63 protein-coding genes (1 of these 63 only partly in view) are annotated in these 57,005 nt (G+C 35.8%); 26 read left to right on the top strand and 37 right to left on the bottom strand.

Annotated elements, in window-relative coordinates:
* Positions 1–287: 287 nt before the first annotated feature.
* From F3G69_RS09530 to F3G69_RS01150, 6 genes are all read right to left on the bottom strand, one after another.
* Positions 288–437, bottom strand: coding sequence for a hypothetical protein (locus F3G69_RS09530; protein ID WP_258033584.1), 150 nt, complete (start codon positions 435–437; stop codon positions 288–290).
* Between the two features lie 269 nt (positions 438–706).
* A complete protein-coding gene (gene hisG / locus F3G69_RS01130) occupies positions 707–1,315 on the bottom strand; it encodes an ATP phosphoribosyltransferase (protein WP_084109560.1) in 609 nt (202 codons plus the stop codon).
* Entirely contained in the window at positions 1,312–1,941 is a 630-nt protein-coding gene (locus F3G69_RS01135) for a type III pantothenate kinase (protein WP_103641026.1), read from the bottom strand. The genes hisG and F3G69_RS01135 overlap by 4 nt, the downstream gene beginning before the upstream one ends.
* Positions 1,928–2,260, bottom strand: coding sequence for a hypothetical protein (locus tag F3G69_RS01140; RefSeq protein WP_107770639.1), 333 nt, complete (start codon positions 2,258–2,260; stop codon positions 1,928–1,930). Before F3G69_RS01140 ends, F3G69_RS01135 begins: the two co-directional genes overlap by 14 nt.
* Positions 2,257–3,264: an L-seryl-tRNA selenium transferase gene (locus F3G69_RS01145; protein ID WP_103588522.1), complete on the bottom strand. Its 1,008-nt coding sequence runs from the start codon at positions 3,262–3,264 to the stop codon at positions 2,257–2,259. The genes F3G69_RS01140 and F3G69_RS01145 overlap by 4 nt, the downstream gene beginning before the upstream one ends.
* Positions 3,264–3,827 (bottom strand): hypothetical protein, encoded by a 564-nt coding sequence (locus F3G69_RS01150; RefSeq protein ID WP_087580345.1) that lies wholly within the window; start codon positions 3,825–3,827, stop codon positions 3,264–3,266. Before F3G69_RS01150 ends, F3G69_RS01145 begins: the two co-directional genes overlap by 1 nt.
* Before the next feature lie 127 nt (positions 3,828–3,954).
* Between F3G69_RS01150 and gatC the strand changes: the two genes are divergently transcribed.
* From gatC to F3G69_RS01195, 9 genes are read left to right on the top strand one after another with little or no spacing between them, the layout of a single operon-like run.
* Positions 3,955–4,242 (top strand): Asp-tRNA(Asn)/Glu-tRNA(Gln) amidotransferase subunit GatC, encoded by a 288-nt coding sequence (gene gatC / locus F3G69_RS01155; RefSeq protein ID WP_072594515.1) that lies wholly within the window; start codon positions 3,955–3,957, stop codon positions 4,240–4,242.
* A 10-nt stretch (positions 4,243–4,252) separates the two neighbouring features.
* Positions 4,253–5,392 carry a type IV pilus twitching motility protein PilT gene (locus F3G69_RS01160; RefSeq protein WP_149714173.1) on the top strand — a complete coding sequence of 380 codons (1,140 nt, stop codon included), beginning with the start codon at positions 4,253–4,255 and terminating at the stop codon, positions 5,390–5,392.
* The gene (locus F3G69_RS01165; RefSeq protein WP_054197121.1) at positions 5,392–6,003 is read left to right on the top strand and encodes a CvpA family protein; all 612 of its coding nucleotides are present in this window, start codon (positions 5,392–5,394) and stop codon (positions 6,001–6,003) included. The genes F3G69_RS01160 and F3G69_RS01165 overlap by 1 nt, the downstream gene beginning before the upstream one ends.
* A gap of 1 nt (position 6,004) precedes the next feature.
* Complete coding sequence (locus F3G69_RS01170; RefSeq protein ID WP_021091630.1) at positions 6,005–6,472, top strand: Fur family transcriptional regulator; 468 nt, start codon at positions 6,005–6,007, stop codon at positions 6,470–6,472.
* A 4-nt stretch (positions 6,473–6,476) separates the two neighbouring features.
* A complete protein-coding gene (gene lysS / locus F3G69_RS01175; RefSeq protein ID WP_223155860.1) occupies positions 6,477–7,985 on the top strand; it encodes a lysine--tRNA ligase in 1,509 nt (502 codons plus the stop codon).
* Complete coding sequence (locus F3G69_RS01180; protein ID WP_084041231.1) at positions 7,982–9,226, top strand: serine hydroxymethyltransferase; 1,245 nt, start codon at positions 7,982–7,984, stop codon at positions 9,224–9,226. Before lysS ends, F3G69_RS01180 begins: the two co-directional genes overlap by 4 nt.
* Positions 9,226–9,768 carry a DUF1882 domain-containing protein gene (locus tag F3G69_RS01185; protein ID WP_085658307.1) on the top strand — a complete coding sequence of 181 codons (543 nt, stop codon included), beginning with the start codon at positions 9,226–9,228 and terminating at the stop codon, positions 9,766–9,768. Before F3G69_RS01180 ends, F3G69_RS01185 begins: the two co-directional genes overlap by 1 nt.
* A gap of 13 nt (positions 9,769–9,781) precedes the next feature.
* The gene (locus tag F3G69_RS01190) at positions 9,782–10,627 is read left to right on the top strand and encodes an SPOR domain-containing protein (protein WP_149714175.1); all 846 of its coding nucleotides are present in this window, start codon (positions 9,782–9,784) and stop codon (positions 10,625–10,627) included.
* Positions 10,624–11,412 carry a shikimate dehydrogenase gene (locus F3G69_RS01195; RefSeq protein ID WP_087580338.1) on the top strand — a complete coding sequence of 263 codons (789 nt, stop codon included), beginning with the start codon at positions 10,624–10,626 and terminating at the stop codon, positions 11,410–11,412. Before F3G69_RS01190 ends, F3G69_RS01195 begins: the two co-directional genes overlap by 4 nt.
* A gap of 121 nt (positions 11,413–11,533) precedes the next feature.
* Here F3G69_RS01195 and F3G69_RS01200 read toward each other — a convergent pair whose 3' ends face one another.
* A complete protein-coding gene (locus tag F3G69_RS01200) occupies positions 11,534–12,589 on the bottom strand; it encodes a TRAP transporter substrate-binding protein (RefSeq protein WP_021091622.1) in 1,056 nt (351 codons plus the stop codon).
* 90 nt (positions 12,590–12,679) lie between these two features.
* Here F3G69_RS01200 and pyk point away from each other — a divergent pair, with 90 nt between their 5' ends.
* The gene (gene pyk / locus F3G69_RS01205; RefSeq protein ID WP_149714176.1) at positions 12,680–14,131 is read left to right on the top strand and encodes a pyruvate kinase; all 1,452 of its coding nucleotides are present in this window, start codon (positions 12,680–12,682) and stop codon (positions 14,129–14,131) included.
* Positions 14,132–14,259: 128 nt separating this feature from the next.
* Here pyk and dnaJ read toward each other — a convergent pair whose 3' ends face one another.
* Positions 14,260–15,402, bottom strand: a complete 1,143-nt coding sequence (gene dnaJ, locus F3G69_RS01210; RefSeq protein ID WP_149714177.1) for a molecular chaperone DnaJ — start codon at positions 15,400–15,402, stop codon at positions 14,260–14,262.
* Positions 15,403–15,524: 122 nt separating this feature from the next.
* Here dnaJ and F3G69_RS01215 point away from each other — a divergent pair, with 122 nt between their 5' ends.
* The 11 genes from F3G69_RS01215 (at position 15,525) to F3G69_RS01265 (ending at position 26,301) form a co-directional block, all read left to right on the top strand.
* Positions 15,525–16,196 carry a response regulator transcription factor gene (locus F3G69_RS01215; protein ID WP_021091583.1) on the top strand — a complete coding sequence of 224 codons (672 nt, stop codon included), beginning with the start codon at positions 15,525–15,527 and terminating at the stop codon, positions 16,194–16,196.
* Positions 16,193–17,449 (top strand): ArsS family sensor histidine kinase, encoded by a 1,257-nt coding sequence (locus tag F3G69_RS01220; protein WP_149714178.1) that lies wholly within the window; start codon positions 16,193–16,195, stop codon positions 17,447–17,449. Before F3G69_RS01215 ends, F3G69_RS01220 begins: the two co-directional genes overlap by 4 nt.
* Positions 17,446–18,018 (top strand): recombination mediator RecR, encoded by a 573-nt coding sequence (recR, locus tag F3G69_RS01225; RefSeq protein ID WP_149714179.1) that lies wholly within the window; start codon positions 17,446–17,448, stop codon positions 18,016–18,018. Before F3G69_RS01220 ends, recR begins: the two co-directional genes overlap by 4 nt.
* An 85-nt stretch (positions 18,019–18,103) precedes the next feature.
* Positions 18,104–19,720 carry an anthranilate phosphoribosyltransferase gene (gene trpD / locus F3G69_RS01230; protein ID WP_103600201.1) on the top strand — a complete coding sequence of 539 codons (1,617 nt, stop codon included), beginning with the start codon at positions 18,104–18,106 and terminating at the stop codon, positions 19,718–19,720.
* Positions 19,707–20,321, top strand: coding sequence for a phosphoribosylanthranilate isomerase (locus F3G69_RS01235; RefSeq protein WP_103600202.1), 615 nt, complete (start codon positions 19,707–19,709; stop codon positions 20,319–20,321). Before trpD ends, F3G69_RS01235 begins: the two co-directional genes overlap by 14 nt.
* Positions 20,322–20,329: 8 nt before the next feature.
* Entirely contained in the window at positions 20,330–22,633 is a 2,304-nt protein-coding gene (locus tag F3G69_RS01240; protein ID WP_149714180.1) for an AAA family ATPase, read from the top strand.
* A gap of 57 nt (positions 22,634–22,690) precedes the next feature.
* Positions 22,691–23,872 carry a tryptophan synthase subunit beta gene (gene trpB / locus F3G69_RS01245; protein WP_149714181.1) on the top strand — a complete coding sequence of 394 codons (1,182 nt, stop codon included), beginning with the start codon at positions 22,691–22,693 and terminating at the stop codon, positions 23,870–23,872.
* Entirely contained in the window at positions 23,865–24,614 is a 750-nt protein-coding gene (gene trpA, locus F3G69_RS01250; protein ID WP_149714182.1) for a tryptophan synthase subunit alpha, read from the top strand. The genes trpB and trpA overlap by 8 nt, the downstream gene beginning before the upstream one ends.
* Before the next feature lie 78 nt (positions 24,615–24,692).
* Positions 24,693–25,112 (top strand): chemotaxis protein CheX, encoded by a 420-nt coding sequence (locus F3G69_RS01255; RefSeq protein WP_149714183.1) that lies wholly within the window; start codon positions 24,693–24,695, stop codon positions 25,110–25,112.
* Positions 25,109–25,426: a flagellar motor switch protein FliN gene (fliN, locus tag F3G69_RS01260; RefSeq protein WP_021091807.1), complete on the top strand. Its 318-nt coding sequence runs from the start codon at positions 25,109–25,111 to the stop codon at positions 25,424–25,426. Before F3G69_RS01255 ends, fliN begins: the two co-directional genes overlap by 4 nt.
* Positions 25,423–26,301, top strand: coding sequence for an excinuclease ABC subunit A (locus tag F3G69_RS01265; protein ID WP_149714184.1), 879 nt, complete (start codon positions 25,423–25,425; stop codon positions 26,299–26,301). Before fliN ends, F3G69_RS01265 begins: the two co-directional genes overlap by 4 nt.
* 60 nt (positions 26,302–26,361) lie before the next feature.
* Here the strand turns inward: F3G69_RS01265 and F3G69_RS01270 are convergent, their stop codons facing one another.
* The 14 genes from F3G69_RS01270 to F3G69_RS01335 form a co-directional block, all read right to left on the bottom strand.
* Positions 26,362–27,810 (bottom strand): Ppx/GppA phosphatase family protein, encoded by a 1,449-nt coding sequence (locus F3G69_RS01270; protein ID WP_149714185.1) that lies wholly within the window; start codon positions 27,808–27,810, stop codon positions 26,362–26,364.
* A 2-nt stretch (positions 27,811–27,812) separates the two neighbouring features.
* Positions 27,813–29,030 carry a sensor histidine kinase gene (locus F3G69_RS01275; RefSeq protein WP_180997283.1) on the bottom strand — a complete coding sequence of 406 codons (1,218 nt, stop codon included), beginning with the start codon at positions 29,028–29,030 and terminating at the stop codon, positions 27,813–27,815.
* A gap of 38 nt (positions 29,031–29,068) precedes the next feature.
* Positions 29,069–29,740 (bottom strand): homeostatic response regulator transcription factor HsrA, encoded by a 672-nt coding sequence (gene hsrA, locus F3G69_RS01280; RefSeq protein WP_021091657.1) that lies wholly within the window; start codon positions 29,738–29,740, stop codon positions 29,069–29,071.
* Positions 29,741–29,816: 76 nt separating this feature from the next.
* Entirely contained in the window at positions 29,817–30,143 is a 327-nt protein-coding gene (locus tag F3G69_RS01285; protein ID WP_084109539.1) for a dihydroneopterin aldolase, read from the bottom strand.
* Positions 30,140–30,751 (bottom strand): glycerol-3-phosphate 1-O-acyltransferase PlsY, encoded by a 612-nt coding sequence (gene plsY, locus F3G69_RS01290; protein WP_103600209.1) that lies wholly within the window; start codon positions 30,749–30,751, stop codon positions 30,140–30,142. The genes F3G69_RS01285 and plsY overlap by 4 nt, the downstream gene beginning before the upstream one ends.
* A 58-nt stretch (positions 30,752–30,809) precedes the next feature.
* A complete protein-coding gene (locus F3G69_RS01295) occupies positions 30,810–33,098 on the bottom strand; it encodes an ATP-binding protein (RefSeq protein ID WP_103600210.1) in 2,289 nt (762 codons plus the stop codon).
* A gap of 8 nt (positions 33,099–33,106) precedes the next feature.
* Positions 33,107–34,189, bottom strand: a complete 1,083-nt coding sequence (locus tag F3G69_RS01300; RefSeq protein ID WP_103583525.1) for a PilZ domain-containing protein — start codon at positions 34,187–34,189, stop codon at positions 33,107–33,109.
* 123 nt (positions 34,190–34,312) lie between these two features.
* Positions 34,313–34,912 carry a peroxiredoxin gene (locus tag F3G69_RS01305; RefSeq protein ID WP_021091673.1) on the bottom strand — a complete coding sequence of 200 codons (600 nt, stop codon included), beginning with the start codon at positions 34,910–34,912 and terminating at the stop codon, positions 34,313–34,315.
* A 238-nt stretch (positions 34,913–35,150) separates the two neighbouring features.
* Positions 35,151–36,158 carry a beta-ketoacyl-ACP synthase III gene (locus F3G69_RS01310; protein WP_103600431.1) on the bottom strand — a complete coding sequence of 336 codons (1,008 nt, stop codon included), beginning with the start codon at positions 36,156–36,158 and terminating at the stop codon, positions 35,151–35,153.
* A 3-nt stretch (positions 36,159–36,161) separates the two neighbouring features.
* A complete protein-coding gene (gene plsX, locus F3G69_RS01315) occupies positions 36,162–37,151 on the bottom strand; it encodes a phosphate acyltransferase PlsX (protein ID WP_072594492.1) in 990 nt (329 codons plus the stop codon).
* Positions 37,152–37,154: 3 nt separating this feature from the next.
* Positions 37,155–37,301, bottom strand: coding sequence for a 50S ribosomal protein L32 (rpmF, locus tag F3G69_RS01320; protein WP_002942540.1), 147 nt, complete (start codon positions 37,299–37,301; stop codon positions 37,155–37,157).
* 12 nt (positions 37,302–37,313) lie between these two features.
* Entirely contained in the window at positions 37,314–37,673 is a 360-nt protein-coding gene (locus F3G69_RS01325; protein WP_084041312.1) for a DUF177 domain-containing protein, read from the bottom strand.
* Positions 37,674–37,689: 16 nt separating this feature from the next.
* The gene (ndk, locus tag F3G69_RS01330; RefSeq protein ID WP_103600432.1) at positions 37,690–38,103 is read right to left on the bottom strand and encodes a nucleoside-diphosphate kinase; all 414 of its coding nucleotides are present in this window, start codon (positions 38,101–38,103) and stop codon (positions 37,690–37,692) included.
* Between the two features lie 108 nt (positions 38,104–38,211).
* Positions 38,212–38,496 carry an NADH-quinone oxidoreductase subunit I gene (locus F3G69_RS01335; protein ID WP_021091598.1) on the bottom strand — a complete coding sequence of 95 codons (285 nt, stop codon included), beginning with the start codon at positions 38,494–38,496 and terminating at the stop codon, positions 38,212–38,214.
* A gap of 174 nt (positions 38,497–38,670) precedes the next feature.
* Between F3G69_RS01335 and uvrA the strand changes: the two genes are divergently transcribed.
* A complete protein-coding gene (gene uvrA / locus F3G69_RS01340) occupies positions 38,671–41,499 on the top strand; it encodes an excinuclease ABC subunit UvrA (RefSeq protein WP_103600433.1) in 2,829 nt (942 codons plus the stop codon).
* 57 nt (positions 41,500–41,556) lie between these two features.
* Here the strand turns inward: uvrA and F3G69_RS01345 are convergent, their stop codons facing one another.
* On the bottom strand, positions 41,557–42,732 hold the full coding sequence (locus tag F3G69_RS01345) for an O-antigen ligase family protein (RefSeq protein WP_149714186.1): 1,176 nt from the start codon (positions 42,730–42,732) through the stop codon (positions 41,557–41,559).
* Between the two features lie 86 nt (positions 42,733–42,818).
* Here F3G69_RS01345 and F3G69_RS01350 point away from each other — a divergent pair, with 86 nt between their 5' ends.
* Genes F3G69_RS01350 through F3G69_RS01360 form a run of 3 tightly spaced genes read left to right on the top strand, consistent with a single transcriptional unit; the run spans position 42,819 to position 45,655 of the window.
* Positions 42,819–43,847 carry a glycosyltransferase family 2 protein gene (locus F3G69_RS01350; RefSeq protein WP_188115320.1) on the top strand — a complete coding sequence of 343 codons (1,029 nt, stop codon included), beginning with the start codon at positions 42,819–42,821 and terminating at the stop codon, positions 43,845–43,847.
* 3 nt (positions 43,848–43,850) lie between these two features.
* Positions 43,851–44,900 carry a glycosyltransferase gene (locus F3G69_RS01355; protein ID WP_149714188.1) on the top strand — a complete coding sequence of 350 codons (1,050 nt, stop codon included), beginning with the start codon at positions 43,851–43,853 and terminating at the stop codon, positions 44,898–44,900.
* A complete protein-coding gene (locus F3G69_RS01360) occupies positions 44,897–45,655 on the top strand; it encodes a polysaccharide deacetylase family protein (RefSeq protein WP_149714189.1) in 759 nt (252 codons plus the stop codon). The genes F3G69_RS01355 and F3G69_RS01360 overlap by 4 nt, the downstream gene beginning before the upstream one ends.
* Positions 45,656–45,663: 8 nt before the next feature.
* Here the strand turns inward: F3G69_RS01360 and F3G69_RS01365 are convergent, their stop codons facing one another.
* From F3G69_RS01365 to waaC, 8 genes are read right to left on the bottom strand one after another with little or no spacing between them, the layout of a single operon-like run.
* Positions 45,664–46,449: a glycosyltransferase family 25 protein gene (locus F3G69_RS01365; RefSeq protein WP_149714190.1), complete on the bottom strand. Its 786-nt coding sequence runs from the start codon at positions 46,447–46,449 to the stop codon at positions 45,664–45,666.
* The gene (locus F3G69_RS01370) at positions 46,442–46,948 is read right to left on the bottom strand and encodes a nucleoside/nucleotide kinase family protein (protein WP_103600439.1); all 507 of its coding nucleotides are present in this window, start codon (positions 46,946–46,948) and stop codon (positions 46,442–46,444) included. Before F3G69_RS01370 ends, F3G69_RS01365 begins: the two co-directional genes overlap by 8 nt.
* Positions 46,948–47,745 carry a polysaccharide deacetylase family protein gene (locus F3G69_RS01375; protein ID WP_103600440.1) on the bottom strand — a complete coding sequence of 266 codons (798 nt, stop codon included), beginning with the start codon at positions 47,743–47,745 and terminating at the stop codon, positions 46,948–46,950. The genes F3G69_RS01370 and F3G69_RS01375 overlap by 1 nt, the downstream gene beginning before the upstream one ends.
* Positions 47,742–48,815, bottom strand: coding sequence for a glycosyltransferase family 4 protein (locus F3G69_RS01380; protein WP_103600441.1), 1,074 nt, complete (start codon positions 48,813–48,815; stop codon positions 47,742–47,744). Before F3G69_RS01380 ends, F3G69_RS01375 begins: the two co-directional genes overlap by 4 nt.
* 4 nt (positions 48,816–48,819) lie before the next feature.
* A complete protein-coding gene (gene rfaQ, locus F3G69_RS01385; RefSeq protein ID WP_149714191.1) occupies positions 48,820–49,881 on the bottom strand; it encodes a putative lipopolysaccharide heptosyltransferase III in 1,062 nt (353 codons plus the stop codon).
* Complete coding sequence (locus F3G69_RS01390; protein ID WP_021083728.1) at positions 49,878–50,582, bottom strand: glycosyltransferase family 2 protein; 705 nt, start codon at positions 50,580–50,582, stop codon at positions 49,878–49,880. Before F3G69_RS01390 ends, rfaQ begins: the two co-directional genes overlap by 4 nt.
* Positions 50,576–51,469, bottom strand: coding sequence for a lipid A biosynthesis lauroyl acyltransferase (locus tag F3G69_RS01395; RefSeq protein WP_149714192.1), 894 nt, complete (start codon positions 51,467–51,469; stop codon positions 50,576–50,578). Before F3G69_RS01395 ends, F3G69_RS01390 begins: the two co-directional genes overlap by 7 nt.
* Positions 51,462–52,436, bottom strand: a complete 975-nt coding sequence (gene waaC, locus F3G69_RS01400) for a lipopolysaccharide heptosyltransferase I (RefSeq protein WP_149714193.1) — start codon at positions 52,434–52,436, stop codon at positions 51,462–51,464. The genes F3G69_RS01395 and waaC overlap by 8 nt, the downstream gene beginning before the upstream one ends.
* Positions 52,437–52,499: 63 nt before the next feature.
* Between waaC and F3G69_RS01405 the strand changes: the two genes are divergently transcribed.
* Entirely contained in the window at positions 52,500–53,531 is a 1,032-nt protein-coding gene (locus F3G69_RS01405) for a 3'-5' exonuclease (protein ID WP_149714194.1), read from the top strand.
* Positions 53,532–53,602: 71 nt separating this feature from the next.
* On the opposite strand, the gene F3G69_RS01410 is transcribed toward F3G69_RS01405, so the two are convergent.
* The 6 genes from F3G69_RS01410 to F3G69_RS01435 form a co-directional block, all read right to left on the bottom strand.
* Positions 53,603–53,860 carry a hypothetical protein gene (locus F3G69_RS01410; RefSeq protein WP_223155849.1) on the bottom strand — a complete coding sequence of 86 codons (258 nt, stop codon included), beginning with the start codon at positions 53,858–53,860 and terminating at the stop codon, positions 53,603–53,605.
* A 187-nt stretch (positions 53,861–54,047) separates the two neighbouring features.
* Entirely contained in the window at positions 54,048–54,605 is a 558-nt protein-coding gene (locus F3G69_RS01415; protein WP_149714196.1) for a hypothetical protein, read from the bottom strand.
* Complete coding sequence (locus F3G69_RS01420) at positions 54,589–55,137, bottom strand: hypothetical protein (RefSeq protein WP_149714197.1); 549 nt, start codon at positions 55,135–55,137, stop codon at positions 54,589–54,591. Before F3G69_RS01420 ends, F3G69_RS01415 begins: the two co-directional genes overlap by 17 nt.
* Before the next feature lie 649 nt (positions 55,138–55,786).
* Positions 55,787–56,254: a hypothetical protein gene (locus tag F3G69_RS01425; protein ID WP_103600638.1), complete on the bottom strand. Its 468-nt coding sequence runs from the start codon at positions 56,252–56,254 to the stop codon at positions 55,787–55,789.
* 17 nt (positions 56,255–56,271) lie between these two features.
* A complete protein-coding gene (locus F3G69_RS01430) occupies positions 56,272–56,724 on the bottom strand; it encodes a hypothetical protein (protein WP_084041311.1) in 453 nt (150 codons plus the stop codon).
* 17 nt (positions 56,725–56,741) lie between these two features.
* Positions 56,742–57,005, bottom strand: partial view of a hypothetical protein gene (locus F3G69_RS01435; RefSeq protein WP_103600640.1) — the 3' portion only. 210 nt of this gene lie beyond the right edge of the window; only the last 264 of its 474 coding nucleotides appear in the window; its start codon lies off the right edge, out of view; the stop codon is at positions 56,742–56,744.

A 57,005-nucleotide genomic window follows, 5' to 3' on the forward strand; every position in this document is an offset into this window, starting at 1 on the left:
TTTATGTAAGAAGTAGAATAAGGTAAGCTTAAATTGCTTGCCTGATTAATAGAAAGTTTAGACTTATCTCGTTAACCAAACAACAGGTTTTGTATTATTCTTATCGGCCTTTTATTTTAAAAATTTCTCTTTCTATTTTGTAGGTTTATACTCATCTTTGAAGAATTTTTCTTATCATCGATTCTTTGCTCTAGTATATTCTTCTCATAAAATTTATATGTTGGCTTCAGTGCTCAAGATAATTTCTAAAGCCAGCGCTATGTCCTGCATCCATAGTTACAGCTTACTCATTTTAGCTCTTTATCACTGCCAAGAAATTTTTTATAGTGGGCATGCATCTTTTGAACTTGTGCTGATATTTTGTTACTATCTATCACATTTGTATGGCAGCTAGTGCAACCATTATCACCGATCGCTTTAAATTTGCTAGGACTCATTGCTTTAATTTGATGGCAATCAATGCAATCAAAGCTTAGATACTCGTGATGAGGCTTTAGCTTATATTTGGCTCTTGGCTCGTTGGAGACTACTATTTTTGTTACGTTTAGATCGTTATTTGTATGTCAGTACTAATCTATTAAGATAAATTAATATGAAAAGTATGTCAGTGACTATCAATGCATTATTCTAAAAGAATTTATAAGTGAATAGTTGGACTTTATATTACTAAAGGAATTTTTGTACTTTATGATGAGACAGCAAGACTTTAAATTTCTTCTTTGATTTTTTTATAAAGTTCTAAAATCTCATCTTTTTTAATGATAAAGCTATTTTTATTTGCTATTAGATAAGCTGAGCTTTGCATAATATCACCAGCGATCTTTAGTCCATTTTGCTTCATGGTTGAGCCAGTCTCGACTACATCAACTATCGCGTCGCTTAAGCCAACTAATGGTGCAAGTTCGATCGAGCCATAAAGCTTGATGATCTTTACAGCTACGGCTTGTTTCGTAAAATAATTTCTTGTTATATTTGGCATTTTTGTGGCTATTTTTAGCTCCGGCTGGTTTAGATCTAGTTCAGAGTCGTTTTTTATGCCAATACAAACTTTACACTGTCCGATTTTCAAATCTAGCAACCTTACAACATTTGGCTTGTGCTCTTCAAGCACGTCAAGCCCCACTACACCAATATCAGCTGCACCTTCAGTGACATAAGTTGGGATATCTTGGTTGCGAACCATTAAAAATCTAAAATTTCCTTCTTCAAGGATTAGTTTTCTATCTTCAAATAAAAAACTTGAACCAAAAATTTTTCTAAAAATTTCTAGTGTTGCCTCGGCTATTCTTCCCTTTGGTAGTGCTACTGTTATCATATTATCATATCTTTCTTTTCAGTTATTAGCTTTTGCATGGCACGAAAAACTAGCATCTTGTCGCAAATAGCATTTTTAAAAAATTTTGACAAAAAGTCGCCATCTCCACCAGTAAAATAGACTTTTTTGTCACCGGCTAGCTTATCTAGTAGAGTTATTATTGGTTTAATAATGCCATAACTTACAGCATCAGCTGTTTTTTGTGGTAGAGCATCTATGTCAATTTGTGAATTTATAGTGATATCAAGTCGTGGCGAGATACTTTTGTAGGCATTTAGCATACTTGAAATGCCTGGCAAGATATATCCTCCAAGATGGATAGAATTTGCCATAATGTCGACCGTTATCGCGCTTCCAGCATCAACAATTACGCCATTATTTATAGAGTAGCATGCAGCGATTCTATCTACGCCTAGACCCTGATATATCGTATCAATAGTAAAAAATGGTTCTAGATCCACAAATATCTTATTGTCTTTTAAAATATTTAAAATTTCATCATTTACGGATATAAAATATACTTTTTTCTCTGGTTTATAGCTTTTAAACTCAGAAATTTTCATACGTGAGATTTTGCCATCTTCTAAAAATGTAGCGTTAGTATTGCCTATATTACACAAAATCATAACATCGCCAATTATTATCTTGTAGCTCTTTTAAGGCTTTAGAACAAATGCCAGAGCTATAAAATATAGTTTTTTTTCTTAGGTTTGTTTGGAATTTTATCTCTATTTTTTTAGAAATTTCTTCAAGCTCTAAAGCCTCTTTGCGTAGCAATCTACTTTTTGCTGTTCTTAAAAAGACAAGATTGTAAAAGCTCTTATTGTCCACTCCCCAAAAGATATCAAGCGTCTTTTTTGTGCTAAATTCACTTGTGTTAAGTGCTTTGATATCTTTTAAAAGAATTTTTCTGGCTTCAAAAAGCTCCCAAATTTTTTGGTTCATTGCCCTAAATTAACAAGTTCATTATCATAATAAAAGGCACCATTGCCCATAAAACTTTTATCTTTTATCTCATCGCTAAACTCATAAATTTCAGCTCCACTGAGGTCTAAATTTGTCTTTATAACGTAGCCTGTTTTTTCGATTACGTAGAGCTTATTATTGATAATAGTAGCTGCTGAGAAGATGGCAAATTTGAAATTTACTTTATTTTGCTCTTTTAACATAAGATTTGTTCTTACGATCGTACCATCTTTTTTAAAGATATAAATTTCATCGTTATTAACCAGTACATCTTTGATCTCGCCATCGTAATAAACTGTTTGACTTGGGTTAATGACGATAAGTTTTTTAGCTGTTGCTGCAATTAGATTATCGCCCTCAACGCCTAAGAATATGATGTTATTAAAGAAATTTTCAGAGCTTACGACCACGTCACGTAAAATTCTACCAGTCTCTTTTTGTACTATATAAATTTTGCCATCTAATGCCGGATAAACGATAAGCGAGCTCATAAAAAATGGTGCTACGACCCTTGAATCAACCGCTGCTATATTAGACGAGCTATATTCCATTATTGTTGTTGCGGTATTTATGTCTATTAGATAGATGTGGTTTGCCGTGCTGATAGCTGCTAATAGGTTTTGATCAAGAGAAGCAGCAACGATTGCTGTTGGAAATTTATTGCTATAAACGCTGTGTCCACTAGGATCTGTCACATTTAGATCGCCATTTATACTAGCTGATATGATAAAGCCGTTGTTTTCATTTAAGAAATTAAAATTTTCAGGCAACTTGATGTTTGTATTTAGGCCATTTTTGGTGATAATATTGCCGTTATCAAGAGTGGCGCCATTTGCATTTGCTGATTTGATATAAGATGGCATATCTTTTGACAAAGAAATTTTGCCAGAGGTTTGAGCTGGCTCGAAATATTGTCTTTTTGTGCCACATCCGCTTAAAACTAAAGCCAAGGCAAAAGCCAAGAAAAGAGTAATTTTTTTCATTATTTTATTCCCTGATAGTGTTTTAAATTTTTAACTAAAGTTTGAAGTTGAGAGTCGAGTGAAATTTTATTAAACTCATCATTTGCTTCTTTGATTTTGTTTTGTTTTAAAAGCTCAAAACCTTTTAAGAGCGTGCTATATTCGCTTAAAATTTGAGTGTTTGCATTACCATTTTGTGAAAGAATGATATCTTTTACTATAGGATTTACTTTTAAATTTGCAAGCTCACTAATGCCATTTGTCTCATTTTTATCAAGCTTTTGCTGAAGTGAAAAAAGTGCATATAAATTTGGTTCTTTTTCTTTTAAAATGCTTAAGGCATTTGCATCGTTTGGATTTAAAATGAGCTTTGAGTAAGCCAAATTTGCATCTTCAATTCTATTATCATTTATTATTTTGTTCGAATAAAATCCAATAATTGCAATGACAGCAACAATAATGGCAATTATCATAAATTTTTTATACTTTCTAAAGAAACGCTCACCTTTGATCATGCTTTCTAAAAACTGTTCTTGAGCACCAATCTCTTGTTTTATCTGTGTTAGATCTTCTTTTATAGCCAACGCTTTTCCTTTATTTTTAAAAAATTTTAATTCGCAGATTTTAACATAATTAAATTAAAACTATCCCAAAATTAAAGCTTGAATGTGATATAATGGCTCAAAATTAATTAATAAGGTTACTTATATAATGCAAATAGATGACACTCTTTTAAATAAATTAGAAAAACTTTCTGCCTTACAAATCAGTGATGAAAAAAGAGAAGAAGTAAAAAAACAACTAAGCGAGATTGTATCTTTTGTTGATATTTTAAATGAACTTGATCTAAGTAGTGATGAAGCTGTAGTTAGCTCTATAAAAGGTGGCACACCTTTAAGAGAAGATGAGCCAAGACCAAGTGATGTGATTGATACGATCTTGAAATACGCTCCTTCACGTGAAGGGCATTTTTTTGCTGTACCAAAAATAATAGAATAATGGTAAAAATATGGATCTAATCGAACAGCTTCAGGCAAAGAATTTAAGTGTAAAAATACCAGAAGATAATAACCTTAATAATCTTGCTAGCGATATAAAAACACTTTTAAAAACTGTTGTGAGTGATAAGGCAAGCGATCTTCACCTTGTTTCAAGATCTGAGCCTCAAATAAGAGTAGATGGTGCTTTAAAGCCCATTAATTTTGGCATATTAAGTGGTAAGGATATAGAAAATTTATGTTTTGCTTTGATTACTGATGAACAAAAAAGTGAACTTGAGAATAATAAAGAGCTTGACTTTGCGATCGAGCTTCCAGATATTGGTCGCTTTCGTGGCAACTATTACTATACCATGAATGGTGATTTAGCTGCTGCTTTTCGTATAATCCCAATCAATATCCCATCTCTTGATGAGTTAAATGCCCCACAAATTTTTAAACACATTATTAAGCGTGAAAAAGGTCTTATTTTGGTTACTGGACCGACAGGAAGTGGTAAATCAACAACTCTTGCAGCCATGCTTAATGAGATAAATTTAAATTATAGAAAGCATATTATTACAATTGAGGATCCAGTCGAGTTTGTGCATAATAATAAAAAAGCTCTATTTTCTCATAGAAATATCGGCACTGACGCAACTTCTTATTCAAGGGCTCTAAAATCTGCGGTTCGCGAAGATCCAGATATCATACTTGTGGGCGAGATGAGAGATAGGGAAACGATTTCAACGGCTATCACGGCGGCTGAGACAGGACACTTAGTATTTGGTACGCTTCACACAAATTCGGCCATTCAAACTATAAATAGGATCGTTGATAGTTTCGATGGAAGCGAGCAATTACAAGTAAGAAATATGCTTAGTGTTTCGCTAACTGCTGTCGTTTCACAAAGTCTGATCCCAAAGATAGGCGGTGGAAGGTGCGCTGTGCATGAAATTTTAATAAACAATATGGCTATCTCAAACTTGATACGTGAAAATAAAATACATCAAATTTACTCTCAGATGCAGCTAAACCAGCAACAAACTGGCATGAGTACGCAAACTCAGTCTTTGATGAAAGTACTAAAAGATGGTAAGATTACAAAAGAAAATGCGCTAGCTTATTCAACTAGCCAGCAAGAACTTCAAAATTTAATAGGAACTATATAATGGATTTAGTAACGTGGTTTGATATTATTATTATTGCTCTTGTCTTGATGCTTGGCATAAAAGGCATATTAAATGGACTTATCAAAGAAGCTTTCGGGCTTATCGGACTTATCGGCGGCTTAATTATAGCTAGCAGGTTTTCAGATCTATCTGGTGAGTTTATAACTAAAAATATATATAAATTTGAAAATCCTTCATTTTTACAGTTTGTCGCATTTATCTCTCTTTGGTTGGTTTTTTGGATAGTTTGCTTGCTAGTTGGTAAATTTTTATCAAAAATAGTTTCAGTAAGCGGACTTGGTTTTTTGGATAGACTTGGTGGATTTGTTATGGGAAGTGGAAAAATTTTCTTAACATTTTCGGCAGTAGTTGCTGTAATATCTGGCACCTCACTAAATAATATAATTGCACCTTATTTCGCGAATAGTAAAGTCTATCCGGTTTTGATAGAAACTGGCAAATGGATAACAAATCTTGATGTGAAAAATATCAAAAGTGAGTTAGATGAGATAGTGGCAAGACCAATGGATACAAATAAAACTGACGCATTTATCTCAATGGATGCAAATGCTAGTGTAAATACCGACTCTAATATCACAAAAGGGGAATAAAATGATAGAAAATTTAGAATATGATGCGTTGCTTGAGAAATTCAAAAGAGTGCTTCGCGACAATGGTTTAAAATACACGAAACAGCGTGAAATTTTACTAAAAACGCTATACAACAATGGTGAACACTTTACTCCAGAAAGACTTTATCTTTTTATAAAAGAAACGCACCCTGAGCTAAATATTGGTATCGCAACTGTTTATAGAACACTAAATCTACTTGAAGAATCAGAAATGGTGACATCAATCAGCTTTGGTTCGCAAGGTAAAAAATTTGAGCTTGCCACAAAGCCACATCACGACCATATGATATGCAGAAAGTGCGGCCTTATCATAGAATTTGAAGATCCAATGATAGAAAAAAGACAAATCAGTATCGCAAAAGATCATGGCTTTAAACTAACTGGTCATATGATGCAGCTTTATGGAATTTGTGAAAAATGCTCAAAAAATAATATAAAGGGAAAGTAAGGTGATATTTGACAATCAACATGAGATTCAACGACTACAAAGCATAGACGAACTAAGAAATTTAGGCATTAATCCATATCCGCATTTTCTTAGAAGAGATATGAATATCTCTAAATTTAGACTAAAATTTAACTACATTAATGATACAGAAGAGAAAAAGGCCGAAGGTCAGCTAGTAGGTCTTGCAGGTAGAATAAAACTCATTCGTGATGCTGGAAAAGCGGTTTTTGCAAATATTGAAGATGAAGATGGAAATTTACAAATTTACTTTAGTAATAAAACGCTTGATCCAGAGTGGTTTAAAATCGTTAAAAAATACGTAGAGATAGGCGATATCGTCTATGTTAGAGGTTATGCATTTATAACAAGAACTGGCGAATTTTCTATGCATGTAAGCGAGCTTAGCCTTGCTTCAAAGTCGATAAGCCCACTTCCTGAGAAGTATCATGGCCTAGTTGATGTTGAGACAAGATATCGCCAAAGATATCTTGATATGATAATGAACCCTGAAGTTAGAGCTGATTTTAAAAGACGCTCAGTGATTATTAGTACGATTAGAAGATTTTTTGAAGAAAAAGGCTTTTTAGAAGTTGAAACACCGATGCTGCACCCAATAGCAGGTGGCGCAAACGCCAAGCCATTTATCACTTTTCACAATGCCCTTGGAGTCGAGAGATACCTAAGGATCGCGCCGGAATTATACCTCAAACGCCTTATAGTAGGTGGCTTTGAAGCCGTTTATGAGATGAATAGAAATTTTAGAAACGAAGGAATGGACCTTACTCATAATCCTGAGTTTACAAGTATAGAGTTTTACTGGGCATACCATAACTATCACGATTTAATGGGCATTACAGAGGATCTTTTTAATGTCATTTTAGACAAGCTAGATATGGAAAAAGTTGTAAATTTTGATGGCATGGAAATTGATTTTAGTAAGCCATTTAAGCGAATAAGCTACAAAAAAGCTCTCGTTGAGATCGGTGAACTAGATGAGAATATCATAAACGACAAAGATAAAATTTTAGCAAAACTAAGAGCTGATGGCCTTGAAGCAAATGAGAAGCTTGATCTTGGTCACTTACAGGCTGAGCTATTTGATAACTATGTAGAGAGCAAGCTTATACACCCAACTTTTGTTATTGATTATCCGATTTCGATCAGTCCACTTTCAAGAAGAAGTGACGCAAATCCTGATGTGGCTGAGAGATTTGAGTTATTTATCGCTGGTCGCGAGCTAGCAAATGGCTTTAACGAGCTAAACGATCCAATCGATCAATACAACCGCTTTAAAGCTCAAATCGATGCTAAAAACGCAGGCGATGATGAGGCACACGAGATGGATGAGGACTATGTAAAGGCCCTAGGATACGGCATGCCACCAGTTGCAGGCGAGGGTATAGGCATCGATAGGCTCGTGATGCTTTTAACGGATAAAAAATCAATTCGCGATGTTGTGCTCTTCCCAGCGATGAGACCACTTAAAAATGAGATAAAGGAGAATGAAAAATGAGTTTGCAAAGCTACGATAAGGATATTTACGATCTAGTAAATTTAGAGTTAAAACGCCAATGTGATCACCTTGAGATGATCGCTAGTGAAAATTTTACATATCCAGAAGTTATGGAAGTAATGGGCTCAATCTTAACAAACAAATACGCTGAAGGCTATCCTGGCAAGAGATATTATGGTGGCTGCGAATTTGTCGATGAGATCGAGCAAATAGCGATTGATAGATGTAAAGAGCTTTTTGGATGTGAATTTGCAAACGTTCAACCAAACTCAGGCTCTCAGGCAAATCAAGGTGTTTATGGCGCTTTACTTAATCCAGGCGATAAAATTTTAGGCATGGATCTAAGCCATGGTGGACACTTAACACACGGTGCAAAGGTCAGTAGCTCTGGCAAGATGTATGAGAGCTTTTTCTATGGCGTCGAGCTTGATGGCCGCATAAACTACGATAGAGTCATGGATATCGCAAAGATAGTAAAACCAAAAATGATCGTTTGTGGCGCAAGTGCATACACAAGAGAGATCGAGTTTAAAAAATTCCGTGAGATAGCTGACGCTGTTGGGGCGATACTCTTTGCAGATGTTGCTCATATCGCTGGTCTTGTTGTTGCTGGTGAGCATCAAAGTCCTTTCCCATACTGCGACGTTGTAAGTTCGACCACCCATAAAACCCTAAGAGGCCCAAGAGGCGGTATCATTATGACAAACAACGAAGAGTATGCTAAGAAGATAAATGCCTCTATTTTTCCAGGCATCCAGGGCGGACCACTTGTTCATGTTATCGCAGCAAAGGCAGTTGGCTTTAAGCACAACCTTAGCCCTGAGTGGAAAATTTACGCTAAACAAGTAAAAGCAAACGCTAAAAAATTAGGTGAAGTATTAATAAAAAGAGGCTTTGATCTAGTGAGCGGCGGTACCGATAACCACCTAATATTAATGAGCTTTTTAAATAGAGATTTTAGCGGTAAAGACGCTGATATCGCTCTTGGAAATGCAGGCATAACAGTAAATAAAAATACGGTTCCAGGTGAGACAAGAAGCCCATTTATCACAAGTGGTATACGTGTTGGTAGTCCTGCGCTTACGGCTCGTGGCATGAAAGAAGCTGAGTTTGAACTAATAGCAAACAAAATAGCTGACGTGCTAAGCGACATAAACAACACATCTTTGCAAGAGAAGACAAAAGCTGAGCTAGTTGAACTTGCTCATAAATTTATAATCTATGATAAAGCGACATTTTGATGCAAAGTATTGATACGGCACTTATAAAGATTATTACAACTCACTACTATATCAAGCGTGATACGATCGTTAATAAAATAGAATATAGAGGCAAAATTTTCTTTGATAAATTTGAAAAGATCAACGAGCCACTGACCTATAATATTATGAAAGAGCATGAAGAGGGTAAGTCCGTTATCGCGCACTCTTTAATAAATGCATACGATAAAGTTGAAAATATAGTCTTTGACTATAACGGCAGAACCCCTGATAGATTTTGGCATAAAGCACAGCTTCTTTTAAGAGAAGAGGGCTTTATAAATTTTACAGCCTACGAGAGCAAGACACCAGGCCATCTACATCTTTATGTGCATAAAGGTCACACTACGCTAAATGAGGCTTGCCAGCTAGCAAACGTGCTCAACGCAAAGCTTTCACAGAAGTTGCCTAAAGAGTGGAGGATGTTTCCAAATATCGATATGCCAAAAGAATTTAACATACTAACTTTACCTTATAAGCTCTATCAAAAAGAGCGCGGGGCAAGTTGGTCAAAATATATGTAATTAAGGATAAAAAGTGGAAAACGATGAGTTAAAAGATATTCTTTTAGAAAGAGATGATGACGCAAGAGGATTGAAGCTAAAAAAACTTCTGATATTTATAGCAGCTCTTATTATACTTTTTTTGATTATTGTAGTGGCTATGAAGCTAGTAAATTCAAGCGATCCTTCACAAGCTCAAAATGAAGCTGATTCGAGACTAGTACTTCCTCCAGTACCAGCTGAGCAGCCAGTAGATAGACAAGCTCCGATAGCTGATACAAATTCAGACAATAAAAAAGGCGATACACAGCTTTTTGAGCAAGTACCGATCGTGCCTGAAAATAAGCAACAAGATGAATTTGAAGATATGATCAAAAAGCTAAAAGATAAAGAAAACAATAAGCCTGTTTCTAAAACTGAAGAGCCAAAAGAGATAGTTAAGCCTATCGAAAAGCCTGCTGAAATACCAGCAAAAAAAGCTGAGACAAAGGCAGATGCTCCAGTTAAAAAAGTCGAAAAGGTAGCAGCTACTGATAAAAAGAGTGAGGCAAAACCAGCTAAGACTGAAAATAAAGTAGATAAAAAGATTGAAAAAAAGGCTGAAACCAAAATAGAAAAAACGGACAAAAAAGCTGAAGTAGCTAAAAGTGAACCTGCCACAAAAGGCTCTTACGTTCAAGTGTTTGTGACTAGTAAATTTAATCCAAATGCTGAATATATGAAGAAGATCGCTGCTAAGGGATATAGTTACAAGACTATAAAAGTTGGTGAACTGACTAAAATTTTAGTTGGTCCATTTGATGAAAAAACGCTTCAAAAAGTAGTAGGCGATATTAGAAAAGATATCAATAAAGACGCTTTTATCTTTAGAGCAAAATGAAAACATTCGCAGTCTTTGGAGATCCAATAGCTCACTCGGTATCTCCGAGGCTGCACAATAAAGCCATTGCAGACCTGGGCTTAAAAGCACTTTATACAAGAGTCTTGCTAAAAGATGGTAGCGAATTAATCAATAAATTTAAATCCTTAAAATTAAACGGTGCAAACGTAACACTTCCACATAAAGAGTGGGCTTTAAATTTAGCCGATGAAGCTTCAGATGTAGCCCGTAAAATAGGCTCTGCAAATACGCTTGTGCTTAAAAATGACAAAATTTATGCATACAATACAGATGCGCCTGGATTTTTAAAAGCAATAAAAAATTTTAAAGATATAAAAAAAGCTATTGTCCTTGGAGCAGGCGGTACTGCAAATGCCATAACTTATGCATTAAAAGAACAAGGCGTTGATGTTTGCATACTAAATAGAAGCAAAGATAGGCTTGAGAAATTTAAAGATGAGTACAAATGCTTTAGCTGGGATAACTACGAAGAGCAAAAATTTGATCTAGTCATTAACTCAACCTCTGCTGGCCTAAAGGATGATTTTTTACCAGCACCTAAAGAAATTTTAAAAAGCATTTTTAAAGATGCTAAATTCGCATTTGATGTGATTTATGGCAAACAAACACCATTTTTAAAAATGGCCAAGCAAAATAGCCTTGACGTAAAAGATGGCGCTGATATGCTTTTATATCAAGCGGTCTTGGCACTAAATTTATTTTTTAACAATACACTCGATGAGTCAAAGATAGAGCGCTCAATGAGAGAAATTTTCTATCTATAATAGCCGCCAGTATTTATTTTTGTAAAAAATTATGGCTTGTATAAAAACGTTTTGATTAAAATTTTTATTGAAAGTAATTAGAATAAATATAAAAAGCAGGGAAGATCCCTGCTAAATTTTACTATTCGTTTGTTTTGATATAAGCGTAGTCTGAAATTTTAGTCCATTCTCTTGCTTTTTTAAGGAAAGCTCTTTGCGACTCGACGATCTCTTTAAATAGTGGATCTTTTGCACTCTCTTCATCAAGTAGCTCGTTTGTAGCCTTTTTAAGAGCTGCGATGACCTCTGGTGGGAAAGATTTTACTTGGATGTCTGGATACTCGCTCTTCATTTTATCCCAGTACTCGACGTTTGAATAAAATACTTTTGTATTTGCATCTCTTGCTACTTCAGCTGCAGCTGCTTCAAAGATCGCTTTTAGGTCATCTGGAAGCTTCTCGTATGATTTTTTATTAAAGAAAAACTGAGTTTCACCGTTTGGCTCTTGCCAGCCTGTGTAGTAGTATTTTGCCACTTTGTGAAAGCCAAGCGCCATGTCATAAGCTGGGCTTACCCACTCGACTGAGTCGATCGTTCCCATCTCAAGAGCCATGTAAAGCTCACCAGTTGGGATAGTATTGATGTTAGCGCCAAGTTTAGCGTAAATTTCACCACCAAAGCCTGGAATTCTTATCTTTAAGCCTTTGATATCATCTAGTGATTTTATCTCTTTTTTAAACCAGCCACCCATTTGCATGCCGGTATTTCCAGCTCTAAAAATTTTGATATTGTATGGATCGTAAACTTTTGCCTCAAGCTCCTTACCACCGCCAAATTCATACCAAGCTGTTTGCTCGTCAGTATTCATCATAAATGGAGTTGCTGTAAAAAATATAGTTTTAGCATCTTTGCCTTTATAATAATAGCTACTTGTGTAGGTAATGTCGTATTGACCGCTTTTAGCAAAATCAAGCATCGCAAAAGGTGATTTATGCTTTGATGGATAATCAATCCTTAGCTCAAGTCTGCCATTACTCATCTTTTCAACTTTATCCTTTAGCTCTTTTGGCACATCACCAAGCACTGGCATAGTGCTCTCCCATGAGCTAGCAAGCTTTAGCTTATAAACTTTATCATCTCCCATAGCAACGCAAGCAACAGCTGCTAAACCAAGAGACGCTAATAAAAATTTATTCATATCTTCTCCTTTGAAATTTTGCCTATTATACAAAAAATTACATTATTAAAATGTGTTATAATCGCAAAAATCAAATTTATGGGGCATAAAATGATAAAAAAGACAAAAATTGTAGCTACTTTGGGGCCAGCAAGTGATAATGAAGAGACAATGGAAGCGATGGTAAAAGCGGGTGTTAATGTCTTTCGTTTAAATTTTAGCCATGGGACACACGAATACCATAAATCAAACATTGACAAGATAAGAAATATCGAAAAAAAGCTAAATAAAAGAATAGGAATTTTACAAGATATCTGTGGCCCAAAGATCAGAGTTGGTAAGCTTAGTGAGCCATTTTATCTAAAGGCCGGCGATGAACTTAGTATCCATGCTGATGAGATCATCGGTGAAAAAGTGGGAAAAGGAATTTATAAAGTAAGTCTAAATCAGCCTCAAATTTTGCCAATGCTAAAGGTTGGCGAGTATGTCTATCTCTATGATGGCTCTATAAGAGCAAAGGTCATTAGTGAAGGCAAAGAAATAGTAAAAACTATCATTGAAAATGATGGAATTTTAAACTCAAATAAAGGCGTAAATTTCCCAAATACAGCCCTTGGCATAGAGATCATCACACCAAAAGATAAAGAAGATATGAAATTTGGCGCAAAGCATGGCGTAAATTTTGTCGCCATTAGCTTCGTGCAAGATGCAAATGATGTAATAAAGGCAAAAAATATCTTAAAAGAATTTGGCTCAAGAGCTGCCGTTTTATCTAAGATCGAGAAATTTGACGCAGTTGAAAATATAGACGACATCATTGCAAAGAGTGATGGTATCATGGTAGCTCGTGGCGATCTTGGCATAGAAGTGCCATTTTATAAGGTTCCAACTATCCAAAAGCTCATCATCAAAAAAGCAAATGCAGCAAGCAAGCCAGTCATTACTGCAACGCAGATGATGCTAAGCATGGCAGAGCATGAAACTGCTACAAGAGCGGAGATCAGCGACGTGGCAAATGCCGTGCTAGACGGTACTGATGCTGTTATGCTAAGTGAGGAGAGTGCGATCGGTAAAAACCCAGTCGCAGTCGTAGAGGCGATGAGTAAAACGATCATCCAAACTCAAAGCATCTATCCATATAATAAATTTGATGAGTTTGACTTTTTTGACGAGACTGATATGGTGGCAAGTAGCGCCGCATCTCTTGCTGTTCGCATAAAAGCAGATGCATTAATCTCAATCACTGGCTCAGGAAAATCGGCTATAAAATTAGCTAGAAACCGCACAAATATCGACATCATTGCAGTTGCTCACGATGAACAAACGGCACACATGCTTACCCTTGCTTGGGGTGTTACGCCAGCGCTTGTACTAGAAAAAACAAAGCTTAGCTCACTTTTAGCAAATGTCATGAAAAAGGCGTATGAAGAGGGATATGTTGAACACGACAAGACTTATCTTGTCACGGCCGGTCACCCTACGGGCGTTGAGGGTAGCACGAACCTTATACGTATCATCAGACGCGATCAGCTTGATTATTATTTGGAGCTTGCAACTGAGTAAATTTAGAGCTGCGATATACTTACTCAAAAATTTTAAAATTTTCGTTCATTTTTGTGAATATTAAAAATATTTGGGAAATTTATTTCGCGGAAATTTGTAACGCTAAATTTAACGCCACAAATTTAAATTTATTTTTTCTTTTTGCCTTTTGGTTCATCGCCTTTAAACCAGCTTTTTATCTTATCAAAGACGCTTTCATCGGTATTTGATTTACCTGATTCTATGCCAAAGCTAGCTTGAAGCTTATTTAAAAGCTCTTTTTGTTCATCGCTTAGTTTTTCAGGCGTTTGAATAGAAATTTGCGCTACGAGCCTACCTTTTTTACGCGAATTTACGCTTTTAATACCTTCATTTTCAAAGATAAATTGCTGCTTATCCTTTGCTCCAATAGGTAGTTTTAGCTCAGTTTCTCCTCGAAGAGTTGGAATTTTTATACTTTCGCCAAGTATAGCTTGCGTGAAAAAGACAGGAATTTCTAGATAAACATCGTCGTTGTGGCGAATGAAATGCTTGTCTTCTTTTACGTTTATACTTACATAAAGATCGCCTTGAACGCCGTTTGTGCCGATATTGCCTTTGCCAGCTACTCTCATTCTCATGCCGCTATCAACACCCTCAGGAATAGTAATCTTTACAGTTTGTTGCTGGATTTTATAAGCTTTTGCGTTACAATCAGGGCAAGGCTCACTTATTACTTCACCGCTTCCGTGGCAATATGGACACTCTTGGACGATATTCATAAAGCCATTTCCGCGTGTTATCCTGCCACTTCCGCCACAGTACTGGCAAGTCTTGCTCTTGCCATCTTTACTGCCAGTTGCATTGCATGTTGGGCAAGGCACTTTTTGATCAAATTTTATCTCTTTTTCACAACCAAAAATAGCTTCGTTAAACTCCAAATTTATAGGAATTTCAAGATCGGCTGAGTATTTTTCAGAGTATCTTTTTCTCTGCCTAGAACTACTTGCAAAACCGCCACCAAAAAATGAGTCAAAAATATTTGAAAGATCAAAATCGGCACTAAATCCGCCACCGCTACCAAATCGACCCTCAAGGCCTTCTTTGCCGTATCTGTCGTAGATAGAGCGTTTTTGCTCGTCGCTTAAAACTTGATAAGCTTCATTTATCTGTTTAAATTTTAGTTCAGCCTCTTTGTCGCCAGAATTTCTATCTGGATGATATTTTAAAGCAAGCCTTCTAAAGGCTTTTTTGATCTCATCTCCGCTTGCATTTCTTGAAATTTCAAGGATTTCGTAATAGTCAAATTCCACATTTTTCCTTGTTAATTAAGCTTATTTTAAATATGGGATTTTACCCAAAAAAGTTTAAATTTAAAAAAGAATTTACATTTTTGCCGTATAATCTCTACTATTTTTAATAAAAAGGATAATTCATGGTTAATGTTTTAATGATAGAAGACGATCCAGAATTTGCACAAATTTTATCTGAATATCTTGATAGTTTTAATATAAAAGTTACGAATTTTGAAGACCCTTATTTAGGACTTAGTGCCGGGATAAAAAACTATGATTTGCTAATACTTGATCTTACTTTACCAGGTATTGATGGGCTTGAGGTTTGTAAAGAAATTCGCCAAAAATACGACATTCCTATCATCATAAGCTCAGCTAGAAGCGATATTAGCGATAAGGTTGTTGGACTTCAGCTTGGTGCTGATGATTATTTGCCAAAACCATACGATCCAAAAGAGATGTATGCTCGTATCACAAGTCTTATAAGAAGATATAAAAAGACAAATGAAGTACAAGAAGAGGTCGTTGATAGCGCATTTAGGATTGATGATAAGCGTCACGAAATTTACTTTAACAATGAGCCGTTAGCGCTTACTCCAGCTGAGTATGAAATTTTAACTTATCTCATTAAGCAACACAGCTTTTCAGTATCACGCGAACAGCTAGTTTATAACTGCAAAAGCCTAAAAGATAAAGATTCAAAGAGCTTAGATGTTATTATCGGACGCCTTAGATCAAAAATCGGTGATAGCTCAAAAGCCCCAAAACATATATTTTCAGTAAGAGGCATAGGATATAAGCTTATCGGATGAAATATTCCATAACTACGAAGATAACTATTATCTTTGCCATAGCTTTCTCGCTGATGTGCTTGCTCTTTGTAACCTTTGCAAACATTCAGCAAGAAAGCGCTTTAGAAAAACTAAAGGATAGACAAATAAGTGCGATGAACTACCTTGTCGCACTCTATGAACGCGGAAATCCCCCAAGAGATTTAGAACATTATTTTAAAAATTTTTATTTAGAGTATGTTGGAAATAAAAATTTAGCCACTTCAATAGCTACAAATGGGACTATTGTTTTTACACAGCACACGCCTCTTGGAGTGGTGCAATCGGTTAATTATAAAGGCGATTTGTATTTGCTTATTAAAAACCCATCTTTTCAGCTACTTCTTGAAAGTAACGACGCAAGACACGTAAATGATCCGCTTTGGGTCGCATTTTTGATAGTTTCAGCCCTTCTCATCTCACTTTATGTTTCTGTTCTTAGAAGTCTCTCGCCGCTTAGAAGGCTTAGTAAAGACATTAGGAAATTTGCCAGTGGAAATATGGAAATGGCGATGACGGCTAGGCTAAATGAAAACGAGCAAGACGAGATCGGACAAGTCGCTGTTGAGTTTGATAATGCTGTTTGCAAGATCAGAGAGCTCATCCGCTCAAGGCAGCTATTTTTGCGCGCGATCATGCATGAGCTAAAGACTCCGATTGGCAAGGGCAGGATCGTCTCTGAAATGGTCGCAAATGAGACCCAAAAGATGAGGCTCATAAACGTTTTCGAGCGCCTTGAGATGCTGATAAATGAATTTAGCAAGGTCGAGCAGCTCCTTTCTAAAAGCTACGCACTAAACTACCAAGAGTGCCATTTCTCGCTCATTTTAGAGCAGGTGCAGGATATGCTCATGCTTGATAAATTTGAAGAGCGAGTGAGCTGTGATATCAGAGACGATGTCATTTTAAGAGTGGATTTTCAGCTTTTTAGTTTGGCGATTAAAAATTTGATAGACAATGCCCTAAAATACGCAGAGGATAAAAAGGCTATTTTGATCTGCGATAGTGAATTTATAGCGGTTAAAAATTTAGGCAAAAAGCTAAATCATCCGATTGACTACTACAAACAAGCCTTTGTGCGTGGCGATAAGGTGAGTGCAGGAAGCGGTATGGGGCTTGGACTCTATATCATTGAACAAATTTGTCAGATGCAAAAATTTGAGCTTGTTTACGACTACGAGGATGGCTATCATGTATTTAGAATTTTACTTAGATCAAAGGCGAAGCGAGCATGAAAAGAGGCTTAGAAAAATTTAACGAGCTAACCGAGTCTTTTGCAAAGCTCCCTGGTGTCGGTAAAAAATCAGCCGCAAGGTTTGCCTATTTTGTCTGCATGCAAGATAGCTTTGCAGGGCTAAGGCTTGCTCAAAATATCGAAGACGCGGTAAGGTTTATCAAACGTTGTGAGCGCTGCGGTGGGCTAAGCGAAAATGAAATTTGTGACATTTGCAGCGATGAGAGTAGGGACAGTGAGGTCATTTTGCTAGTTGAGAGCCCAAAAGATATTCTAGTCTTTGAGCAAAATGGCATCTACAATGGACTTTATTTTGTACTTGACGAGATCAACGAGGACGCCATAGAGAGGCTACGAAATGCTATCAAACAAAATGGCTCAAAAGAGGTCGTTTTTGCCTTTACGCCGGGGTTAAATTCTGACGCACTTATGCTTTACGTTGAGGATAAGCTTGGCATGAGTGAAATTTCATTTAGCAAGATCGCTCAAGGTGTGCCAACTGGTGTAAATTTAGAAAACGTCGATATGCTTTCACTTTTAAAAGCCTACGAGAGCCGTACAAAAGCCTAATTAAACTTTCTTTTAGTTATAATTTTGCCTAAATTTATAGAAATTTAGCCAAGGCTCAACCGCTGCTAAATTTAAAGGATATAGGTTGATTTTACTAATAGATAATTATGATAGTTTTGTCTTTAATGTTGAGCAATATGTAAAAGAGCTTACAGATGAAGAGGTTAGATGCGTTAGAAATGACAAGATCACGCTTGACGAGATCAAAAAACTAAACCCAAGCAAGATCATTTTAAGCCCAGGGCCAAAGCACCCAAAAGATAGCGGAGTTTGTTTAGAAATTTTGGGGTCAGACCTTGGCGTGCCGGTGCTTGGAATTTGCCTTGGACACCAAGCTATAGGGCTTAGTTTTGACGCGAAGATAAAAAGACTAGATGACCCACTACACGGCAAAACTTCATTTATCGACGTGAAAAACAAAGAGCCACTTTTTGCTGGGTTGCCTGAGCGCTTTGAGGTTATGCGCTACCACTCGCTTTATGTCGATGAGCTCCCAGCTAGCTTAAGTGCTGATGCGGTGAGCGATGATGGCGTAGTTATGGCACTTAGCGTTAAAGATAAGCCGATCTTTGGCATCCAGTTTCACCCAGAGAGCTACTTCACACAATACGGTAAAAAGATCGTTGAAAATTTTGTAAATTATAAGGCAAAAGATGAGGTTAAAGAGCCAAAAATTCGCTCTCTTAAGCCATATCTTATCAAGCTTCAAGAGAATATCCCGCTTGACGATAGCGACTTTGAGCAAATTTGCGAGATAATAGCCAGCAAAGAGTACGAGATAGTGCAGCTTTCAGCCCTTTTGGTTCTCATTAGCGAAAAGAGCCTCTATCCAAAAAGCCTTGCTGCGCTTGCAAAAAATATCCTAAGATACTCGCAAACTTACCGCGACGATACGCCTATGATCGATCTTTGCGGTACTGGAGGCGATGGCTTTAAGACGATAAATATCTCAACTACTGTGGCATTTATCCTTGCAAGCCTTGGCATAAAGGTCGCAAAGCACGGCAATAAGGCAGTTTCAAGCAAGTCAGGCAGCTCTGATGTGCTTGAAATTTTAGGCGTAAAAAGTGAAAAATCATTGGCAAAACAGCGTGAAAATTTAGCTAGTAAAAATTTAGCCTTTTTCCATGCACCATTTTTTCATCCGTTAGTTGGCGAGGTGAGAGAAGTGCGCCAAAGACTTGGTATAAGGACCGTATTTAACGTACTTGGACCGCTTTTAAATCCAAATTTGAACCTTACAAATCAGCTAGTTGGCGTCTATCACAAACCAGTGCTAAAGCTCTACGCCCAGACGCTTAAGATCCTTGGCAGAAAGCACGCTTTGGTCGTTCGCGGCGATGACGGACTTGATGAGATCACGCTTTGTAGTGAAACAAGCGTTGTGGAGCTAAAAAATGGAGAAATTTTTGAGTATAGCATCACGCCAGAGCAGTTTGGCTTTAAAAGAGCGCTTCACAGCGATATCGAGGGTGGCACACCTGAAGAAAACGCCAAAACATTGATCCGCACGCTAAAAGGCGAGGAGCAGGGGGCGAAATTTGACATCATTGTCTTTAACGCGATGTTTGCGCTTTATGCAGCTGATGGCGCAAAGAGCCCGGACGAGGCCAAAAAAATGGTGCTTGAGGCGATAAATTCTGGTAAGGCGTATAAATTTTATGAAGAGTTTATAAAGGCTGGGGCTAATGGTGCTAGTTAAAATTTGTGGCATCAAAACGCTAGATGAGGCAAGTGCGGTTTGTGCTTTGGATGTTGATTTTATAGGGTTAATCTTTGCCAAAAGTAAAAGAAAGGTCGAGCTAAATTTAGCTAGGCAGATAGCGAAATTTGCTCACAGCAAGGGCAAAAAAGTTGTCGGTGTTTTTGCGGAGCAAAGTGATTGTGAGATAATTGAAATTTGCCAGTTTGCTAGTCTTGACGTGGCTCAGGTGCATGGAGTGGTGAGTGAAAATTTAGGTGCAAATTTAAAAGATATGGGACTTGAGGTTTGGCAGGTTTTTAGCGTGAAAGATAGATTGCCAGAGGTTGATTTTAAGCATTTTGACATGGCGCTTTTTGACTGCAAGGGCGAAAATGCTGGCGGAAACGGCACTAGCTTTGAGTGGGAAATTTTAAAAGAGGCAGAATTTAAATTCGGCATGGCTGGGGGCATAGGCGAGCACAATATAAAAGAAGCGCTCAAATTTAAGCCATATCTAGTCGATATCAACTCCAAAGTCGAAAATGAAAACGGCATAAAAGATACGCAAAAGATAGAGAGAATTTTAAATGTAGTAAAATTTAACAACACATTGGAGTGAATAATACAATGTTTAGTAATTTTTGTGGCATAAAAATTCAGGGAAAGTGCTTTCAAAGTGAAGTAAAATTAAATTTTTTTGAGAAAGAGTACCATAGATTTTGTTTAATCTATGGCAAAAACGGAAGCGGTAAAAGTACTATTTCTCAAGCTTTTGATACCGTCGAACAAAACAATCAATCTCTTATTGCTAGCCAAATTATAGACAAAAGCGGCGCAGCAGTAGATTTAACAAACGAAGATCAGAAAAAGAATATTTTTGTATTTAATGAAGAGTATGTAAATAGTAAAGTTAAAATTAAAAATAATGGTTTAGACGCGATAGTTTTACTTGGAAAAGCGAAAGATATAGATGAGAAGCTTGAAAAAGCAAAAAGGATTAATGAAAAATTAAAAGGAAGACAAAGTAAATATCAAGAAGATTTTCAAAAATATAGTGATATACAAAATACAGATAATCCTGAAAAATATAAGTATGACATAATAAAAAGCTTAAAAGATAACTTTGCCGAACGAGAGAAAAATATTTTAGGAAATACAAATAGAAATTTACAAAATAAAACAATAGAATTCGCAAAAAATATCATAGATCATTTTGAAACAGATGTAAGTACAGATGAGCTGAAAAATAACTTTGATGAAAAACTTAAATCCTACGAAGATATGCAAAGCGATTTAAATTTTTCGGAAGATATAAAAAAGTTAAATTTTGAAGACATTAAGCAGCTTTTGCTACACCGAGTAGAACAAAAACAATTAAGTCCGAGAGAAGAAGAAATAAAACAAATTATACAAAGCGACCAAATAACAAAAAATATAATGGAAGGCGATAGCAATATTTGTCCATATTGTTTTCAAAAACTAACAGATGAGTATAAAAAAGAAGTTTTATCAAGTTTAGAAGCTATTTTTAATCCAGAGATACAAAACCATCGGACGAATTTAGAAAATAAGAAACAAGAAATTCAAATTTTACTGGATGATTTAAAAAAATTATCAGATATTGGTAAGCTAGATGAAGATTTGTTTGATGCTATAAAAATGCAAATTGAAATTTGTCAAACTGAAGTCACAGACAAACTAAATCAAAAGATACAAAATCCATTCGTTGCCTTAAATTTAGATGCAAATTTTGATAACTTAGTTAATGAATTGAATCGAGATTTAGATCAGCTTGAGCAAAAAAGACAAGCTTTTATGACACAAAAAGCTAGAGCAAACGAGCTAAAACAAGAGCTTGAAAGATTGAATAAACAAATAACCTATTGCGAGATAAAAGATAATTTTAACTATTATGAAGAAAAGCTAAGAATTATGCAGGCCTTAAATAGTAAAAAATATCACAATGACAGACGACTGGAGTGTATAAGTAGTAAAATTTCAGAACTAAATGCTCAAAAGGAGCAGATAAATATAGCTCAAGATAAGATTAATGAACATCTAAAATATATATTTTTCAAAGAAGGTAGGCTTGAACTTAGCGAAAATCAAGGGCAATATGTCTTAAAATCAAACGGCAATAGAGTAAAAGCCAAAGACGTCTCGACCGGCGAGCGAAACGCCATTGCATTAAGCTATTTTTTTACCGAAATTTTCAAAGGCGAAAATAGTGAGGAATTTTATACAAAACCAAAATTTATAGTTATAGATGATCCAATTTCTAGCTTTGATTTTGAAAATAGAGTTGGGATAATGTCGTTTTTAAATTACCAAATTCATAAAATTATGACTGGCTGCAATAAAAGTAAGATGATAATTTTAACTCATGATTTGATGAGTGCGTTTGATATGCAAAAGATTATAAACAATTTGCCAAAAGTAGAATTTTATGATGAACGAGAAAACAGAAATAAGAAAGATGTTATTTTTATACAAAAAGAGCTCAAAGAACATCAATTTGTGGACTTTGGTAAAAAGTATTCGGAATATAAAACTCTTTTAAACGAAATTTATGATTATGCAAATAACTCTATATCAGAAAATGTAAATATTGGCAATAATATGAGAAAAGTACTAGAAGCCTTTGGTACATTTAATTATCAGTGTGGCATAGAAGACATTGCGAGAGATAAGGCAATAGTAGTCAATTTAAGCCTAGAACAACAAGCTTATTTTGAAAATTTAATGTATCGTTTGGTTTTGCACGGTGAAAGTCATGCAGAGGATAAAACAAAAACTCTTGATTTTTTCTCTTGCATTAGCGAAATTGAAAAACAAAAGACTGCAAAAGACATCCTTTCTCTTCTGTACTTACTAAACAAAGCACACCTGCAAAAGTATTTACAAAAAGAACAGGTAGAAAAAATAGAGTAGTGGGTTGGAAATTGTAGGATATCAAACAACAGAATAAATTAAAAGTAAAGGATAAAAATGAATAGCAAGGCGTATTTTGGAAAATTTGGCGGGCAGTTCGTGCCTGAGACGGTGATGTTTGCCCTTGATGAGCTAGAAAATGCTTATGAGAGCATCGCAAAGACAAAAGAGTTTAAAGATGAGCTTGATGATCTTTTGAAAAACTACGTTGGCAGGCCTAGTCCGCTCTTTTTTGCAAAGCGCCTAAGCGAGCACTATGGACATGAAATTTACCTAAAAAGAGAGGATCTAAACCACACTGGCGCGCACAAGATAAATAACGCACTGGCTCAAGCACTGCTTGCTAAAAAAATGGGTAAAAAGAAAATTTTAGCTGAGACTGGAGCTGGTCAGCACGGCGTGGCAACAGCGACTGCAGCGGCACTTTTGGGCTTGGAGTGTGATGTGTATATGGGAGCTACAGACGTGGCTAGACAACAGCTAAATGCCTTTCGTATGCAGCTTCTTGGCGCAAAGGTGGTGAGCGTAGAAGACGGGCTAAAAACGCTAAAAGAGGCGACTACAGCAGCCATACAAGCGTGGGTAAATGAGATAGAGAGTGCATTTTACGTCATTGGCTCAGCCGTTGGTCCGCACCCATACCCAAAGATCGTGCGTGACTTCCAAAGCATTATCGGTACAGAGGCCAAAGCCCAGATTGCAGACTATGGCAAAAAGGCAGACTACGTCATCGCCTGCGTTGGTGGCGGTAGTAATGCTATTGGCATTTTTAGTGCGTTTTTGGACGATGAGAGCGTAAATTTAGTAGGTATTGAGGCTGGCGGTCTTGGCATAGAGACGCCCTATCACGCTGCTACGCTTAGCAAAGGCAAAACCGGTATCATCCACGGCATGAAAACGACGGTTTTGCAAGATGAGTATGGCATGATCTCGCCAGTTCACAGCATCTCAGCAGGCTTAGACTACCCAGGTATCGGTCCAGAGCACGCCCATCTAAACGACATTAAAAGGGTAAAATACGAAGCCGTGACCGACGATGAGTGCATAAATGCCTTGTATTTTCTAAGCAAGATGGAGGGCATCATCCCAGCTATCGAGAGCGCGCATGCGGTGGCGTATCTGGAGAAGCTTTGCCCAAAACTTGATAAAAAAAGCGTTATCGTCGTAAATATCTCAGGCAGGGGCGATAAGGACATAAACACAGTTATCGGCTACGAAAAAGGAAAAATTTATGGATAAGGTTAGAAGCGCATTTAACGGCAAAAAGGCAAACATCGGCTACATCGTGGCCGGATATCCAAGCCTAGAAAAAACGAAGGAATTTTTAGAAAATTTAGATGAGAGCACACTTGATCTAGTCGAGATCGGCATCCCTTACTCTGACCCACTGGCTGACGGAAAACTCATCGCGCAAGCTAGCTTTGAGACGGTGCAAAATGGCGTAAATACGGATATTGTCTTTGATATGCTTGAGAGTTGTAAGGCAAAAGTGACAAAGCCACTTGTTTTTCTGGTCTATTACAACATCATCTTTGCTTACGGCGTTGATAAATTTCTAAAAAGATCAGTTGAGGCTGGAGTTAGCGGCTTTATCGTGCCGGATCTGCCTTGCGAGGAGTGCGAGGAATTTGCTCTAAAATGTAAGGAGCTAAATTTAAGCCTGATACCACTTATTAGCGTCACTTCTGGGAGCAGGGCGGATGGAATTTTGAAATTTGGCTCAGGATTTATCTACGCTCTTGGTGCGATCGGTGTTAGCGGCTCAAAAAGGGCTGATGAAGATAGGATAAAAAATTTGGTCCTAGAGCTTAAGAAAAAGAGCGATCTGCCAGTGGCTGTGGGCTTTGGTATCAAAAATAAAGATGATGTTAGCGAAGTGAAAAAATATGCTGATGGAGCGATAATAGGTACGCAAATAGTTAAGCTTTGTGCCGAATTTAGCGGTGAAAAGCTAGTAAAAGAGATAGATAAGCTCTTTTAAAATGCTTAATAAATTTATAGCTAATTTAGTAAAGCCAAAGTATAATTGAAAATGCATTTCAAGTCTTAAGGAAGAGATATGAGAAAAGTTATAGATGAAGCTACAAGCTATCTTTGCAAGGATACTTTAGGGCTAGATTTAGAGTTTGGCAAGAGTCTAGGCAAAGGATTTTACGGAGCTAGCATACCAGTCTATAAGGGCAAAAACGAGTATCATTTTTACCTATTTTTTAAAAAAGATACTTTGAAAATTTTCATGAATGTCTTTTTTGGTCACGAAGATGTTGATGGTGGTGATCTAGACGATCTTTGTAAAGAGATAGCAAATCAGATCATTGGCAAAGCTAAAAATTTACTAAATGAAAAAGAGCCAAATGCTTATAAGCTTGGAACGCCTGAATTTTTAGGCGAAGTTGAAAATTTTGGCATAAAGCTAAAAGAGAAATTTGTATATAAAATAAAAAATAGAACATTTCAAATAGGCTACGATATACAATGAACGACGAGAGTGCGATAGAGACGCTAGAACAGCTAGGGCTTTTTAAGAGCTATGATGAGCTTATGGATATAAGCGTTGATTTTATAGCTGAGCTAGGAACTACCACAGTTAGCATAAATGAGCTTTTGAAATTTGAAGCTGGCTCGGTCATAGACCTCGAAAAACCAGCTGGCGAGAGCGTGGAGCTATATATAAATAATAGAATTTTTGGAAAAGGCGAAGTAATGGTTTATGAGAAAAATTTAGCCATCAGGATAAATGAAATTTTGGACTCAAAGTCAGTTATTCAGTACTTCAAAAAAGAACTTTTATGAAATTTGTACTATTTTTTGTGCTTTTTGCTACGCAGATCTTTGCCTCAAACTTGCTAACATACAACATCTATGAGCGCACCGACAGGGTTGATATCATGCTTAGCTTTGATGCGCCGTATGAGGGCAATATCTTTCAAAAGCGAGAAAAAGACACAACATCTTTGATATTAAATTCGCTAAATTACGATCAAAGTGCCAGTAAAGATATAAACTCAAAGATTATTCAAGAGCTTGAGATAGAGCCAAAGCAAAACTCGCTTGTCTTAAATTTGCGCTCAAATGATGCTATTATCGTAAATGCTTCAAAGACGACTGATAGTTTTGGACTCCGCATTCGTGTAACTCTAAAAAATGCAAAACCTCAAATACAAAATATGCCTCAAGCTAGTGCAAAAATAGAGACCCCTAGTACTCCAAAGATAGATGAAGAGCCTATGCTGAATATAGACTCAAGGTATTTTATAGTCTTAAGTGTGCTTATTGCGCTTCTTGTATTTTTATATGTATTTAAAAGATATATTACTTCAAAGAGTAATGATTTTAGCGGGTTTAAAACACCTAGAAATCAGTCTCAAAATGATACAAAATCAATGAACTGGCTACTTAAAAATCAAAATAGTAACGTCAATATAATATATGAAAAGTATCTTGATCGCACGAATAAGCTAATGCTATTAAGCTATGAAAATAGGCGTTATTTAGTGATAGTTGGTAGCTCAAATGTAATGCTTGATAGCTTTGGTGAAGACAAGATACAAAATGAGCAGGATTTTGCTATATTTTTTGAAGAGAACAAGAAAAAACTAAGCTCATTTTTAGAAGAGCGAAAAAATAGTTTAAGTAACTATAAAGATAAAATGAGCGGAGAATTTTAGTAGTTTTAGCTAAAATTCTCATCCAATTTAAATTTTATGCGTTAAAGCTAGTTTCAAAATTTATACAAACGAAATAGCAAAAATTTCAGGTTTTGTGATTTTTTTTATCTCTTCTTTTGCCATAGCAAATTCTTTTGCGCCTTCTATTTTTAGCGTATGCCCACTAAATTCGAAGTTTAAATTCAGCCTTTCACAGGTTAGATCAAGTGCCTTTGCAAGTGAGAGTATAAAGCTCAGCCATCTTATACACTCGGCTTTTGGAAGTAAATTTTTATATCGCTCAAATTCATATATATTTTTCTTTCCGTTTGTGCCAATTACTACTGCAATCAATGCTTTTTGTTCGTGCGAAAAGCCATAATTTAAGGCATTTAAGACTATATAGGCTGAGTTTTTATGATCGCCATAAAAGCCAATCTCTTGACCAACATTGTGAAGTTTTGTAGCAACTAAAAGCACTTCAAGATAGTTATTGCTTAGACCGTGAAGCTTTTTTAATACCATAAATATATCTTTTGCATATCTTGTGACCGATTTATTGCATGATAATATAAAACGATCTTGCAAACTTTTGATACTTGGATTAAAATTTTGCGGAAATTTAAGGCTAGGGCGTAAAAAATCTTTTAAGAACACTCCCTCTCTTACACCAACCCCGCTTGTTATAATATTTTTGGCATTTAGAGCTTTGGCGAGGGTCAAAAAGATATGTGCACCCTCTCTAATGGTGTCGTATCTATCTTTTTTTATAGGAAATTTATTTAGCTCAAGCACGCTAATATTTGCAATGCTCTCGATGTAGGCTTGCTCGTCGCTAAGCTTGTAGCAAAAGCCATGAAGCGAAGAGAGCGGATATGAATTTTTACTCATTATGGCGGATGATATCGCTCTAAGAGAGCCACCAATAGCAATTATATTTTGGCATTTAAATCGCTCATCTATTTGTTTTGTAACTTGTTCTAGAAATTTTGGCAATTTATTTAAGTTTTTTTTATCAAAAAAAAGCTCTTTTAATCTAACTGTACCAATGTCAAGCGAGAGCGTATCTATTATTTTGCCTTTGCTTATTCTGGCAAGCTCAGTTGATCCGCCACCGATATCTATAGTGACGCATTCATCGATGTTATGGAGTAAATTTTTGGCTGCAATCGCACCAAAAGTAGCCTCTTCTTTGCCGTCAATGACTTTTAAATTTATACCAAGCTTTTTTCTTAAAAGAGAAATTAGAACATTTGCGTTTGGAGCGTCCCTAAGCGCTGAAGTTCCAACACATAAGATTTTATTGCATTTGTAGCTTTTTATGATATTTGAAAATTCGCTAAAAGCCTTTAGCGCTTTTTCCATTGAGCTTTCGGATATTTCATTGTTTGAGCCATATCCACCTTCGCCTAGACGCACTTTTGTTTTATATTCAGCTAGTATAAAAAACGCTAAGCGTGACGTTCTCTCAAATATCGCCATTCGCATAGAATTTGAGCCAAGGTCGATTACTGCGGTTCTCTTTGCCATTTTTATCCTTTTATATTTAAAACTAGGCTTGCGACCGCACCGCCTCTATCGTTTCTATTTTTAATATCTACTTCGCCACCAAGAGCCTGCGCTGCACCTTTAGCTAGAAACAACCCAAGCCCAGCACCACCTTTGTCGCCGTATCTTTTAAATGGAGCAAATAAATCTTTGCTCTCATCTATGCCTATTCCTTCATCTATTACTTCGATGATAAATTTATTTTTTATGAGCTTAGAGCTAATCGTAATAGTGCTATTTTTTGGTGAAAATTTAATGGCATTTTGAACAAAATTTTGCACAATGTGAGTTAGCAAGCTAGTTTGTATTTTTAGATTTAAAATTTCTGGCTTTAGGTCTAGTTTTATATTTTTTTCATCATTTTTTGCAAGTATCTCATAGTTTTTAGCAAGTTTTTTTAAAAATCCTATAACATCGGTATTTACTGGCTCTTCAAACTGAGCTCCCTCTTGGCGGCCGATCTCAAGCACAGAACTTATCATTGCGTTCATGCCGTTTATAGCTTCATTATTTGATTTTAGAGCCTCGATATATTTTTCGCTCTCGCGTGGCTTTAAAAGTGTAACTTCATTTTTTGTTTTCATTACGGCCAGCGGCGTTTTTAGTTCATGTGCCACGCCTACAAAAAGTTCTTTTTGGTATAAGACAAATGTTTGGATGCGAGAGATTAGCCTATTTATGCTCTGTCCAAGTGGCAAAAACTCATCTGGTAGACTTTTTATATCGATCTCATGAAGAAATTTTTCGTCTAAATTTGTAAGCTTGTGACTCAAAATTTTTATAGGTATTAAAAGCATTCTTGATAAAAATAGTGCATAAAAAAGCACCAAAAGTATCGCTGATACATTTACGATTATAATATCTATAAAAATTTCTTCTACTATATGAGCTTGAAGTGTAGTATCTTTTTCTAGGCTTAAATAACTACTTTCATCGAGTTTTGTTATTAAAAAAGTTTTACTCTGATCCTTTGATTTTCGTGTTACGATATATGTTTCTCTATCTTGTGGCTCGTCTGTTTTTATCATTGCTAGAGTTTTATTTGGATTTTCTATCGTAAATGTTTTTGAATTTAAAGGATTGAAATTCTGAGGATTTTTTTTATAAGCTTCTGCTTGATAGTTTAGCTCATTAACTACACTTTGAAAAACGGTAACCCTTATATAGTGATAAAGCATTACCGAAATAACTACAATTAGCATCATGGCACCAGATGCTAATTGTAGTATAAATCTATTCCTTAGGCTTTTTTGGGAAAACAAAATCTATATCCGCGTCTTCTAACAGTTTCAATTGTTGAAATATTTAGTGGTTTATCCATTTTTTGGCGGATTTGGTTGATAGCGACTTCAATAACGTTTGGAGTGACAAGCTCTGGCTCTTCCCAGATAGCATCAAGTAGTTGCTCTTTAGATACGATCTGATCTGAGTGTCTTGCAAGATGAGTTAAGACTTCAAAAGGTTTGCCCTTAAGCTCAATATCACGACCCAAATATGTGATCTTCTCCTCATCTGGATTGATGATGAGCTCATCGATTTTTATAATATTTGTGCCACCAAAGCGTAGTCTAGCCTCTAGTCTAGCTACTAAGATATCAAAATCAAATGGTTTTTTGATATAGTCATCAGCACCAGCTCTAAGTGCTTTTATTTCGCTTTCTTTGTCATCTTTTGCAGAAAGAACTACAACTGAAGTGCGTGGAGATTTGTGTTTGATGATATTTATAAGATCTATGCCATCGCCATCTTGGAGCATCCAATCAGTCAAAACTAGATCGTAATTTCTTATGCCTATATAGTACTCAGCATCTTTAAAATTTTCAGAGCTATCAGTTTGATAGCCAAACTCTTGCAAGCCCTCAGCAATCGTCTTATTTAGCGTCACTTCATCTTCAACTATTAAAATACGCATTTTGCTTCCTTAAACTAAAATTTATGGGCGATTGTATCATAAATTAAGCAATATTTCAAGATAGTTTAATAAATTTTTAAAAAATAGTGTTTATTTTTGCTCCAACAACTGCATTTGGTAGAATTTCTGTTTTTAAAATTTCCATTTTAAGGCTAGTTAGTGAGCCAAATTTCTCTTTTAACGCTTTGCTAGTTTCTTCAAGCGACTCTTCAACGCTTTGAAACTGTCTTTCATTATAAAAATTTTTAACAAAGTCAATAATTAAAACATAATCAATAAAGCCAGTTGAGCAAATTTCTAGATTCATTTGCACCTCTTGCTTAGCGACTCGCTCAAAATCAAGCATTCCGATGATCGTTTCAAATTTATAATCTTTAATGATCGTCGTCATCTCGCTTTTCATACGACTTTTTTCTCCTTACCGGATATTAAACGAATGATATTTGGTATGTGTTTATAAACCACCAAAAATGCGATGATTAGTATCGGAGCGTGTGTATAAATTTCATCTAACTCTGGGTGGATTATAAAGCTTGATGCTATGAGAGCTATCAACGCGCAAAGTGAAGCAAGAGAGCTAATTTTTAAAAATTTTCCGACCACAAACCAAACAGCTAGAGCGATAATGATCTCAACTGGTAAGAAAAATGCGATCACTCCAGCTCCAGTTGCCACGCCTTTGCCGCCTTGAAAGCCCAAAAATATAGAAAAACAATGTCCAGCCACGCTTAAAACCGCCATAGTCCAAAGCACGCTTTGACTAGCTCCTAAAGATGAAGCGACAATAAGTGGCAAAACGCCTTTTAAAACATCACAGACTATCGTTAAAATGGCTAGTTTTTTGGCTAATTTTGGATCTTTTTGTTTTAAAACTCTTAAAACATTTGTCGCACCGATACTCTTGCTACCTTCATTTTTTATATCGACATGCCCAAAAATTTTTGCAAGAATGAGACCAGATGGAATGCTTCCAAGTAAATAACTAACGGCATAAAGTATTAAATTTTGCATATTTTACCTTTTAAATTTAACAGAAATGATAGTAAAAAAATACTAATTATTTTATAAATCATCTCCACAAAAGTACGACTTTCTCGTCATAGATATCACTTTTCTTTGGTGAAATTTGTATTTCATTTATGGTGATATTTTTTATATCATTTGCTTCTTTTAGCTCGTCGCTTTCTTTTTCAAATTTCTCCTCAAGTTCGCTTATGGCTAAATTTATATCATTTACGCTTTGCTCGCTAAGCTTGACGTCACTTTGCTCTTTTAAGACTCTATTAGCGCTTCTTGCACTCGATGCGATCTTGCCCGCATTTTGACGAGATAAAAGCTTGTTGCCAAATATCGCTCCAAGTATGCTAGCGCCTATATTTATGGCAGCATCAAGCCCACTTGTGGTCATCTCTTTTTGCTCTTTATCAAGCTTTGCTAGAGCCTTGTTTAGCTTATCTTGTAAGCTTTTTCGCTCTTTTTCAAATTTTGCTGTAAGTTTTGCGGTTTGTTCTTCTAAAATTTCATTGCACTTATCTTGAAGCCTGATATAAAACTGCTCCTTTGTTTCATTGTTTTTTGAATAAATTCCCAATGCTTCAAAGGTGTTAAATTTGAAATTTCTATACAGATACTCTTTAAAATCTTTTTGGATATTGTCAAAATTTTTAGCTTTTAAGATGAAATTTGGCACGGCTGCAAAGCTTGCGTCACTTGGTTTATCCAAGCTTGCATCGATGTGCATGCCTTCGCTAGCCTCATCCCAGTTTGGCTCATTGTCATCTTCGTTTAGTTCATAAAGATAGCTTACTTCATAAACGCTATCGATACCTTTTTTGGTGTCATAAATTCTTATCTTTGCGCTTGCTAGTAGGTTTGGTGTAAGGGTTTTTGAATTAGTATAAAGTTGCGTGATTTCATTTGAGATTATGGGCTTTATGCTAAATTTCATCTCGCTTTTATCCACGCTTTGAGTGCTTAAATTTTCTTTTTTATCTTTCATCAAATTTGAAATTTGCTCGCGGCTGAGTGGTCCTTTTAGATAGCTAAGCGCCCAGCGCGTGGAGATGACGTTTAAGCCGTCCTCGTTTATATTTTTGAGTAAGAAATTTCTTTTTGCCAAATTTGATATGAGATTTTCAAGTGAAGCTTTGTCTAAGCTTGAGTCCGCGATGCCGCTTAGCCCGTCGATCACGCGTGCTTTATCCTGTGCTGTTTGGAGGCGACCGATGAACCAAGTGCCGATGTTGCTTAGACCTTTATAGTCAAGATCGACTGGGTTTTGCGTGCTTAATACGCAGCCAAGACCAAATGCACGGGCTTGTTTTAAGAGCGTGAGCATAGGCGTTTTCGATGGAGGGTTTGCGTTTGGCGGGAAAAAGCCAAAAATTTCATCCATATAAAGGATCGCTCTAAGCGAGCTAGTACCCTCAGTACCGCGCATCCACGCGATAATCTCGTTTAGTAAAAGGGTGACAAAAAACATCCTCTCGGCGTCATTTAGGTGTGAGATCGTAAAGATATTGCACTTTGCTTTGCCGTTTTCATCAAAAAGCATCTTTGAAATTTCTAGCCTAATGCCTTGCGTCCAGCCTTTAAAACTTGGGCTTGCGATAAGTGCGTTTATCTTCATGGCAAGCTTTAGGCGCTCACTGCTTGGATAGAAGGTATCCACGTCAAAGACGCCTATCTTTTTAAAAGGCGGATTTGCGATGAAATTTATGAGCTCTTCTATACTGACGTCTTTTTGCTCTTTAAATTTAGTATCAAATATGGTTGAGATGAGAAGCTGTTCTTTTGAATTCATGTCCTCGGAATTTATACCTACAAGAGATAATACCGAGGCTGCAAGCGAATTTATATAGTTGCTAAAAATTTCTTCATCAGTGATATTTGGGCAGGCAAAGTCGCTAAGTAGCGCCACGCCTATGCCAGCTGAGCTTTTTGGTGTGTAGATGTTAAAGTTAGCGCTCTCTTTTAAAATTTTTACTCGCTCAAGATCTTGAAAACTCGATTCTACGCCGTTTTTCCAAAGCTCGGCTTGAGCAGCGGCAAATTCCTCTACACTTTGACCTTTATTAGCCGCTTCTGCTTCATCTATGTAGGGTAAAAAATCCTCCGGCCTCATCTGCGGAAAAGTGAGGGCTAAATTTGTGATATCGCCTTTTGGATCGATGATGATAGAAGGTATATTGTCTATGCAGGCTTCTTCTAAAAGCGTGATACCAAGGCCTGTTTTACCGCTACCTGTCATACCAATGATGGCTGCGTGAGTGGTTAGATCCTTATTTTTATAAAAAAATGGCTCTTTGTCTTTTAGTCCGATATAAAAAAGTTTTAAATTTTCTTGTATTGTTTTCACTGATTGCCTTATTCGTATAAATTTATACGTGAGCGAAGCTCGTCAAGCGTCTCTTTTATGCGCTTTTGCGTAAAATCTTTTATCGTTTCATCATCATCGATAAGCTTCATACAGTATCTAATGTAGCCTTTATATGCCAGCTCTGTAACAAGTCTTAGTTTTAAAGTCACGTTTTTTACTTTATCTGGCGCGATTAAGATTTCAAAGGTCGCTTCTAGTTCTTCTCCATCTTGAAAATTTGTAGTTTGCGGGCTTAATACGCTTATGCCACCTTCAGAAACATCATAAAGGCTACCTTCGATCTTGTCTTGCTTGCCTTTGATAATAGCTTTGGTAAAACGATTTGGCAAGATACGTTGGAATTTTCTTTTATATGCGTACATCGTCGTATTTCGTAAGAAATTTGAAAGAGTGACGCCTTTATTGACTATATTGTAATTAACAATATCAGCACATAATGGCTTTGAGAAAAAGCTATTTGGCAAAATAAAACCTTTGCCGTCTTGCTTCATTGCTAAAATTTGCATCATATCCACGCGAAAAACGACACTATCTTCTTTAACTTCTAAAATTTCAGCCTCATATTTTATATTTAATCCATCATATAAATTTAAAAGTTCTGGCCTTACCTTGGCTTTTTTCATGCGAGTGAATGTATTGATCGGATCTTCATAAAAAAATGTTCCGGTTTCAATCATATCTTTTACATTCGTTTCTTGCTGGTCTTTGGCGCCACATAAAATTTCTTTGATTCTTGAAACGGCATTTACGAAATAACCTACGAAGGTGCTATTGTTGCAAGAGTGACTAAAATTTAAAGTCAAATTTAAAAGTAGGAAATTTATTAATTCATCTCTTGCATTTGATTTTGGTATTAGATTATTCAAATCATCTTGTAGCTGCGTAGCATTTGGCTTTTGAATAAGTAGTGTATCAAAGATATTTTCAAGGCAAATTTTTACCTGATCGTGTGGCACGATAAATGTTAGTTGCCTACAAAATTTGATACCGTCATCGATAAATTTATCTCTTAATTTAAGTATGCTGTCTTCGCAGTTTATTACAAGCTCTTGCCTGCCTTTAAAATCCATGTAGTCTCCGGAATGTTATTGATTAAAGCCAAGGCTATGATATAAAAAGTTATATTAAAAAAGTATTTAAATTTATTTGGAGAAGAAATTTCTAGGTAAAGGATACCTAGAAATTTCTGTTGATTATAGTTTGCCTTCGTTGTGTGAAAGGTAGTCAGCAACACCTTCAGTGCTTGGTTTCATGCCAGCATCACCTTTATTCCAACCAGCTGGACAAACTTCGCCGTGCTCATTTGTAAATAGCATAGTATCAACCATTCTTATCATCTCATCGATATTTCTGCCAAGTGGAAGATCATTAATAACTGCATGGCGAACAGTGCCATCTTTGTCTAGTAAGAATGAGCCGCGAAGTGCTACACCAGCATCTTCTAGAAGTACGTCAAATCCGCGAGCGATTGATTTTGTCATATCAGCTACGATAGGGAAGCGAACTTTACCAATACCGCCTTTGTTTACCGGAGTCTCTTTCCATGCGAAGTGGGAGAATTGGTTGTCGCATGAAACTGCGATAACTTCGATACCACGTGACTTGAACTCGTCATATCTTTTGTCAAATGCGATAATTTCGCTTGGGCAAACAAAAGTAAAATCCATTGGATAGAAAAATACAACCGCGCCTTTCTCGCCAATATTTTTATAAAGATTAAAATCATTTACAATTTGATTGTTTCCTAAAACTGCTGCAGCTGTAAAATCAGGTGCTTTTTTTGTTACTAACATTTGTTCTACTTAATAATAAATTTTATTGATTGCGAAATTATATCTATTCAAAATTAAATTTAGTTTAAACATATTTTAGAAATTTTTTTTGTAGTAAATTTAGCGTTATTGATAAGAGTAGAAAATGGATTTTTGTTAAAAGTGTTAAAAATTTGAATTTTAAAAATTTTATTGATGAGAATACTTGAAAGAAATTAGTAAAAGCGTTACTAAAAATTTAGAAAATTACTTGCTGTAATTATTGTAAGTCGCTAAAATTTTTTCCACCAAATTTTAGAATTGCTGATCCCCATGTAAAGCCGCCACCAAATGCATCAAGAAGCAAAACTGAACCATTTTTGATACGGCCGTCTTCATAGGCATCATTTATAGCCATCGGAATTGAAGCGGAGCTTGTATTGCCATATTTAGCAACAGTCAAGACACACTGCTCATCTTTAAAATTTAATCTATTTTTTACTGCATCTATTATTCTTATATTTGCTTGATGTGGTATAAAAAAATCAATATCTTCGCTTTGCATTTTATTTGCATGTAAAATTTCTATTACGCTTTTGCTAAGTGTTTGAACTGCTATTTTAAAAACTTCATTTCCACTCATATGGATAAAATTTAACCTATTTTTTAGTGTTTCCTCGCTAGCTGGAAATACACTCCCACATCCTGGAGTTATTAAAAGTTCAGCTTGTTTGCCGTCACTTGCTGTATGGATATCGATGATCTCATTACCATTACTACTACTAATTACAGCTGCACCTGCTCCATCACCAAATAATATACAAGTGCTTCTATCTGTATAGTCAACAATAGAGCTTAATTTTTCGGCTCCAATGATTAAAACATTCTTTTTGGCACCGCTAACAATGAGAGAATTTGCAAGTTCTAAAAGATAAATAAAACCGGTACAAGCCGCACTTATATCAAATGCTGTAACTCCATAGTTTAAACCCAAATTTGCAGCTATTTTGCAAGCAGTAGAAGGCATACAAAGATGATCTGGAGATATTGTGGCACAGATGATTGCATCTATTTGAGATTTATCAAGTCCTGAGCGTTTTATGGCTAATTCACCAGCCTTTGTACCAAGGTCACTTGTTGTTTCGTTAGTTGCAATATGCCTTTGCTCGATACCTGTTCGCTTTACTATCCATTCATCACTTGTTTCAACCATTTTTTCAAAGTCAAAATTTGTTAGAATTTTTTCTGGAATATAAGAAGCGATAGAAATCAGTGAAGCTTTTGGCATATTTTACCTTGCAAAGTGCGAAAGTTCTTCTTCGATAACTTTATTTATGTTTGAATTAGCAAATTTTATTGCTTGAAAAATTGCATTTTTTATAGCTTTTGAATTACTTTTGCCGTGACTTATGATAACACAACCATTTACACCAAGAAGTGGTGCACCGCCATATTCGTCATAGCTAACCTGTTTTTTAAGTGTCTTAAAAACTTTTCTCATGAGTACAGAGCCAGCTATAGCAAGAGGTGATTTTTTAATTTGTTTTTTGATAATTTTACCTATAGCATCTGCAACGCCTTCGCTAGTTTTTAAAAGAATATTTCCCATAAAACCATCACAAACCATTACATCGATACTACCATCAAAAATTTGATTGCCTTCTGCATTACCAACAAAGCTATCAAGCCTAGAAACTAATTTAAAGGCTTCTTTGCTAACTTCATTGCCTTTGCTTTCTTCTTCGCCATTTGATAAAAGACCAACTTTTGGCTCTTTCCTACCTAAAATTTCTTTTGCATAGGCTTCACCCATTATGGCAAATTGAAACAGATGTTCACTTCTGCAATCAACATTTGCACCAACATCTAAAACCAAAGTCGCAGACTCTTTTGAATTTGGCATAAGTGTTGCAATTGCTGGACGAGAGATATTTTTTAGTCTACCAATTCTTAGGGTAGCTAAACTCATAGTTGCACCACTATGACCAGCAGAAACTACAGCATCAACTTCCTTGTTTTTTAAAAGTTCAATCGCTTTGTAGATCGTACTATCTTTTCTTTTAAGCGCATCAGTTGCGCCATCTGCCATTGAGATAACTTCACTAGCTTCTAAAAATTCGATATTTTTTAAATAAGATTGTGGAATGAGTGGTTTGATGACATTGCTATCGCCGACTAATACAGCTTTAAATTCTGTCTCTTTTAGTGCATCAATAACACCAGATATTATAGGATCTGCACCAAAATCACCACCCATAGCATCGATAGCAATGCGAATCATATTTTAATATTCACCTGTAGTTTTGTTTATGCGGTGAGGCATTTTCCAAGAACCATCTTTGTCTTTTACAGGTACTGGAAGTGTAACTTTATAATGTGTTCTACGTTTTGCTGCACGAGAATGACTCACTCTTCGCTTTGGTACTGCCATTTTTACTCTCCTTTATAAATTTTTACATTTTTCACAATAGAAATAATCACTTTTAAAAGCTTCTAACTCACTCTCAAAGACTTCTTTTAAATCAATATTGCCATCAAAAAATTCCATCGTATCGCTAAGCTCATTTTCGCTATCTTTATAAATACCGTCACTTAAATTTAGCTCTACATCTTGATCGATAGGCAACATAAATGCTTCACCACATCGATCGCAAACATAATTTATATTCCCTTTTATTTTGCCTTGGCATTTTACCAAAAAAGGATCTTTTCTTTTTAAAATTCCAATAAAAACTAAATTATCATTTCCTACTAGCTCAAAGCTTATATCTTTGTTTGCTATTTTAGAAAAAGATATAATCAATTTTCTTGACCTAAAATTAGCAAATTTCTCTTGAAGCAAAGAAGAAATTTATTTCATTCACAGCATTTTCTAGGCTGTCACTTCCGTGAACTGCATTTGCATCAATGCTATCAGCAAAATCAGCTCTTATAGTGCCAGGAGCTGCTTCTTTTGGGTTAGTTGCACCCATTAGCTCGCGGTTTTTAGCAACTGCATTTTCACCCTCTAAAACCATAACCACAACTGGCCCGCTTATCATAAATTCGACTAGATCGTTGAAGAAAGATCTATCTTTATGAACTGCATAAAATGCTTTTGCATCGCATTTACTAAGTTGGATTTTCTTTGCAGCTGCGATCCTTAGGCCGTTACTTTCAAATCTATCTATAATTTTTCCAACAACATTTTTCTTAACAGCATCAGGCTTAATAATAGAAAGTGTTCTTTGCATAAATTTTTCCTTAAATCTAGGTTATTTGAATTGAAGTTGGCAATTATATCAAATAAAGCTTAAAAATAAAATAGGCTCAAATTGAGCCTAAAATTTATAAATATAAATTTATTGAATAACTGGAATAGAACCATTGCGTGCATCAGCACCGATCTGATCGCGAGAAGGTTGTCCTGCTACAACAGCGTCCCATACGATACAACCGTCAGTTGGACAGGCAGATGCACAGGCTGGCTCATCGTTGTAGCCTACGCACTCAACGCATTTGTTTGAATAAACATAGTATGTATCTGCTCCAGTTGGGTTGTCGCTATCATCAACGATAGCTGAAACTGGGCATTCATCAATACATGAACCACAGCTTATGCATATATCAGTTATTTTTACAGACATTTTTTCTCCTTAGATTAAAATTTGGCGTAGAATATCAAAAAAAGCTGAAAATAATATAAATAAGCCCTTAAATTTAACTACGATCTTAAATTTTAGAAAAACTACTTTATAAATCTTTTATCACTTTTAGACTAAATTTACAGATTAAAATTTTAAAAAGGTTGTATAAATTTAATGAACGATATTATTGAAATAACTGGCGCAAGGGAACATAACTTAAAAAATATAAATCTTAAAATTCCTAAAAATAAATTAGTAGTTTTTACCGGTCTTAGTGGCAGTGGTAAGAGTACGCTGGCCTTTGATACGCTTTATGCTGAGGGGCAAAGAAGATATATGGAGAGCCTTAGCAGCTATGCTAGGCAGTTTTTAGACCGCGTGGGTAAGCCTGATGTTGATAAGATAGAGGGTTTAACGCCGGCTATTGCGATCGATCAAAAGACGACTTCTAAAAACCCTCGCTCAACGGTTGGTACGATTACAGAAATTTATGACTATCTAAGGCTTTTATACGCAAGGGTCGGCGTTCAACACTGCCATAAATGCGGCAAACCTATCTCAAAAATGAGTGCGAGCGACATCATAAATGAAATTTCAAAGCTCCCACTTGGCGCAAAAGTGATCATCTATGCGCCGCTAGTTCGTGAGAAAAAGGGCACATGGGCGGATTTGATCGAAAATTTACGCCAAAAAGGCTTTGTAAGGGCACAGATAGATGGCGTAGTGGTGAGGCTTGATGAGGAGATAGAGCTAGCTAAAACGAAAAAACACACGATAAAGGTCATCGTTGATAGGATCGCCATCGATGAGCAAAATCACGAGCGCCTTGCAAGTGATGTGGAAAAGGCACTAAATGAGAGCTTTGGAGAGGTCGAGGTAGAGATCGCAAATGCCGATGAGCTGGGGCTTAAAGAGAGTTTTATACATTACAGCGAGCACATGGCTTGTTTTGATTGTAAAATTTCATTTACGCCGCTTGAGCCACTAAGCTTTAGTTTTAACTCGCCAAAGGGTGCTTGCGAGCACTGCGATGGACTTGGCATAAGATATAGCCTAGATATGAGTAAGATCATCGATGAGGAAAAGTCGATAGAAAACGGCGCGATCAAGCTACTTTATGGCTATAACATGAGCTATTACTATAAATTTTTACTTGCTTTTTGCGAGCAAAATGGCATCGATATCAAAAAGCCCTATTATGAGCTTAGCGAAGATGAAAAGAGGCTCGTTTTATATGGAAATGTCAAAGAAGTTGAGTTCTTTTGGAAGCGAAATAAACTGCTTAGAAAATTTGACGGTGTGGTTAAAATTTCACACGGGCTTTTGAAGGACTATAAGGACTTTGACGAGTATATGAGTGAGAAAATTTGTGACGCTTGCAACGGCCACAGGCTAAAGCCTCAAAGTTTAGCGGTCAAGGTCGCTGGCCTTGGACTTGGTGAAATTTTAGATATGAGCATAGAAAACTGCACCGCTTTTTTCTCGAATGAGAAAAATTTCGCCTATCTTAGCGACTATGACAAGGCGATCGCAAAGCCTATCTTAAAAGAGATCAACGAGAGGCTTTTCTTTTTATATGACGTGGGGCTGGGATATTTGTCACTTGGGCGTGATGCTAGGACGATCAGTGGTGGCGAGGCGCAGCGTATCAGGATCGCGAGTCAGATAGGAAGCGGGCTAAGTGGCGTCATGTATGTGCTTGATGAGCCAAGTATCGGTCTTCACGAGCGTGATACACTAAAACTCATAAAGACGCTTAGAAATTTACAAGCCAAAGGCAACTCTGTAATCGTCGTCGAGCATGATAAAAAGACGATAGAGGAGGCTGATTTTATCGTAGATATCGGCCCTGGAGCTGGTAAATTTGGCGGTAATGTGGTCTTTGCAGGCACAGCAAAAGAGCTTTTAAGCTCAGATACTCAGACTGCACAATACATAAATGGTAAGAAAAAGATCAACTATCAAAAAAATAGAAAAGCTGAGAAGTGGCTTGAAATTTCAAATGTAAATATCAACAATATCTCAAATTTAACCGCTAAATTTCCGCTTAGAAATCTTGTGGGTATCACCGGCGTTTCAGGATCTGGCAAGAGTTCACTAGTGCTTCAGACCTTGCTTCCAGAGGCACAAGAGCAGCTAAATAGAGCTAAAAAAGTGAAAAAGATAGCTGGGGTAAATTTAAGCGGACTTGAAAATTTAGACAAGGTGATCTACCTCGATCAAAGCCCGATCGGTCGCACTCCACGCTCAAATCCAGCGACTTATACCGGCGTGATGGACGAGATAAGAAATTTATTTGCGCAGACTAAAGAGGCAAAGCTTAGAGGCTATAAAATAGGGCGCTTTAGCTTCAATGTCAAAGGTGGGCGCTGCGAGAAGTGCCAAGGCGAGGGTGAGATCACGATTGAGATGCACTTTTTGCCTGATATCAACGTAGTTTGTGACGTTTGTAATGGTGCTAGATATAACGCTCAAACCTTGGAAATTTTATACAAGGGCAAAAACATCGCTGAGGTGCTAAATATGAGCATCGACGAGGCAGTTGAGTTCTTTAAAGCTGTACCAAAGATCGCTTCAAAACTCACCACACTTCAAGACGTAGGGCTTGGCTACATCACTCTCGGACAAAATGCAGTCACACTAAGTGGCGGCGAGGCGCAACGTGTGAAGCTAGCAAAAGAGCTTAGTAGAAGCGACACTGGAAATACGCTTTATATCCTTGATGAGCCAACGACGGGGCTTCATTTTGCCGATGTTGATAGGCTAGTAAAGGTGCTAAATCACTTAGTTGATCTTGGAAATTCAGTCTTTGTGATCGAGCATAATATGGATGTTATCAAAAACTGCGACTATATCGTCGATATGGGGCCAGAAGGTGGTGCAAAGGGCGGTAAAGTGATAGCGTGCGGCAGTGTAAAAGAAGTAGCTAAAAATTATAAAAAAACTGGTAGCTACACTGGAGAATTTCTAGCACAAGAGCTTGAGGAAATGAAGAAAAAGTAGAAATTTAGCTCAACCGTTTCTTTGTAAAATTTGAAACGGTTGAGGCGTGTTGGAGCATTAGCTAATTTTTAAGGTCGATTTTTTATCTGTCGCACTTAAAGCTAGAGCCCAAAATAGTAGCATTAAAAGTGCATTTTCATGGTGAAACGTTGTATTTGCAAGTGAAATTATATTATTAGCCATAAGCATTAAAAGTGCAAGAAAAACTATGTTATTTTGTCTAAAATTTTTAATAAATTTTATAAAGAGTGATAGTTGAAATACCAAATATGCAAGTAGTGCAATGATGCCTTTTTCGGTTAAAAATGTTAAAAAGGTGTTGTGAGAATGACTAACATGAATCTCGCCATTGCCTGGAAAATACTTTGTTATGTCAATGATTTTAAACTGACCAGAACCTATCCCAAATAATGGATTCTCAAGCCACATATAAAATGCACTAGCAAAGATCGGATATCTAGTCTCTGATCCTGTCACACCCTTTGTTAGCTGACTATAAAATCTTTCATCTTGTATAATATTTGCTGATATATATGTATAAAAAATGGCTATGACACTAAATAAAATTATTAGACTAAATGCTAATTTAAGTTCAGTTTGCCTTTTTGAAATTTGATAAAGTAATATAGAAAAAATGATAATAGGCAAAAGATACATGGTGGCTCTTGAGCCAGCGATCATAATACCAAATACACAAATCCCAGCTACTACTATAGCTATATATTTTTCATATATCTTTTTAAGCTCAGCTGCTGATATTAAGGCTACACAAAAAACTAGCAACATAAAAATAGCACTATGATTTACGTGCCCTATCGATTTAAGCTCAAAAAGAGCAGTCGGATCACTTGATGTAAATTTCTTAACACAAGCTGGAATAAATGCAACGATAAAACCGGCAAATAAGGCAAAAAATAAAAATTTAAAATTTATTTTTTCTATACCAACACTTCTAGCCACAAAGAAAAATAGCATACACCTTAGTGGATCAAGCGCTCTTGATACGGAAACTCCATTCACCAAGCAGCTTATAAAAGTAGCCAAAACAAAGATAAAAAGCGAGATATTTATGAGATCAAATTTAAATTGCTTTTTTTCTTTGACGCAAATATAAATTCCAACCAAGACAAAAAGTGTAAGTGAAATTTGTTTTAAACCCTCAGTTACTGGCAGTGTAAATAAGACAATAACCAAAAAAAGATTGTAGAGCCTAGAGGCAATGTCGTTTTTCATGCAGATCCTTTAAATTTTAAGTGGGCATTTTATCATCGCTGAACTAAAAATAATATACAATTAAACAAAAATTAAAAGGAAGTATCGTGCCAGGTGTAAAAATAAGCTTTGTAGTGCCTGTTTTTAACAAAAAAGAGCACATTAGGGATTGTTTAAATTCGCTTATATCTCAAGACATGGATGATATTGAGATTATAGTTATTAATGATGGAAGTACTGACAATACGCTAGAGATATTAGAAGAATATAAAGATAAAATAATATTAAAAACAAAGAGCAATGCCGGTGTTAGTGCTGCTAGAAATGACGGTATATTGCTAGCTAGTGGCAAATATACTATCTGCGTAGATGCTGATGACTATGTGGAAAAAGATTATGCTTCAAGTGTTTATGATATCGCAGAAAAATTTGATGCCGACATAGTGATAACAGATATGTGTAAGGTCTATGGTCATAAAAAGCTCCTTTTTAAGGATTTTGAGACAAAAGAGGATGGCGTAATCGATAAAAACGAGTATCTAAAAAGGCTTTTGGCCTCAAGGCACAACAAAGTCTTGCATAATGCGGCAAATAAGGCGATTAGGACTAAAATTTTAAAAGAAAATTTATTTCCAGTTGGGATCACACAAGCTGAAGATTTTCACACTGTAGTGAGAAATATTATCGCTTCAAAAACTCTTGTAAAGCTAAATAAGGCTTTTTATTGCTATAAGATAGGAGACAACAACACTGCTGGCTTTGAAAAGCTAAAAGCAGTGATCGATCATAAATTTGTCTATGACGACATAATTTCAATTTTAAAAAACAAAAATTTAGCTCTTGAAATGGTGCCAGATCTAGAGCTTAGAAAGATAAAAAGCGTCTATATGCCAGCCATTTTGGCAAGGCCAAATCTAAAAAATAGTAGCTATGTAAAGGCACTTGATCTTTTTTATGAAGATATTGATAGCATTATAAACTCGGCTTGTTTTTCAAAGCTTAGACTAAAGCAGAGAATTTTGCTTAAAGTGCTAAAAAATGTAAAATCGTACGAAAATGTATCAAAAATTTTAAAAATCTTTAATACAATAAATGGCTTTTTGTCAAATAAAAAAATGAAAGAATTTAAAGAGTAGAAAATGATAAATATACTTGAGCTTGAAAGCTCTCTTGGATTTGGTGGGCAAGAACACCGTACACAGCGTGTGATAAATGGGCTAGATAAGAGTAAATTTAAGGTTTTTTATGGGCTAAATCCTGGCTCAAAAAGCTTTGAGAAGCAAATAGAGTGTGAATTCGTTGAGTTTAATCTTAAAAAGTCTTTTAATATCTTTGAAATTTTAAAAATTTGCAAATTTGTAAAGCAAAATAATATAAAAATCATCTCAACTCACTCAGGCAAAGATGGCACCATTGGGGCGATTGTGGGTAAAATTTGTGGCGTTAGCGTGGTTCGTACTAGGCATTTGCAGCTACCTATAAGCTCTCCCATTCCTTACAACCTAAGCACAAAGGTAGTTGGCGTTTGTGACTCAGTTTGCGCTGATCTTATCAAAAGAGGTGTCAAAAAAGAGAAGGTTCTAAAAATCTACACTGGCATCGATACGCAAAAATATACGCCAGAATTTAAGATAAATATGAAAAAAGAATTTGGCTTAAATGACGATGTAGTTGGAGTTTGTATCGTTGCGGTGCTAAGAGCTGCTAAAAATCATAAACTCTTAATCGATACATTTAGTGAGCTAAATTTAGAAAATTCAGCCCTTTTTATCGTAGGCGATGGTCCGCAAAATAAAAATTTACACGAATATATAAAAGATAAAAAAAATATCTTTATGCTTGGCAATAGAACCGATGTGAGCGATTTTTTGGGCTCTCTTGATATTTGTGTGTTGCCTTCAGATATGGAGGCTATCGGTGGAGCGCTGCTTGAGGCATCTTCGTGCAAGCTAGCTATTATCGGAAGTGACGTTGGCGGTCTTGGTGAGGCAGTGAGTGATGGAAAGAGTGGATTTTTATTTCAAAATGGCGATAAAGAAGGGCTAAAAAAGGTGCTTGAAAAGCTTATTTTGGATGAAAATTTAAGAAAACAGATGGGTGAGTTTGGCAGAGAGTACGTAAAAGAAATTTTTAGTATAGAAAAAATGATAGAAAACACACAAAATTTATATATGGAGCTTGTAAAATGAGCGTACCAGTTTTTATGTATCACCACGTGCTCGAAAAGAGCGGATTTATCGCCAGTAGTGTAGATGAGTTTAGAGATCAGATGAAATTTTTAGCTCAAAATGGCTACAAATCGCTAAGTTCGGCTGAGTTTGTGGCATATAAAAAAGGTGAGCTTAACGTGCCTAAAAAGAGTGTCTTTATCACATTTGATGATGGCTGGAAGGATAATTTTGTCTACGCATATCCTATTATCAAAGAATTTAATCTTAAAGCGACTATTTTTCTAGTTGCTGGCTGGATAGAGCAGGCGAGTAGAAAAAGTGGCGAGTTTATAGAGTTAGATCATAACGAATACAAAAATGCTGCACCAACTAGACCTGAAGATATATTTTTAAACTACGAGGAAATAGCAAAGATGAAAGAGTGCTTTGACTTTCACTCGCATACTTATACGCATTTTGATGATTATTTTGGCATTTGTGAAATGAAAGAAAATTTTACAAAGTGCAAAGAATTTATGTATAAAAATTTTGGCTTTGATGACAAGCTACTTTGCTGGCCAAGAGGTAAATTTAATGATGAGCTAAAAAATGTGGCAAAAAGCGTTGGCTATGAGGTTTTTTTTACAACAAAGCGTGGGATAAATAAACCTGATGGTGTACTTGATGATATAAGGCGCATAGCGGTAAAAAAAGATGCAAGCTGGTTAAAAAAGACACTATTTATCTATCAAAATGACTTTTTAGGCTCACTATATTCAACACTAAAATCTTAAGAGAAATTTTACTTTGTAAAAATTCTCTCATTTTTAGCTATATGTTTTTCATAAAATCTTGAAATTTTGTATGAGAAATTTTTATTAGATTTTTTAAAAAGAGAATTTATCTTCTCTTTTTGCTTTCTTTGGATTTCTAGGCTAGAGCTATTTAGCTCCTCTGGATGAGAAAAGATGTTGCTAAAATACATTTTTAGATCAGTATTTTTTAGGATCGCTTCCCATTTATCGGCTCCGTAAAGGCCATCTTTGTAAAAATCAAGCAGAGCTTTTGCACTCTTTCTTGTTAGAATGTAAGCGGCCGTTCTATATATACTAGCGTATGAGTATGGAGAGATAATATATAAATTTTCGTTTATTTTTTTACCAAAAGCACGAAATCTACTATTTAATCCATCTTGCACACCGCATATCAAAATGCTATCACTACTTATATCTTTGCATAGCAAAAAGGCCTCATTTATTAATTCGTCATTTCCAATAACATCATCCTCTAATATTAAAGTAAATTCCGCGTCGCCTTTTAAAAAATCCTCATAAGCCTTTATGTGTGACATTGTGCATGCTAGCTCACCTGGTGTCGCAATTAATGGTGGTATTTTAAATTTATAATCTTCATTGCAAGATTTTAATAAGCAATCTATCATTGCATTGTAATACTCATTGACGCTAAAATTTTTAGCATCAACTGCACCTATTATTTTAAATTCATCATATCTTTTAAATTGTCTTTGTAAATTTTGCCTTCGCTCTTCATCTCTTTTTAATGATATTACATAGATGGGATTATTCATTTTTTGCTCCAACTTTTGAGTCAAATTCTAACTTGACTTTATATGCAAGGCCTACTAGATCAAGCTCTTTTTTATTTATATGCTTTTGTGTGTTGATTAAATCGTCACTAGAATTTCTTTTATAAATTCCAGCGATTCGAGCTTCTTCATCAGCGTTTAAAATACAAAGTATATCGCATTTACTTATACGTAAAAGTGGATTTGCACTTACGTATATTACGACTTTTATAAACGGCATGATAAATTTAAAAAATGGTCTTAACTCATCTTGATGATCGCTTTTGATTTTTATCTTTGGACGAGCTATAAATAAATTTAGGCTCATTACATCATCATCGATTACAGCGATTTGATAAGGTTTAAAGTTTTTAAATCCATTTTTTCTAATTTGCTTTGCAAGTGTGCTTTTGCCACTACCATGAAGCCCAGTAAGAGCGATTAGGACTCGTTTTTTATCTTTTAAAATTTCTTTACAAGCCTCGTTTAATGCTTCAAGCATTATTTATAGCCTCTATTTCTAAAATTTGAATATAAATTTCCTAGCACTGGCGTAGAATAGATAAAAAGTTTCTTTTTAACTCTAAAAATGTAATCACTCTCGCTCTTCGCATTGTTTGATATATCGATACGTCTTATTTTAAATTTATCATCTCCTACGCAAAATCCGCCATCTATCACACTAAAAGCAAAGTCATAATACTCTCTTACAACTTTTAGTGAAAGCTCGTTAAAATGCCCTTTGGGAAAGCAAAAGCCAAATTCTTTTTTTTCAGGAAATAGCTCTTTTATCTTAGCCAGCGAGCTAGAAAATTCCTCTCTTAACTTTGTTTCATCATTACTTTTGCAAGAAAAGTGGCTCGCTGTATGGCTATCAAACTCAAAAAGCCCACTCTCTTGCATCTGCCTAATCTCGTCTAAATTTAAAAAATACTCCGCGTCTTTATCATAATCGATCTCTTTATGTTTTTTAAATACAAAGTTGTAGTCTTGCCTTTTAAAATCTTTGATCTTATCTGTTATCAAAAAGCAAACAGCTGGAATATTTAGCTCTTTTAGGATAGGAAATGCAAATTTATAATTATCAAAATATCCGTCATCAAAAGTTAGTAAAATGCTCTTTCTTGAGGCTTTTACTCTGCCACTAGCTATATCTTTAAACTGAGCATAATTTATAAATTTATAGCCCTCATCTAGCGCCATAAGAAGTGCTTTTTTAAATAGCTCTGGCTTAATGGCAAAGTCATTTTCATTGTTATTACAGTGGTGCATCGTTAGCACGCAAACTGGGTAGTTCATTTTTGCTCCAGTAAATGTTTAATAGCCTCTTTTAGCGCCTTGTGGCTAAAGTTTTCATCTACAAATTTAAAGGCATTTTGTGAGTAAATTTTAGCTTTTTCAGGCCCATTTATCAGCTCTAAAATACACTCTTTTAGTGAAACTTCATCTAAATTTCTAGCACAAAGCCCACGTTCTTTGTCTTTAACTAGCACGTTCATTGGGGCGTTATCATAGACTACGACTGGTACTTTTGAGCTCATTGCTTCAAGCAATACGGTACCAAGCCCCTCAGAGTGCGAGGCAAATACGTAGATATCAAAGCTTTTTATAACATTTGCCGCATCATTTCTAAAACCAGTGAAGATGATCTTGTCTTTTTCATCAAACATAGAGGCGATCTGCTCTTTTGTGCCGTCGCTAATGTTGCCAGAAAATACAATAGTCGCATCCTTTGTCTTTAAAATTTCTTTTGCGGCACTTGCAAAGTCAAAGACTCCTTTTTTGCGGTAAAGAGAAGTAAATGTACCGATTACTAGCTCATCTTTTGCGATCTTAAACTCATCTCTAAAAGTGCTTTTTATACTATCAATCTTTTCAACATCAACCGTGCTTGGCATAAAAAAGAGCCTATCTTTGCTAACGCCGATGCTTAGCAGGTACTCTTTGACACTATCTGAGATGTATAAAATTTTATCAAATAGTCTTTTGTGCATTAGTTTTGAAAGAAAGCCTTTTATAGGAAAAAGATTATGCCTTTCCTTGTAAAATTTAACGCCCCTTTTGCGGTAAAAAAGCCCAGCTATGGCCCCAACCCAGCTATCAGTCGAGCCATGTGTGATTACGATATCTATCTTGTTTGAGCTTATCGCTTCGCAAAGTACTGGTACACTTTTATGAAAATTTTTCTTATTCATCTCTTGTGCTATAACACTAAAGTCTTCTTCTTTTGCAATGCTTTCTATCTGAGAATTTGGGTTACAAAAAAGTATGACATTATGACCCATCTCGCGCATAAAACGCATCTCGTTTAGCGTCTTATTTTGCTCGCCACCCCAATTAAAAAGTGTCTGCGTGTGAAGAATATTCATCTGCCTATCCTAAAATTTCTTTTATTTTGGCTTTTATTTTTGGCATTTCGTCGCTAAAATCCATCAATGTCTTTTCTATGCCATGCTTTGCTATGCCCTCTTTATCGCAAGGCACAAAGTCCCAATCTTTTTGATAGACGATATGCTTGCCCATGCTTTGTATGCCATTTTGCGCTGTGTAGCCATTTTCCATAAGTGAGTTATCCCAAGGCCCCCACTCAAAAGCATTGCTTGGACCAAAAAAGGCTATGACTGGCACGTCATTTGCCGCAGCGATGTGCATTATAGCTGTATCCACTCCGATAAAAAGGCTTGAGCACTTTGATAGGGCGATCGTTTGTTTCAAATTTAGCTTACCGCCTAAATTTATAGGCTCACTCTTGCAAATTTTTAGTACGCTTGCAAGCTTATTTAGCTCATTTTCTTTGTTGTCGCTTGTTAGCACGACTTTTACATTTAGCTCGTTTTCGCAGTAGTCGATGAGTTCTGCCATGCTCTCGTCGTTTGCACATTTAAACATCCAGCGGCTTGTTAGATGAATATGCACAAAGCGTTTTGGTAAATTTAGATGTTCCACGCTCTCATCTGAAAAAACGCTCACTTTTTTACTAACCGGCTCAAAACCCAAAGCCCTTAGCGCGTTTAAATTTAGATCAACCGTGTGGGAGAAATTTTCGTAGTATTTTGCCTTTACGCTTAAAAGCTTATTTATCGCCTTATGCTTGCCTAAAAAGCCAACTATCTTTTTGATCTTGGCGTATTTTGAGATGATGACGCCGCGGTCTCCAGTGGTCGTTTGCACCGCCATATCGTACTTCTCTTTTTTGATCGCTCTCATAAATTTTAGCTCGGTCATTAGCTTTTTAAAAAAACCAGAATTTGCACTTTGCCTATCGTAAATGTGGATTTTATTTATATAAGGATTACCTTCTATCATCGCTTCTGTCCCTTTGTTTAGGGCAAAGTCGATGGTCGCGTCTGGGTAGTAGTGGTGCAAATTTTCAATGAGCGGCGTTGTCAAAAGCACGTCGCCGATGTTTCTAAATTTAATCACAAGTATTTTCATTTTATATATTTCCAAAATGTGTACTGGGCGTAAAGTCTAGCGATAACGTAGCCCGTAAAGCCCTCTTTAAAGCCACCTTTTAGCACGTAAAGCTTAAAAAATGTCCAAGCCGGGCTTGTAAGCGCCTTTAGCAAATTTCTTTTTGCGCCCATGCTTGAGTAGCGATTTTGCTTAGCTATAAACTGCTCGATGCTCTCATACGCGTAGTGCAAGAAGTGATTTTTAAGCGCGCCAAGCCTTTGTGAGTCGTCATTTAAAACGACCTTTTCATGCACAGCTCTGCCATCAAATTTGGCAAAATTTTTATTAAAAAGTCTCACCGTGTAGTCTGGATATAGCCCCATATTTTTTATCGCTTTGCCAAAAAAGAAATTTAGCCTAGCAACGTTGTAAGCCATAAATTTAGGCTCTTTTAACGTGCTAATGATCTCATTTTTAAGCTCGTCTGTAATCACCTCGTCGCTATCAAGCACAAAGATCCACTCGTTTTTGGCTAGATCCACGCCCTTTTGCTTTTGCGCGCCAAATCCAAGCCAAGCTTGCTCGTGAAATTTCACATTGCCAAAGCCATCACAAATTTGCCTTGTGCTATCTTTTGAACCGCTATCAACCACGATGATCTCATCAGCAAATTTAGCGCTCTCTAGCACCTCTTTTAGGTACTTTTCGCTATTAAAAGTCAAAATGACAACGCTTAGCATTTGTACTCATTTTCGTAAAATCTCTTAAACCTTTGGTGAAACCAAAAGTACTCTTCTGGCTTTGCTCTAACCATCTCTTCGCAAGCGCTGCACTGCATCTGCGTCGCTTTTTGCACGGCATCTTCTTTATCAAACGTGCTTATATCTATTGGCTGCTCAAAGCAAATTTCATTTAAATTTTCACCTTTTTGGTAGATAAATGCATTTATGATAAGGGCATTTGTCTTTTGAGCTAGCACGCTTGCAGCTGGCGTATGAAGCACATCTTTGCCAAAAAACTGCACCTTTATGCCATCTTGTGGAGCAGTGTTTTGATCAACTAAGATTCCAACTAAGCGTCTAGCTTTTAGAGCTTTTAAGATATCTTTTGCGCCGCCATTTTTGTCGATTAGCTCCACATCAAACTGCGCTCTGTTTGCCCTTAAAATTTTATCCATGACACTGCTATCAAGCTTTCTGCCAAGCACTGAAGATGGCCCAAAATGAGCTGCGACAGCCAGACTAAATATCTCCCACTGCCCAAAATGCGCAGTCGTGACGATGATAGGCCGGCCAGACTTCATCGCATCAAGCAAAAAGTGCTCATTTTTAAAAACAACTTGCTTAAGTATTTTTTGTTTTGTCGTGTTTTGATTGAGGATGAAATTTATACCAAGATATTTTGCAAAGTTGTAGTAGCATTTTTTGGCGATTTCTAGCTTCTCTTCTTTGGTTTTTGTCTCACCAAAAGCGAGGTTTAAATTTGTCATCACGATGTGAAATCTCTTTTTTTTAAGCTTCATAAACGCAAATGCTAAAAATTTAGCAAGCAGGTTTTGAAGCGAGCTTGGCAATATAAATATAAGAAATTTCAAGGTATAAAAGCCAGCTAGATAGAGCCTATCCATTTAGCAGCCTTTTTGCGAAATTTGCAACCGTTTCAGGGTAAATTTCTCTTATGCAAAAGTCGTTTTTATCGATACTTCTAGCATCTATCTCCTTGCCCATATCAACGACAAGATTTTTGTCCGTGACGTAGGCATTGCGGTGGCTTGGTCGGTTACCAAAAAGCGTGATAGAAGGCCTATTTACAGCCCATGCAAGGTGCGTTAGACCGCTATCGTTGCCGATTACCAGATCGCAGCTCGCGATAAAATCTATCATATCTTTTATGCTTAGTTTTTCAAGCAGTTTTGCTTTGGTGCCTGAAATGATCGCCTCAGCCCTTGTTTTTTCGCTCTCACTCCCGTAGCAAAGGTAAATTTCGCATCCATCAATCAGTCTGATCACATCTTTAAATTTGTCATAAATTTTGCTCTCTTCGCTTGCAAAGGCAGCGATTAAAACGCGTTTTTTGCCACTTTCGTTTTTATAAATTTCACTTGCTTCAAAGCAAGGCGCTTTTTCTAAAATTTCACTTGCTTCAAAGCTAAAATTTAGAGCAAAAGCCACAAGTGCCAAATTTCTAATGATTATATTTTCGTTGTAATCAATTTTAAATTTATGTCTATAAAGCCTGGCTGCGATCTTTTCTTTTACACTTTCTCTGCTAAAGCCATAAGTTTGCTTGCCTATTATTTTTGCGACGACGGCTGATTTAAAAAGCCCTTGCAGATCGATCACTTTGTCAAATTTACCAAGCGTTTTTAGTATCTTGTAGCTTTGTTTAAAGCTTTGTTTAAGCGGTAAAACGACTAGCTCGTCGATAAGCGGATGATCTTTTAAAAGGCTTGCGAAACGAGCATCAACCAGCCACGTGATATGGGCATTTGGGTAGTGCTTTTTGATAAACTGAAGCACTATCGCCGCATGGACAATGTCACCAAGTGCTGATAGCTTTACAATGGCTATTTTTAGTTGATTTTTGTTTTGCATTGATCACTTTAGATATAAATTTTTGGTATGATTTTAAAAAAAAATGCTTAAAAAAGGGCTAAAATGGCGAAAAGTTACATCTGTGTCTTTGACTGTGAAACGATACCTGATGCAAATTTGATAAGAAAAATTTATGGTATTGATGGGAGCGATGAAGGTGTGAGCGTGCAAGCGATGGCGCTGCAAAAAGAGGCCAGTGGTAGTGAGTTTTTGCCTGTGATGTTTCATAGAGTAGTCGCGATCTCTGCGGTAATGGCTGATGAGTACGGCAAATTTTTAAAAGTTAGCACGATGGAGGGCAAGAACGAGCGCGAGATCATCGCTAAATTTTTAAAATTTATAAATGATTATAACCCAAGGCTTGTTAGCTTTAACGGCCGTGGCTTTGACCTGCCGATGCTAATGGTGCGTGCGATGCGCTACAACCTAAATGCGGCGGCATATTATGAGAGCGAAAATAAAGAGCTAAATAAAAACAAATGGGAAAACTATAGAGCCAGATATTCGCCTAAATTTCACCTTGATCTGCTTGATTTTATAAGCGATTTTGGAAGTGTGAGAGGGCTAAAGCTCGATACGCTTTGCGCTAGCTTAAATTTACCAGGTAAATACGACGTGCACGGCGATCAGGTACTTGAGCTTTACTACGCAGGCGAGCTTGATAAGATAAACGAATACTGCGAAAGTGACGTGCTTAACACCTACTGGCTCTTTTTAAAATTCGAGCTTTTACAGGCAAATATCTTGCAAGATGACTATATAAATCACCTAAACGTGATGAGTGAATTTCTAGCCAAAAACTGCGCTCACAGAGGATATACTGAGGTCTTTTGCACTGCGATAAGCGACGAGCTAGCTAGACTTAATGGCAAGCTTGATTACGAGATAAAGATCCAAAAAGAAGACGATGAAGAATTTGATGATTTTAGTGATCTTGATGGCGTGAAAGATACGCCAGAGCAGCTAAATGAGCGTTTGGCAAGACAAGGGCTTGATGGGCTTTTAAAAAAAGCTAGTGAGGTTGCGTCAGCTACCAAAAAAGATAAGAGCTTTATCGAAGAGAAACTACCTGAAATAAATTTGGATGAAGAGTAGAAATTCTACGCTTTTAGGCTGTAAAATATCTTTTGCTACTCTATGGAATTAATATCCTGATCTGCGGAATATCACGGATATTCAAATCCAAATTCATACTCTTTTAAAACTCCATTAGAAAAGATGAATTTCTCGTAGTAGAGTGGCATATCAAATTCTTGTAAGAGTTTGCTTTCATTTTGCTCAGTGATGTAGGTGACAATAGAGGTGACATTTTCTTCTTGCAGATCGTTTGGTTTGCCTAGTTTCTTTAAAATTTGGTCTTGTTTGTCGCCAAGTTTGATACCAGAATTTGTAGTGAAATCTTTTATTATATTTGCTTTTCGCAAAATATTTCTGATGCTAATTGGATCATCTATGACCGTTAAGTTACCGTTACCTCACTATTTTCTATTTGTTCGAATTCTCCAGTCGATATTTTAGTGGCTTTGCTAGACATTAAGAGTTTATAAGCATATAAATTTTTATCCTATTAATATATTTACTTTTAAATACGTTACTCAAATTATCTAATTACTACTTATTTTTATAAAAGTTTTTTCTCATGTCATTAAGAATTTTTGGAGTGATTTGATTTATATAAAGTCTATTCTTTTTACCATGATCTACGTAGTAATTTTCTACTTTATTAATTTTTTCATCGTTTGTAGTTTCATCTATATATCCAAATTTCCAAGTGTACTCATACAAATAAAATTCCAAGGCTAATTTTTTAAGAAGTACATAAAAATCTACTATATTTCCGTCTCTGTCTTGGGTTCCGCCTTTAAACTCAATTATATTACCACTAGCCGTAACGCTCCACATAGACATATCGTCGTAACAAAAACTCCATTTTTTCATTTTCTCTTTGTAAATAATGGCACACTCTTTTATGTCTATCGCCCGCTCCAGGTTGTCCTCATTATAATTACGTAAAATCTTTACAGAATAGCTATCGCTGCCTATTTTAAAATAATAGTTAGATGTGTCTTTGTATTTAAAATTTTGTATTTCATCTTTTCCCATACCATTGCAAGCCAGCAATGATACTAATAAAAATGCACTATTTAAAAATTTAAAAAATTTCAGCATTTCTAATCCTCGTGTAATTTTCTTTTCTATCTCTTTTGCTTTGGTTGTCGGTCCCCCTATTAATAACATAAGTTATTTTATCCACTACATTTTCATTATTTGAGTCATTTTTACTCTCATCTGCTATTTTGTGTAGATTGTTAGAAAGCCAAAACCATGCAGCACTCATTATCGCGTACTTTCCATATTCGGCTACTAAAGTTGGATTTTCTACTGTATTATCTTCAGTATTAAAGTTTTTATTAATATAGTTATTGAAATTTGAATAGCCAATTCTCCCAGTTAAATGAAAAAAGCCCCTGCCTATAAAATTCCAACCATCGTCTCCGCCTTGATTGCCATTTTTATCGCTATAAACATAGTTGGCTATGGCTTTAGGTCTATCCTTTTCTTTAAAGGCAATAAATTCGTCTGCCTTATTTGGATTATCTTTAAATTTGTTTCTAAAAACTGTTTCGAGTCTATTTGCATTTTTGTATAAGATATTCTTGCTTATCTCTTTGGCTTTGAAAAAAAGTAAAAAATAAGCCAACTAAAAGAAAAATCTAAAATATACCATACTTTATATCTTTTTAAATTTATTTTGATCGCTGCAATTCTTTAAAACACTCTTTTGATACAAGCATATTTTTTGGTACCCATTGCTTTTTGTTTATCGCCTCACATGCTTCAAAATTTGCTATAGCTCTTTTGTTTTCATCAGTATCTATTCGTAGCGCCAGGCAGCATCCATTTTTTTCATATAGGTACTCATCTGCAAAGTAGGCTAGTTTCTCGTCATATTTGTCATCATCTGTCTCTGGGTCAAGATCTATATTTTTATTCCTGGCTACTCCAGATATTTTTACAATATCTTTATATACGTTATTTTCATAGGTTAGACTAAATTTGATCTTATCTTTTGCTATCTGCTTTGTACTTAAATTTATACTTATGGTATCTGTTTTGTATGTAAAGACTTGTGCAAACCACTATAAAAAATATAAATAAAATTTTTTATCTAGTTTCCTTTATATTGTCAATATTGCTATTTTCTATGGTAGGTAGACTGTAATTGGGTATAAAATTATCTGGATACACAAATGTAAAATTATGGTTCAAAAGCTATAAATTTAAGCCTATCATCAAGCTCATTAATAATATAGATTTAGGTTGCATCTTCTATTCTTTTATCAAATTTATTAGTCAGGTAAATTCCAAGATATAAAATGATATGCATCTACTTTGTCGTCTTTCTCTTCGAATAACCATAATTCACAACTGCTATCAGGATTGTGCTCACTTTTAGGGGTAAATAATTGAACCAAAAGAGTGTTTTTGTTTATCCATTTAAAATCAAAATCATAAGTTAGATTGTCTGTGCCATAAGCTATATATCTCGTGTCTTTCATACGCTCTACATCTTTTAGCTCTGGTTTTGGTGAAAAAAATAACGTTAAAACATAGTCTTTCCATACATCTAATATGGTAGCACCAATATAAGTATACATACCGTCGTTCCAAATTTTCTTTACAAGTTTTTTGCATTCTTTATTCAAAAACTTTTTAGGTATCGTCTTTTTCTCCAAACTATCATAATAATCATCTGTTGCAAATGATATGTTTATCGCCATAAGCGATATTAAAGCTATTTTATAGATCGTTTTCATGAGTACATTGTTTAAAGTCAGTCAGGTAAATTCTTGGATGTAAATTTATAAACATCTACGCTACCGTCTTTTTCCTCATATAGCCATAGCTCACAGATATTTTCAGGATTAGTGTCAAAGAACTGAACCAAGAGAGTGTTTTTGTTTATCCATTTAAAATCAAAATCATAAGAATAGTTATTTGCATCATAGGTCTTGTATCTTATATTTTTCATACATTCTATGTCTTTTATAGGAGGTTCATAAATAAGAGCATTTAAAATTGGCTCTTTGTACATATTTAATATTGTATCTCCACGGTAAGTGACCATACTTTCAACCCAAATTTTCTTTGCAAGCTTTTTACAGTCTTTATTCAAAAACTTTTTAGGTATCGTCTTTTTCTCCCAGCTATTATCATGATCATCTGTGGCAAATGATAAATTTACAGCTAAAAGTAAAGCTAAGATTATTTTAAAGATTGATTTCATAAATATATCGTTCATTATTAATCGGGTAAATTTTTAGACGTAAAACTATATACATCTACGCTACCATCTTCTTCTTCATATAGCCATAATTCACAGCTTGATTTAGAATATTTATCAGCATGAAAATGTAGTTGTACCAAAAGACTTTTGTTGTTTACCCACTTAAAATCAAAGTCGTAACAAAAATTTTTATTACACTCTTTGTATTTTTGATTTTTTAGATGTTGTATTTCTTTAATTTTTAAGTCGTAGTCGCCATATAAATTTAAAATAGGCTCTTT

The organism is Campylobacter concisus, from assembly GCF_902460625.1.
GTDB classification, from domain to species: Bacteria; Campylobacterota; Campylobacteria; order Campylobacterales; family Campylobacteraceae; genus Campylobacter_A; species Campylobacter_A concisus_AD.

Excerpts from the sequence above, each read along its gene's own strand:
- F3G69_RS09530 (WP_258033584.1), bottom strand. The coding sequence starts at position 437 with ATGAGTCCTAGCAAATTTAAAGCGATCGGTGATAATGGTTGCACTAGC.
- F3G69_RS01360 (WP_149714189.1), top strand. The coding sequence starts at position 44,897 with ATGAGCGTACCAGTTTTTATGTATCACCACGTGCTCGAAAAGAGCGGA.
- F3G69_RS01195 (WP_087580338.1), top strand. The coding sequence starts at position 10,624 with ATGAAAACATTCGCAGTCTTTGGAGATCCAATAGCTCACTCGGTATCT.
- F3G69_RS01270 (WP_149714185.1), bottom strand. The coding sequence starts at position 27,810 with ATGGCAAAGAGAACCGCAGTAATCGACCTTGGCTCAAATTCTATGCGA.
- F3G69_RS01235 (WP_103600202.1), top strand. The coding sequence starts at position 19,707 with ATGGTGCTAGTTAAAATTTGTGGCATCAAAACGCTAGATGAGGCAAGT.
- rfaQ (WP_149714191.1), bottom strand. The coding sequence starts at position 49,881 with ATGAAAATACTTGTGATTAAATTTAGAAACATCGGCGACGTGCTTTTG.
- F3G69_RS01140 (WP_107770639.1), bottom strand. The coding sequence starts at position 2,260 with ATGAACCAAAAAATTTGGGAGCTTTTTGAAGCCAGAAAAATTCTTTTA.
- plsX (WP_072594492.1), bottom strand. The coding sequence starts at position 37,151 with ATGATTCGCATTGCTATCGATGCTATGGGTGGTGATTTTGGTGCAGAT.
- trpA (WP_149714182.1), top strand. The coding sequence starts at position 23,865 with ATGGATAAGGTTAGAAGCGCATTTAACGGCAAAAAGGCAAACATCGGC.
- F3G69_RS01430 (WP_084041311.1), bottom strand. The coding sequence starts at position 56,724 with ATGAAATCAATCTTTAAAATAATCTTAGCTTTACTTTTAGCTGTAAAT.
- F3G69_RS01165 (WP_054197121.1), top strand. The coding sequence starts at position 5,392 with ATGGATTTAGTAACGTGGTTTGATATTATTATTATTGCTCTTGTCTTG.
- gatC (WP_072594515.1), top strand. The coding sequence starts at position 3,955 with ATGCAAATAGATGACACTCTTTTAAATAAATTAGAAAAACTTTCTGCC.
- F3G69_RS01380 (WP_103600441.1), bottom strand. The coding sequence starts at position 48,815 with ATGAATATTCTTCACACGCAGACACTTTTTAATTGGGGTGGCGAGCAA.
- F3G69_RS01365 (WP_149714190.1), bottom strand. The coding sequence starts at position 46,449 with ATGAATAATCCCATCTATGTAATATCATTAAAAAGAGATGAAGAGCGA.
- uvrA (WP_103600433.1), top strand. The coding sequence starts at position 38,671 with ATGAACGATATTATTGAAATAACTGGCGCAAGGGAACATAACTTAAAA.
- F3G69_RS01405 (WP_149714194.1), top strand. The coding sequence starts at position 52,500 with ATGGCGAAAAGTTACATCTGTGTCTTTGACTGTGAAACGATACCTGAT.
- plsY (WP_103600209.1), bottom strand. The coding sequence starts at position 30,751 with ATGCAAAATTTAATACTTTATGCCGTTAGTTATTTACTTGGAAGCATT.
- hisG (WP_084109560.1), bottom strand. The coding sequence starts at position 1,315 with ATGATAACAGTAGCACTACCAAAGGGAAGAATAGCCGAGGCAACACTA.
- F3G69_RS01335 (WP_021091598.1), bottom strand. The coding sequence starts at position 38,496 with ATGTCTGTAAAAATAACTGATATATGCATAAGCTGTGGTTCATGTATT.
- F3G69_RS01415 (WP_149714196.1), bottom strand. The coding sequence starts at position 54,605 with ATGCTGAAATTTTTTAAATTTTTAAATAGTGCATTTTTATTAGTATCA.
- recR (WP_149714179.1), top strand. The coding sequence starts at position 17,446 with ATGAAAAGAGGCTTAGAAAAATTTAACGAGCTAACCGAGTCTTTTGCA.
- F3G69_RS01310 (WP_103600431.1), bottom strand. The coding sequence starts at position 36,158 with ATGCCAAAAGCTTCACTGATTTCTATCGCTTCTTATATTCCAGAAAAA.
- F3G69_RS01265 (WP_149714184.1), top strand. The coding sequence starts at position 25,423 with ATGAAATTTGTACTATTTTTTGTGCTTTTTGCTACGCAGATCTTTGCC.
- waaC (WP_149714193.1), bottom strand. The coding sequence starts at position 52,436 with ATGCAAAACAAAAATCAACTAAAAATAGCCATTGTAAAGCTATCAGCA.
- trpB (WP_149714181.1), top strand. The coding sequence starts at position 22,691 with ATGAATAGCAAGGCGTATTTTGGAAAATTTGGCGGGCAGTTCGTGCCT.
- ndk (WP_103600432.1), bottom strand. The coding sequence starts at position 38,103 with ATGCAAAGAACACTTTCTATTATTAAGCCTGATGCTGTTAAGAAAAAT.
- F3G69_RS01275 (WP_180997283.1), bottom strand. The coding sequence starts at position 29,030 with ATGCTAATTGTAGTTATTTCGGTAATGCTTTATCACTATATAAGGGTT.
- pyk (WP_149714176.1), top strand. The coding sequence starts at position 12,680 with ATGATAAAAAAGACAAAAATTGTAGCTACTTTGGGGCCAGCAAGTGAT.
- F3G69_RS01285 (WP_084109539.1), bottom strand. The coding sequence starts at position 30,143 with ATGAAAAGCGAGATGACGACGATCATTAAAGATTATAAATTTGAAACG.
- F3G69_RS01390 (WP_021083728.1), bottom strand. The coding sequence starts at position 50,582 with ATGCTAAGCGTTGTCATTTTGACTTTTAATAGCGAAAAGTACCTAAAA.
- F3G69_RS01215 (WP_021091583.1), top strand. The coding sequence starts at position 15,525 with ATGGTTAATGTTTTAATGATAGAAGACGATCCAGAATTTGCACAAATT.
- F3G69_RS01255 (WP_149714183.1), top strand. The coding sequence starts at position 24,693 with ATGAGAAAAGTTATAGATGAAGCTACAAGCTATCTTTGCAAGGATACT.
- F3G69_RS01305 (WP_021091673.1), bottom strand. The coding sequence starts at position 34,912 with ATGTTAGTAACAAAAAAAGCACCTGATTTTACAGCTGCAGCAGTTTTA.
- F3G69_RS01355 (WP_149714188.1), top strand. The coding sequence starts at position 43,851 with ATGATAAATATACTTGAGCTTGAAAGCTCTCTTGGATTTGGTGGGCAA.
- F3G69_RS01395 (WP_149714192.1), bottom strand. The coding sequence starts at position 51,469 with ATGGATAGGCTCTATCTAGCTGGCTTTTATACCTTGAAATTTCTTATA.
- F3G69_RS01200 (WP_021091622.1), bottom strand. The coding sequence starts at position 12,589 with ATGAATAAATTTTTATTAGCGTCTCTTGGTTTAGCAGCTGTTGCTTGC.
- F3G69_RS01370 (WP_103600439.1), bottom strand. The coding sequence starts at position 46,948 with ATGCTTGAAGCATTAAACGAGGCTTGTAAAGAAATTTTAAAAGATAAA.
- F3G69_RS01180 (WP_084041231.1), top strand. The coding sequence starts at position 7,982 with ATGAGTTTGCAAAGCTACGATAAGGATATTTACGATCTAGTAAATTTA.
- hsrA (WP_021091657.1), bottom strand. The coding sequence starts at position 29,740 with ATGCGTATTTTAATAGTTGAAGATGAAGTGACGCTAAATAAGACGATT.
- F3G69_RS01170 (WP_021091630.1), top strand. The coding sequence starts at position 6,005 with ATGATAGAAAATTTAGAATATGATGCGTTGCTTGAGAAATTCAAAAGA.
- F3G69_RS01375 (WP_103600440.1), bottom strand. The coding sequence starts at position 47,745 with ATGAACTACCCAGTTTGCGTGCTAACGATGCACCACTGTAATAACAAT.
- F3G69_RS01300 (WP_103583525.1), bottom strand. The coding sequence starts at position 34,189 with ATGGATTTTAAAGGCAGGCAAGAGCTTGTAATAAACTGCGAAGACAGC.
- F3G69_RS01425 (WP_103600638.1), bottom strand. The coding sequence starts at position 56,254 with ATGAAAACGATCTATAAAATAGCTTTAATATCGCTTATGGCGATAAAC.
- F3G69_RS01185 (WP_085658307.1), top strand. The coding sequence starts at position 9,226 with ATGCAAAGTATTGATACGGCACTTATAAAGATTATTACAACTCACTAC.
- rpmF (WP_002942540.1), bottom strand. The coding sequence starts at position 37,301 with ATGGCAGTACCAAAGCGAAGAGTGAGTCATTCTCGTGCAGCAAAACGT.
- F3G69_RS01145 (WP_103588522.1), bottom strand. The coding sequence starts at position 3,264 with ATGAAAAAAATTACTCTTTTCTTGGCTTTTGCCTTGGCTTTAGTTTTA.
- fliN (WP_021091807.1), top strand. The coding sequence starts at position 25,109 with ATGAACGACGAGAGTGCGATAGAGACGCTAGAACAGCTAGGGCTTTTT.
- F3G69_RS01160 (WP_149714173.1), top strand. The coding sequence starts at position 4,253 with ATGGATCTAATCGAACAGCTTCAGGCAAAGAATTTAAGTGTAAAAATA.
- F3G69_RS01135 (WP_103641026.1), bottom strand. The coding sequence starts at position 1,941 with ATGATTTTGTGTAATATAGGCAATACTAACGCTACATTTTTAGAAGAT.
- F3G69_RS01345 (WP_149714186.1), bottom strand. The coding sequence starts at position 42,732 with ATGAAAAACGACATTGCCTCTAGGCTCTACAATCTTTTTTTGGTTATT.
- F3G69_RS01240 (WP_149714180.1), top strand. The coding sequence starts at position 20,330 with ATGTTTAGTAATTTTTGTGGCATAAAAATTCAGGGAAAGTGCTTTCAA.
- F3G69_RS01220 (WP_149714178.1), top strand. The coding sequence starts at position 16,193 with ATGAAATATTCCATAACTACGAAGATAACTATTATCTTTGCCATAGCT.